The sequence below is a fragment of the uncultured Sphingomonas sp. genome (assembly GCF_936927845.1).
Classification (GTDB): domain Bacteria; phylum Pseudomonadota; class Alphaproteobacteria; order Sphingomonadales; family Sphingomonadaceae; genus Sphingomonas.
The window spans coordinates 1-56,597 of sequence record NZ_CAKZHV010000030.1 but is presented as its reverse complement, the minus strand read 5'-3'; the positions used below and the strand labels follow the sequence as shown (position 1 = coordinate 56,597).

Annotated in this window: 52 protein-coding genes; 25 read left to right on the top strand and 27 right to left on the bottom strand. The window is 67.6% G+C overall.

Features of this window, described 5'->3' with window-relative positions; genetic code table 11:
- Positions 1-189: 189 nt before the first annotated feature.
- From Q0579_RS04510 to Q0579_RS04495, 4 genes are read right to left on the bottom strand one after another with little or no spacing between them, the layout of a single operon-like run.
- On the bottom strand, positions 190-1,731 hold the full coding sequence (locus Q0579_RS04510; protein ID WP_298809561.1) for a terminase TerL endonuclease subunit: 1,542 nt from the start codon (positions 1,729-1,731) through the stop codon (positions 190-192).
- Positions 1,731-2,129, bottom strand: coding sequence for an HNH endonuclease signature motif containing protein (locus Q0579_RS04505; RefSeq protein ID WP_298809559.1), 399 nt, complete (start codon positions 2,127-2,129; stop codon positions 1,731-1,733). The genes Q0579_RS04510 and Q0579_RS04505 overlap by 1 nt, the downstream gene beginning before the upstream one ends.
- A gap of 1 nt (position 2,130) precedes the next feature.
- Positions 2,131-2,277: a hypothetical protein gene (locus Q0579_RS04500; protein WP_298809557.1), complete on the bottom strand. Its 147-nt coding sequence runs from the start codon at positions 2,275-2,277 to the stop codon at positions 2,131-2,133.
- Positions 2,274-4,226 carry an AAA family ATPase gene (locus Q0579_RS04495; protein ID WP_298809555.1) on the bottom strand — a complete coding sequence of 651 codons (1,953 nt, stop codon included), beginning with the start codon at positions 4,224-4,226 and terminating at the stop codon, positions 2,274-2,276. Before Q0579_RS04495 ends, Q0579_RS04500 begins: the two co-directional genes overlap by 4 nt.
- 398 nt (positions 4,227-4,624) lie before the next feature.
- On the opposite strand from Q0579_RS04495, the gene Q0579_RS04490 reads away from it, so the two are divergent.
- From Q0579_RS04490 to Q0579_RS04480, 3 genes are read left to right on the top strand one after another with little or no spacing between them, the layout of a single operon-like run.
- Positions 4,625-4,759 carry a hypothetical protein gene (locus Q0579_RS04490; RefSeq protein WP_298809552.1) on the top strand — a complete coding sequence of 45 codons (135 nt, stop codon included), beginning with the start codon at positions 4,625-4,627 and terminating at the stop codon, positions 4,757-4,759.
- Complete coding sequence (locus tag Q0579_RS04485) at positions 4,752-6,095, top strand: putative O-glycosylation ligase, exosortase A system-associated (protein ID WP_298809549.1); 1,344 nt, start codon at positions 4,752-4,754, stop codon at positions 6,093-6,095. The genes Q0579_RS04490 and Q0579_RS04485 overlap by 8 nt, the downstream gene beginning before the upstream one ends.
- A complete protein-coding gene (locus Q0579_RS04480) occupies positions 6,092-7,138 on the top strand; it encodes an acyltransferase (protein WP_298809546.1) in 1,047 nt (348 codons plus the stop codon). The genes Q0579_RS04485 and Q0579_RS04480 overlap by 4 nt, the downstream gene beginning before the upstream one ends.
- A 34-nt stretch (positions 7,139-7,172) precedes the next feature.
- Here Q0579_RS04480 and Q0579_RS04475 read toward each other — a convergent pair whose 3' ends face one another.
- Positions 7,173-7,733: a type 1 glutamine amidotransferase domain-containing protein gene (locus Q0579_RS04475; protein WP_298809544.1), complete on the bottom strand. Its 561-nt coding sequence runs from the start codon at positions 7,731-7,733 to the stop codon at positions 7,173-7,175.
- A gap of 113 nt (positions 7,734-7,846) precedes the next feature.
- Between Q0579_RS04475 and Q0579_RS04470 the strand changes: the two genes are divergently transcribed.
- The 3 genes from Q0579_RS04470 to Q0579_RS04460 are packed head-to-tail and all read left to right on the top strand — an operon-like array spanning position 7,847 to position 10,423.
- Entirely contained in the window at positions 7,847-8,857 is a 1,011-nt protein-coding gene (locus Q0579_RS04470) for a DNA topoisomerase IB (protein ID WP_298809541.1), read from the top strand.
- Between the two features lie 28 nt (positions 8,858-8,885).
- A complete protein-coding gene (locus Q0579_RS04465; protein ID WP_298809538.1) occupies positions 8,886-10,070 on the top strand; it encodes a mechanosensitive ion channel family protein in 1,185 nt (394 codons plus the stop codon).
- Between the two features lie 59 nt (positions 10,071-10,129).
- Positions 10,130-10,423 carry a hypothetical protein gene (locus Q0579_RS04460; protein ID WP_298809535.1) on the top strand — a complete coding sequence of 98 codons (294 nt, stop codon included), beginning with the start codon at positions 10,130-10,132 and terminating at the stop codon, positions 10,421-10,423.
- Here the strand turns inward: Q0579_RS04460 and Q0579_RS04455 are convergent.
- Complete coding sequence (locus Q0579_RS04455; protein ID WP_298809533.1) at positions 10,407-10,928, bottom strand: GAF domain-containing protein; 522 nt, start codon at positions 10,926-10,928, stop codon at positions 10,407-10,409. The two genes, Q0579_RS04460 and Q0579_RS04455, sit on opposite strands and share 17 nt — an antisense overlap.
- 121 nt (positions 10,929-11,049) lie before the next feature.
- Here Q0579_RS04455 and Q0579_RS04450 point away from each other — a divergent pair, with 121 nt between their 5' ends.
- Positions 11,050-11,430, top strand: a complete 381-nt coding sequence (locus Q0579_RS04450; protein ID WP_298809531.1) for a glycine zipper 2TM domain-containing protein — start codon at positions 11,050-11,052, stop codon at positions 11,428-11,430.
- A gap of 76 nt (positions 11,431-11,506) precedes the next feature.
- Here the strand turns inward: Q0579_RS04450 and Q0579_RS04445 are convergent, their stop codons facing one another.
- Positions 11,507-14,449 carry an L-glutamate gamma-semialdehyde dehydrogenase gene (locus Q0579_RS04445; protein WP_298809529.1) on the bottom strand — a complete coding sequence of 981 codons (2,943 nt, stop codon included), beginning with the start codon at positions 14,447-14,449 and terminating at the stop codon, positions 11,507-11,509.
- Between the two features lie 172 nt (positions 14,450-14,621).
- Between Q0579_RS04445 and Q0579_RS04440 the strand changes: the two genes are divergently transcribed.
- On the top strand, positions 14,622-15,056 hold the full coding sequence (locus tag Q0579_RS04440; RefSeq protein ID WP_298809681.1) for a MaoC family dehydratase: 435 nt from the start codon (positions 14,622-14,624) through the stop codon (positions 15,054-15,056).
- A gap of 52 nt (positions 15,057-15,108) precedes the next feature.
- Entirely contained in the window at positions 15,109-16,287 is a 1,179-nt protein-coding gene (locus tag Q0579_RS04435) for an acetyl-CoA C-acyltransferase (protein ID WP_298809528.1), read from the top strand.
- Positions 16,288-16,424: 137 nt separating this feature from the next.
- Here the strand turns inward: Q0579_RS04435 and Q0579_RS04430 are convergent, their stop codons facing one another.
- Positions 16,425-16,592 carry a hypothetical protein gene (locus Q0579_RS04430; RefSeq protein ID WP_298809526.1) on the bottom strand — a complete coding sequence of 56 codons (168 nt, stop codon included), beginning with the start codon at positions 16,590-16,592 and terminating at the stop codon, positions 16,425-16,427.
- Between the two features lie 55 nt (positions 16,593-16,647).
- Here Q0579_RS04430 and Q0579_RS04425 point away from each other — a divergent pair, with 55 nt between their 5' ends.
- Positions 16,648-17,151: a pyridoxamine 5'-phosphate oxidase family protein gene (locus Q0579_RS04425; protein ID WP_298809520.1), complete on the top strand. Its 504-nt coding sequence runs from the start codon at positions 16,648-16,650 to the stop codon at positions 17,149-17,151.
- Positions 17,152-17,209: 58 nt separating this feature from the next.
- On the opposite strand, the gene phaZ is transcribed toward Q0579_RS04425, so the two are convergent.
- The gene (phaZ, locus tag Q0579_RS04420) at positions 17,210-18,442 is read right to left on the bottom strand and encodes a polyhydroxyalkanoate depolymerase (RefSeq protein ID WP_298809518.1); all 1,233 of its coding nucleotides are present in this window, start codon (positions 18,440-18,442) and stop codon (positions 17,210-17,212) included.
- A 143-nt stretch (positions 18,443-18,585) separates the two neighbouring features.
- Here phaZ and Q0579_RS04415 point away from each other — a divergent pair, with 143 nt between their 5' ends.
- From Q0579_RS04415 to Q0579_RS04400, 4 genes are all read left to right on the top strand, one after another.
- On the top strand, positions 18,586-20,379 hold the full coding sequence (locus tag Q0579_RS04415; RefSeq protein ID WP_298809516.1) for an ABC transporter transmembrane domain-containing protein: 1,794 nt from the start codon (positions 18,586-18,588) through the stop codon (positions 20,377-20,379).
- Between the two features lie 128 nt (positions 20,380-20,507).
- Positions 20,508-20,684, top strand: coding sequence for a hypothetical protein (locus tag Q0579_RS04410; RefSeq protein WP_298809514.1), 177 nt, complete (start codon positions 20,508-20,510; stop codon positions 20,682-20,684).
- Positions 20,681-20,974 (top strand): hypothetical protein, encoded by a 294-nt coding sequence (locus Q0579_RS04405; RefSeq protein ID WP_298809511.1) that lies wholly within the window; start codon positions 20,681-20,683, stop codon positions 20,972-20,974. Before Q0579_RS04410 ends, Q0579_RS04405 begins: the two co-directional genes overlap by 4 nt.
- Before the next feature lie 87 nt (positions 20,975-21,061).
- Positions 21,062-22,231 (top strand): saccharopine dehydrogenase NADP-binding domain-containing protein, encoded by a 1,170-nt coding sequence (locus Q0579_RS04400; protein WP_298809509.1) that lies wholly within the window; start codon positions 21,062-21,064, stop codon positions 22,229-22,231.
- Positions 22,232-22,304: 73 nt separating this feature from the next.
- Here the strand turns inward: Q0579_RS04400 and Q0579_RS04395 are convergent, their stop codons facing one another.
- The 5 genes from Q0579_RS04395 to Q0579_RS04375 form a co-directional block, all read right to left on the bottom strand.
- Positions 22,305-22,607 (bottom strand): hypothetical protein, encoded by a 303-nt coding sequence (locus Q0579_RS04395; RefSeq protein WP_298809506.1) that lies wholly within the window; start codon positions 22,605-22,607, stop codon positions 22,305-22,307.
- Between the two features lie 9 nt (positions 22,608-22,616).
- A complete protein-coding gene (locus Q0579_RS04390; RefSeq protein WP_298809505.1) occupies positions 22,617-24,854 on the bottom strand; it encodes a VacB/RNase II family 3'-5' exoribonuclease in 2,238 nt (745 codons plus the stop codon).
- 45 nt (positions 24,855-24,899) lie between these two features.
- Positions 24,900-25,355 (bottom strand): DUF3833 family protein, encoded by a 456-nt coding sequence (locus Q0579_RS04385; protein ID WP_298809502.1) that lies wholly within the window; start codon positions 25,353-25,355, stop codon positions 24,900-24,902.
- Between the two features lie 92 nt (positions 25,356-25,447).
- A complete protein-coding gene (gene proS / locus Q0579_RS04380; protein WP_298809500.1) occupies positions 25,448-26,980 on the bottom strand; it encodes a proline--tRNA ligase in 1,533 nt (510 codons plus the stop codon).
- Between the two features lie 56 nt (positions 26,981-27,036).
- Positions 27,037-27,966: a right-handed parallel beta-helix repeat-containing protein gene (locus Q0579_RS04375; protein ID WP_298809498.1), complete on the bottom strand. Its 930-nt coding sequence runs from the start codon at positions 27,964-27,966 to the stop codon at positions 27,037-27,039.
- A gap of 229 nt (positions 27,967-28,195) precedes the next feature.
- Here Q0579_RS04375 and Q0579_RS04370 point away from each other — a divergent pair, with 229 nt between their 5' ends.
- Both Q0579_RS04370 and Q0579_RS04365 read left to right on the top strand, forming a co-directional pair.
- The gene (locus tag Q0579_RS04370) at positions 28,196-29,620 is read left to right on the top strand and encodes an aldehyde dehydrogenase family protein (protein WP_298809496.1); all 1,425 of its coding nucleotides are present in this window, start codon (positions 28,196-28,198) and stop codon (positions 29,618-29,620) included.
- A gap of 70 nt (positions 29,621-29,690) precedes the next feature.
- On the top strand, positions 29,691-30,905 hold the full coding sequence (locus Q0579_RS04365; protein ID WP_298809494.1) for a hypothetical protein: 1,215 nt from the start codon (positions 29,691-29,693) through the stop codon (positions 30,903-30,905).
- 4 nt (positions 30,906-30,909) lie between these two features.
- Here the strand turns inward: Q0579_RS04365 and Q0579_RS04360 are convergent, their stop codons facing one another.
- From Q0579_RS04360 to Q0579_RS04325, 8 genes are all read right to left on the bottom strand, one after another.
- On the bottom strand, positions 30,910-31,605 hold the full coding sequence (locus tag Q0579_RS04360; RefSeq protein ID WP_298809491.1) for a TetR family transcriptional regulator: 696 nt from the start codon (positions 31,603-31,605) through the stop codon (positions 30,910-30,912).
- 109 nt (positions 31,606-31,714) lie between these two features.
- Positions 31,715-32,590: a 3-hydroxyisobutyrate dehydrogenase gene (mmsB, locus tag Q0579_RS04355; RefSeq protein ID WP_298809488.1), complete on the bottom strand. Its 876-nt coding sequence runs from the start codon at positions 32,588-32,590 to the stop codon at positions 31,715-31,717.
- A 212-nt stretch (positions 32,591-32,802) separates the two neighbouring features.
- Positions 32,803-33,579: an enoyl-CoA hydratase gene (locus tag Q0579_RS04350; protein ID WP_298809485.1), complete on the bottom strand. Its 777-nt coding sequence runs from the start codon at positions 33,577-33,579 to the stop codon at positions 32,803-32,805.
- Between the two features lie 17 nt (positions 33,580-33,596).
- Positions 33,597-34,658, bottom strand: a complete 1,062-nt coding sequence (locus Q0579_RS04345; RefSeq protein WP_298809483.1) for an enoyl-CoA hydratase/isomerase family protein — start codon at positions 34,656-34,658, stop codon at positions 33,597-33,599.
- Between the two features lie 8 nt (positions 34,659-34,666).
- Complete coding sequence (locus Q0579_RS04340; protein ID WP_298809480.1) at positions 34,667-35,818, bottom strand: acyl-CoA dehydrogenase family protein; 1,152 nt, start codon at positions 35,816-35,818, stop codon at positions 34,667-34,669.
- Between the two features lie 10 nt (positions 35,819-35,828).
- The gene (locus tag Q0579_RS04335; protein ID WP_298809477.1) at positions 35,829-36,221 is read right to left on the bottom strand and encodes a hypothetical protein; all 393 of its coding nucleotides are present in this window, start codon (positions 36,219-36,221) and stop codon (positions 35,829-35,831) included.
- Between the two features lie 53 nt (positions 36,222-36,274).
- The gene (locus Q0579_RS04330; RefSeq protein WP_298809475.1) at positions 36,275-36,799 is read right to left on the bottom strand and encodes a hypothetical protein; all 525 of its coding nucleotides are present in this window, start codon (positions 36,797-36,799) and stop codon (positions 36,275-36,277) included.
- Between the two features lie 8 nt (positions 36,800-36,807).
- A complete protein-coding gene (locus Q0579_RS04325; protein ID WP_298809473.1) occupies positions 36,808-38,352 on the bottom strand; it encodes a CoA-acylating methylmalonate-semialdehyde dehydrogenase in 1,545 nt (514 codons plus the stop codon).
- A 99-nt stretch (positions 38,353-38,451) separates the two neighbouring features.
- On the opposite strand from Q0579_RS04325, the gene Q0579_RS04320 reads away from it, so the two are divergent.
- Positions 38,452-39,360 carry a LysR family transcriptional regulator gene (locus Q0579_RS04320; protein WP_298809471.1) on the top strand — a complete coding sequence of 303 codons (909 nt, stop codon included), beginning with the start codon at positions 38,452-38,454 and terminating at the stop codon, positions 39,358-39,360.
- On the opposite strand, the gene treF is transcribed toward Q0579_RS04320, so the two are convergent.
- The gene (gene treF, locus Q0579_RS04315) at positions 39,361-40,956 is read right to left on the bottom strand and encodes an alpha,alpha-trehalase TreF (protein ID WP_298809469.1); all 1,596 of its coding nucleotides are present in this window, start codon (positions 40,954-40,956) and stop codon (positions 39,361-39,363) included.
- Positions 40,957-41,057: 101 nt separating this feature from the next.
- On the opposite strand from treF, the gene Q0579_RS04310 reads away from it, so the two are divergent.
- Positions 41,058-42,863 carry a DUF885 family protein gene (locus Q0579_RS04310; protein ID WP_298809467.1) on the top strand — a complete coding sequence of 602 codons (1,806 nt, stop codon included), beginning with the start codon at positions 41,058-41,060 and terminating at the stop codon, positions 42,861-42,863.
- A 44-nt stretch (positions 42,864-42,907) separates the two neighbouring features.
- Here Q0579_RS04310 and Q0579_RS04305 read toward each other — a convergent pair whose 3' ends face one another.
- Complete coding sequence (locus Q0579_RS04305; RefSeq protein WP_298809466.1) at positions 42,908-43,909, bottom strand: fumarylacetoacetate hydrolase family protein; 1,002 nt, start codon at positions 43,907-43,909, stop codon at positions 42,908-42,910.
- A 152-nt stretch (positions 43,910-44,061) separates the two neighbouring features.
- Between Q0579_RS04305 and Q0579_RS04300 the strand changes: the two genes are divergently transcribed.
- Positions 44,062-45,216, top strand: a complete 1,155-nt coding sequence (locus Q0579_RS04300) for an acyl-CoA dehydrogenase family protein (protein ID WP_298809465.1) — start codon at positions 44,062-44,064, stop codon at positions 45,214-45,216.
- Between the two features lie 106 nt (positions 45,217-45,322).
- Here the strand turns inward: Q0579_RS04300 and Q0579_RS04295 are convergent, their stop codons facing one another.
- Both Q0579_RS04295 and Q0579_RS04290 read right to left on the bottom strand, forming a co-directional pair.
- On the bottom strand, positions 45,323-46,918 hold the full coding sequence (locus Q0579_RS04295) for a methyl-accepting chemotaxis protein (protein ID WP_298809464.1): 1,596 nt from the start codon (positions 46,916-46,918) through the stop codon (positions 45,323-45,325).
- Entirely contained in the window at positions 46,915-47,160 is a 246-nt protein-coding gene (locus Q0579_RS04290) for a hypothetical protein (RefSeq protein WP_298809463.1), read from the bottom strand. Before Q0579_RS04290 ends, Q0579_RS04295 begins: the two co-directional genes overlap by 4 nt.
- A 227-nt stretch (positions 47,161-47,387) precedes the next feature.
- Between Q0579_RS04290 and Q0579_RS04285 the strand changes: the two genes are divergently transcribed.
- Positions 47,388-47,822 carry a DUF3429 family protein gene (locus Q0579_RS04285; RefSeq protein WP_298809462.1) on the top strand — a complete coding sequence of 145 codons (435 nt, stop codon included), beginning with the start codon at positions 47,388-47,390 and terminating at the stop codon, positions 47,820-47,822.
- Positions 47,823-47,826: 4 nt separating this feature from the next.
- Here the strand turns inward: Q0579_RS04285 and Q0579_RS04280 are convergent, their stop codons facing one another.
- Entirely contained in the window at positions 47,827-49,929 is a 2,103-nt protein-coding gene (locus Q0579_RS04280; RefSeq protein WP_298809461.1) for an ATP-binding protein, read from the bottom strand.
- Positions 49,930-50,209: 280 nt separating this feature from the next.
- Here Q0579_RS04280 and Q0579_RS04275 point away from each other — a divergent pair, with 280 nt between their 5' ends.
- From Q0579_RS04275 to Q0579_RS04255, 5 genes are all read left to right on the top strand, one after another.
- Positions 50,210-51,712: a DEAD/DEAH box helicase gene (locus tag Q0579_RS04275; RefSeq protein WP_298809460.1), complete on the top strand. Its 1,503-nt coding sequence runs from the start codon at positions 50,210-50,212 to the stop codon at positions 51,710-51,712.
- A 111-nt stretch (positions 51,713-51,823) separates the two neighbouring features.
- On the top strand, positions 51,824-52,084 hold the full coding sequence (locus tag Q0579_RS04270; protein ID WP_298809458.1) for a hypothetical protein: 261 nt from the start codon (positions 51,824-51,826) through the stop codon (positions 52,082-52,084).
- A 176-nt stretch (positions 52,085-52,260) separates the two neighbouring features.
- Positions 52,261-53,433: a CaiB/BaiF CoA-transferase family protein gene (locus Q0579_RS04265; protein ID WP_298809456.1), complete on the top strand. Its 1,173-nt coding sequence runs from the start codon at positions 52,261-52,263 to the stop codon at positions 53,431-53,433.
- Between the two features lie 124 nt (positions 53,434-53,557).
- Positions 53,558-55,642 carry a TonB-dependent receptor gene (locus tag Q0579_RS04260; RefSeq protein WP_298809454.1) on the top strand — a complete coding sequence of 695 codons (2,085 nt, stop codon included), beginning with the start codon at positions 53,558-53,560 and terminating at the stop codon, positions 55,640-55,642.
- Positions 55,643-55,859: 217 nt separating this feature from the next.
- On the top strand, positions 55,860-56,411 hold the full coding sequence (locus Q0579_RS04255; protein ID WP_298809452.1) for a DUF4142 domain-containing protein: 552 nt from the start codon (positions 55,860-55,862) through the stop codon (positions 56,409-56,411).
- Positions 56,412-56,597 lie beyond the last annotated feature (186 nt).

Below are 56,597 nucleotides of genomic sequence, written 5' to 3'. Positions count from 1 at the left end.
TCGCCAGAAACAGAACAACGATCCCGTATCAATCGAGAACATCCGCGCGATAGAAGCTGCAAGATTGGCGGCAGTGGCGGAAAAGCGCTCGAAAATCAAAGAGGCTGAGGCAAGCGCCATAATTGTAACCGACGCTATACTGAACGAGATGAGCGAAGACGAACGGGAATACTGGTCCAATCGGTAAGACTAAAGCCATCCTACCCCCGCCCCCCGGTACACCTTCGGCCCTTCGTCCGTAGCGGCCAGCCCGCACGCCATGATCGCGGCCACCAGCCCGTCGATCTTGTCGATCGACTTGTTCTTCGCGGGCTTGCGGTTGCCGGTGGGGTCGGGCTCGACGATGATGTTGCCCGCCTGCCATTTGAGAACCGGCGAGCCGTTGTGCTGCATTCGCCGCTCGATCAGCGCGCGCTCGAAGGCGTCGACCGCCGGCGCGTAGGATTTGAACCCCGGCACGAACTCGACCATCGGCAGGTCGATACCCTCGTCGGACAGCAGCTTGCCCAGGTCTTCGAACCGCCAGCGATCGAAGGCGATACCGCGCACGTCGTACCGCTGCCGAATGTCCGCGATCTGCCGCGCCACCGCGACCCGATCGGTTGCGCGGCCGGGCGTCGTCTCGATCCACCCATCGGCTGCCCAGCGATCATAGGGCACCCGGTCGCGCTCGACGCGCTCCGCGATCGTGTCTTTCGGCACGAAGTGCCAGGCGAGCAGCTTGCCGGCATCGGGAAACCACAGCGACAACGCGGTCAGGTCGCGCGTGCTCGACAGGTCCAACCCGCCAAAGCATCGCTGCCCCTCCAGCTCGAGCACGTCGAACGGCTCGCCGTTCGCCTCCCACTCGGCCGGGTTGATGAACCGCCCCTCGGCCGCGACCCGCTGGTTGAGGTTCAGCAGCCGGAACGCGGGCTCGAACGACGGCGAGCGCATCGCCATCGCCGCGGCGTCGGCGAACTCGTCCAGGTTGAGGAACTCGCCCAGCGCCGGGTTCGCCGCCTGCCACGCCTCGCGATCGTCTAGCGCGCAATCAGCCGGCGCGGCGTGCAGCTGCACGTAGAACGACGGCACCGGCTCCGCGTCGAGGATCCCCGACCAGAAATGCATGTCGTCCGCCGCCTGCGTGCTGATCGTCACTCCCAGCGCGTTGCGGCGCTTCGCCATGCCGGTCTTGAGGTTGTCCCACAGCTCGCGCGAACGCCATTGCGCCACCTCGTCCGCGATCCAGAACGAGGGCGCGAGGCCGTGCGCCTTGCGTGCGTCGCTGGTGAGCGCGGTCCACGTCGAGCGATCCGCCTCGACCTCGATCGACTTGTGCCAGTCGCGGATGTTCACCGCTGCCGCCATCCACGGCGTCGCCTCGATGTAGGCGCGCACCATGCGGTAGAGCACGCCCGCCTGTTCCCGGTCGAGCGCAGCCGCGTAGCACTCGCCGTGCGGTTCCTTCATCGGGCCGAGCAGGTGCGCCAGCGACAGCCCGGCGAGGCGCACCACCCGCTCCCCTTCCGTCTCCGCGTACACGCCGCGCACGAACCGCTCCTGGAACTCTAGCAGCTCCATCTTCTCGCCCGCGCGCAGGCCCGACACGATCGGCAGCGTGCGCAAGAACGCGAGCACCCGTTCGTCCGCCGGCATCCCCTTCTTACCCCACGGATGGTTGACCTTGTTCGATCCGGGGCGACGTGCCGCGGCGCGCAACCGACTTGCGCCTGGTCCACGAGCGCCCATCAGTCGCGCTTCGAAACTAATTGAGCGCGAAGGGGGGCGTCGGTCTTAGGCTGGCCAGCTGTGAGCGATTTTCTGGCGTTCCACGGGTGCGCGGCGTCGAGCGGCCATCCATTCGCATCGCAGCCCTTGCGCGGCTGCAACGCCCTCGTGGTGCGCACGGCACCCGCCTCGCTGCCCCTCGCCGTCTTCTGGCTGTGGCACGACGCGCAGTAGCTGGCGAGGCCGTCGTGCGCAGGGAACGCTGGTCCGCCGTCGCTGATCGGGCGGCGGTGATCGACGGTGTTGGCACGCACGGCACCTCGCCCCGCCTTCTCGCACCCCTCGCATAGCGGGAAGCGCTTGAGGTGGGCGAGGCGCAGGCGTTGCCAGCGCGCGGTGTTGTAGGGCCACGCGGCCATGTCAGTGATCCTCCAGGTGCTTGGCGAGCCGGCGCATCTCGCGCTCGATCTCGCTCCGGTTCTCGAAGTAGCGTTCGGGATTGCGCCAATCGGGGGTCAGCCTGCCCAGCTTGCGGGCGAGGTCGGCGAGGCGTGGCGCGGGGCTCACGACAGCCATCCGCGGGTCGGCTGTTCGTTGGGCGCGAGTATCTCGCCGCGTGTCCCTACCCCCGTATTTTCGTTCTCACGGGAAGGCGCGGCGGACCCTGAGGGGGCCGCGCCGTTGTACGTAGTATAAGGGGGTGTGTTTCCGGTTGATAGGTGCGGGTTTCCGGAGCTTTCCGGATACACCTTCCGGGAGCCTTCCGGAGAGCTTTCCGGGTTTCCGGAAGCCTCCCGGAGCCCGTGAATATCCTTGCCCTCGGCAGTGTCGCGATAGAGGAAGCCGCGCTCGATAGCGCCGATCCGGAACAATCGATCCATCGCATCTTCGAGCTGCTTGCGAGGCAACCCCTTCGCCTCAGGCATCCCCTCGAACTGCTTGGGCGCATAGTTTGAGGCGGTCGGCTTCTCGCTTACGTGACGGCGCTGCTTGTTGCGTTCGGCGAGACAGGCGAGGAACGCGGAGTTGCTGGCGCTGGCGGCGATGGTAGCCGCCAGCTCAGCACGCCGATCGTCGGGCAAGTCGGTGTCGAGGATCAGCGCGAAGTCGTGCCAGCGGAACGCGAGCTGCTGATCGGGCCGCGCGTAGTTGGCCTTGCCCACCGTCATCACGCGGGCGTCGGGATCGAACCCTTCCGGGCGCTCCAGCACCAGTTGCGAGCGTACCGCGTTTAGCCAGGCGGTCGAGCCGCTGTAGCTGTCACCGGCCTTGTTCTTATGGGCGATCAGCACGATCGTCACGCCAAGCTCGCGACAGAGCACGTAGAGCAGGTTCACGAACGCCGTCACCTGCGCGCGGTCGTTCTCGTTGCCCGCGAACAGGTGCGCCACGTTGTCGAGCACGATCAGCCGAGCCCCGGTCGCCTCGATAGTCGAGCGCACCAGCTGGAACGCTTCCTGCGGCTTGAGCCGGCCATCCGCATCGAAGGTCGCCAGCTCGTTGTTCAGTCGGCCCCGGATGCTGGCGAGGTGCAGCTTGCCAGCAAGGCTCGCCATGTCGACGCCCAGCGCCCGACAGATATGCTCCTGCATCCAGTGCAAGCGATCAGGATCATCCTCGGCTGTGATGTAGAGAGTCGATCCCTGCATCACGTCGACGCCAAGCATCGCGAGCCCGGCAGCCGAACAGGTGGAAAGCTGCTGCCCGAACGTCGACTTGTTGCCGCCGCCCGCGCCGGTGAGCAGCGTCACCTCGCCAGCGGGGATATAGCCCGCCATGTAGAAGGGCGTCGGGCTCGCCTTGCTGCGTGCCCAGGCGGCGAGGTCGGCGATCGGGAGAATGGCTGCCGGCTGCTGCAACGCCGCGGCGGTTAGCCGGCGAAGATCGTCAGCGCCGCCGCTCCAGTCCATGATGTCGCCTTTTGCTGGCAGGTCCGGCAACGTCAGGATGATCGCCCGCCCTTCGGCTCGCTCCACGGCTTCCCGCGCGCTCTCCGCGATCCGCGCACCTTCCTCGTCATTGTCGGGCAGGATGACGACGGTGCGGTCCTTCACGTAGCCGCTGAACTCGAAGCTGCGCCAATCCTTGCTGGAGGTCGCGAGAAAGCCCCATGACGCCAGCTTGTCCGCCTGCTTCTCCCCTTCTGCCATGTAGAGGATTGCGGCATGTTCGGCCGCGACAATGTCGGGCAGACGATAGGGCACCTGCGCCGCGTTGCCGCGCTTCGCCTTCCACCCGCCGCGCCCGTCGGGATGCTCGAAACGGTAGCTCTTGCCGCCGTTCGGAAGCGCCATGCGCACCTTGCGGTACAGCACCACGCCCTCCGCGTCGGTGTATTCCCAAGCCGCTACGTCCCTTGCCCGCAACGTGCGGTCGCCACGATCGCAGTTGTCGTTCGCACGCGGCCGCTCCGGGATCAGCCCGAGCCGCCGGCACTCGTCCTTCACCGCGCGCCAGTCGCCGCCGTTGTGGCTGTAGAAAACCACGTCGCCGCCGTCCGCGTCCTTCACAGTCATGCCGCGATCGGCTTTGCTGTGCCCAGGCGTCGGGAACGCTCCCTGCGATCCCTGCCACTCGCCTTGGAAGTGGCGAGTGATGTTCTGTGCTGGAGTCATGCCGCGTCACCGAACCGCAGGCGCAACGTGCCCGCTATGCGCGAGGTCGCCGCGATGGTATGCCCACTGCACCCGCCCGCCTGGTTGGGGATTGCTGCGCTCGATCCGGTTGCCGCCGGGTCGGGCGTTTCGCTTTTCAGGGCCGCATAGGTTTTCCGTTGGTCGGCGTAAGTCGTTGACCTTGCAGCCGCCGGTTTTCCGTTCACGAGCGGTCGTTTCGCCCGGAAAAATGCGATTCCTAGTTTACGCCGCGTCAACCGCGCCGCGCGTATCGCCGCCGGCATGAGGACGCCGCGGCGATGATCGACAATTTCGCGCTTCTGCTCGCGCACGGGCTGATGATGCTCAGTGCGCTGCTGCTGCTGCGTCGGCCCGACCTCGATCGCGAGTCGAAGCCGCAGGACGCCGTGGAGCGCCGCCGCCGCCGTGCGTGATCTCGCCTTCATCGCCTTTCTGCTGGCCTTGTGGGGCACCGGGTTTCGCCGCCCGTTCCTGTTCGTGCTCGCCTACGTCTATATCGACATCATCTCGCCGCAGCGGTTGACCTATTACCTGCTCAACAGCGTGCCGATCTCCTTGATCGCGGCGGTGCTGATGCTGGGCGGCTGGGCGCTCACCGACGACAAGAAGGGCAGCCGCTTCGCGCCGCGTCAGGCGCTTATCCTGGTGCTGATGCTGTATTGCTTCGCGACCAAGCAGGCGGCCGATTTCCCGATCGAGGCGCAGGAGAAATGGGAGTGGGTGTCGCGCACCCTGTTCTTCGCCGCATTCCTGCCGCTCACCTTGCGCACTCGGCTCAGGATGGAGGCGCTGCTGCTGTTCATGATCCTGTCGGCAGCGTCGATCATCATCGTCGGCGGGATCAAGACGCTGGCGGGCGGTGGCGGCTACGGCCAGCTCAACCTGATGGTCGACAACAATTCGGGGCTGTACGAGGGCAGCACGATCTCGACCGTCGCGATCGCGATCATTCCGCTAATCGCCTGGTTCATGCGCTATGGTACGATCTTTCCGCCCGACAACCGCGTGCGATTGTTCTGCCTCGCGCTGATCTTTGCCTGCCTGCTGATTCCGGTCGGCACCTCGACGCGGACGGGGCTGATCTGCATCGTGCTGGTCGCGCTGCTGTCGCTGCGGAACGTCAAGCGCAAGGTTATGTACCTGTCGCTGATCGCCGCCGCCGGCGTTGTCGCGGTGCCGTTCCTGCCGGCCTCGTTCAGCAATCGCATGAGCACGATCCAGAACCACGACGCCGACGAATCGGCCTCAACGCGCGTCGCGGTGTGGAAGTGGACGATCGACTACGCGAAGACACACCCGTTCGGCGGCGGGTTCGAGGCGTATCGCGGCAACCGCATCCGCTACGACATCGTGAAGACCGCACCCGACGGATCGGTGCACACCAGCACGGTGACCGACAAGGCGCGCGGTTATCACAGCGCCTATTTCGAGATGCTGGGCGAACAGGGCTATGTCGGGCTGGGGCTGTGGCTGCTGATCAACCTAATCGGGCTGGTGCGGATGGAGGTGCTGCGCCGCCGCTACAAGGAGGGTGCGTTCGCCTGGGCGGGGTCGCTCGCCGCCGGGTTGCAGAGCGCGCACGTCGTCTATCTGTTCGGCGCCGCCTTCATTGCGGTCGCGTTCCAGTCGTTCGTGTACATGCTGATCGGCGCGCAGATCGGGCTCGACACCTATCTGGCGCGCCGCCGCGCCGAGGAGACCGCGCCCGGCATCGTGCGCCGCTCGCGTGCGCAGGCAGTGCCGGCATGAGCGAGTTGCGCGCGCTGACCGGGGTGCGCGGGCTCGCCGCCTGGCTGGTCGTCCTCTATCATCTGCGCGGCGCGATCGCGGGTCTGCCGCCCGCCGCCGAGCACGTGCTGGCAAAGGGTTATCTCGCAGTCGATTTCTTTTTTCTGCTCTCGGGTTTTGTCATCTGGCTGAGCTGGGGCGAGCGGCTGCGGGGCGGCGGAATGGCGACCGCGGTGCGCTTCTGGCAGAAACGGATCGCGCGCGTATGGCCGCTCCACCTCGCGATGCTGAGCGTCGCGATGATGCTCGCGCTCCTCTACGCGGCAACCGGGCGCAGCGACGCCGCGTTTCGCGCGCAGGACCTGCCCGCGCACCTGCTGCTGGTGCAGAATTGGGGCTTCGCCGACCCGCTGCGGTGGAATTACCCCGCCTGGTCGATCAGTTGCGAGCTTGCCGCCTATCTCCTCTTCCCGCTGCTCGCCGCTGGCATCGACTGGCGACAGCGGTCGAGTGTCACGCTGATCGCGCTGATCCTGGTGTCGCTCGGCCTCCTCTATGCCGCGATGGCCGACGTCGCGTCGCTCGGGCACGACATCCCGCGCTTCGGCATCGTGCGCTGCTTGTGCGAATTCGCCGCCGGCACGCTGATCGCCGCGCTTTACCTGCGCCGTCCACCGACGCTCATCCCCGCAATCCTCGCCGCCGCGCTGCTCGCCACCTGGGCGCTGGGCGCACCCGAGACGCTGGTCGTCCCCGCCGCCTTCGCCGCGCTGCTGCTCGTGATTGCGCTGACCGCTGGCAGGCGCGGCAACCCGCTCGAGTGGCGCGCGGTCCATTATCTGGGGGAGGTCAGCTACGCGACCTATCTGTCGCACTACATTCTGTGGAAGCTGTTCCAGTTGGTGTTCGTCCGTGTGCCCGGGCCGGTCGGTCCCGTCTTGGTGACGGGCTACCTGTTGCTGGTGCTCGGCGCGTCCGCGTTCCTCTACCGCTATGTCGAGCGACCCGCGCAGCGCTTGCTCAACCGCGCAGGCGCAGCGCGAGCGCTCGCCCCGGCCGGGTGACGGCAAGCACCGCCACCCGGCCGGACGCCGCGGTTCAGGCGTCCTCGCCCGCCGCGACCTGCGTCAGCGCCTCGATGATCGCCTTGTTGAACGCGGGGATGTCGTCAGGCTTGCGGCTGGTGATCAGATTCTCGTCGACCACGACCTGCTCGTCGACGACGTCCGCCCCGGCATTTTCCAGGTCGGTGCGTACCGACGGCCAGCTCGTCACCTGACGTCCGTCGACCACGTCGGCCTCGACCAGCAGCCACGGCGCGTGGCAGATCGCGGCCACGATCTTGTCGTCGTCCATGAACTCTTCGACGATCTCCAGCGCGCGCTCCTGCAGGCGCATCTTGTCGGGGTTGCCGACCCCACCCGGCAGCACCAACGCGTCGAACTCCTCGGTGTCGACCTCGTCCAGCGTCGCGTCGGGGGTGATCGTCTTCCCCTTCTCGCTGTCGTTGACCACGCCCTGGATCGGGTCGGTCTTGATCGAGGCGAGCGTCACCTTGACGCCGGCATCGAGCAACGCCTGACGCGGCTCGAACAGCTCGGCTTCCTCGAAACCGTCGGTCGCGAGCATCAGTACGCGCAAGGATGATAGGTCGGCCATGTCGGAAACTCCGTCGCAAAGGGTCTGCCTCAACCCCCGCCCCCACGTGCTCGTTCCGGGAACGAAGGCCCCACGCACGCATTTGCAAGGAGCACGAGGAGGTTACGGTCAGCGTGACGGCGACGATCAACTATTGCGACGACAGCGAGCCCGGCATCACCCGCAAGAAGACGCGCGGTGGCAAGTGGAGCTACTGGACGCCCGACGGCGAGCGCATCACCGACCGCGACGAGATCGACCGGCTGAACGCGATCGGCCTGCCCCCCGCCTATACCAACGCCTGGTTCTGCCTCGACCCGTTCGGCCACGTGCAGGCGGTCGGCTGGGACGAGAAGGGCCGCAAGCAATACCGCTACCACACCGAGTTCCGCGCCGCGCAGGAAGCCGCGAAATATTCCAAATGCGTCAGCTTCGGCCTCGCACTTCCCAAGCTGCGCCGACGGATGGAGGAAGATCTGGCGCACCGCCGCCACGACAAGGACCGCACGCTCGCCGCGGTGGTGAAGCTGCTCGACACGCACAATCTGCGCATCGGCAATGAGACCTACGCCAAGACCAACAAGAGTTTTGGACTGACCACGCTGCGCGATCGTCACGCCAAGATCGCGGGCAAGACGCTGAAGCTCAAGTATCGCGCGAAATCGGGCAAGGAGCGGATGCTGACGATCACCGATCGCAGCCTCGCGCAATTCGTCAAACGCTGCCAGGACCTGCCGGGACAAAAGCTGTTCCAATATGTCGACGCCGAGGGCGAACCGCGCCCGATCACTTCGTCCGACGTTAACGCTTACATCAAGGAAGCGATGGGCGAGGATTTCAGCGCAAAGCATTTCCGCACCTGGGGCGCGAGCGTCGTCGCGTTCGAGACGCTGGCGGAGGCGCCCGAGCCGATTACGCTCAAGACGATGCTGGAGCCGGTGGTTGAGCGCCTGGGCAACACGCCATCGATCGCGCGCAAATCCTACGTCCACCCCGATCTGATCGAGCTAGGCAAAAGCAAGGCCGCGCAGGCGGCTTTCCGCGCCCAACTGAAGCTGCCGCGCGCGACTCCCTATCTCAGCCGCGCCGAGCGCGGGCTGATCGCCTTCCTGAGCACCGAGCACGAGGCAGCCGAGGCGGCCTGAGCGCTGCCGCGCGAACAATGAAAGACGCATGACCACCAACAACACCGCCGCCGCCGCGCGCAAGCCGACGATCGACACCGCGCGTGTCCAAGACCAGGCGGAGAGCCTGTTCAATTCCAGCCTGACGTGGCTGCAGCCGCATTGGCTGCAGATCCTGATCGGCATCGGCGCCGGCGTTGCGGTCGCCGCCGCGCTGTTCTGGCTGCGCGGGCTCGGCCCCCGCATCGTCGCGCGCAGCCGTACCGGCAAGGGCTGGTCGGCGGTGTTCGGCCGCGCGGTGGAGCGGACGCACGGCTTCTTCATCGTCATGCTGTCGGCCAAGCTGGTCGTCGGTTATGCGGGGGCGCCCGCCGACGTGGCCTCGACCGTCACCTTCCTGTTCACGGTCGCCGCGGTGTTCCAGGTCGCGGTGTGGGCGCGCGAGATCATCCTGGGCGCGATCGAGCACCGGACGCGCGGCGAACATATCGGCGGCGAGGCGCTCGGCAGCGCAATGGGGTTGATCCGCCTGCTGGTCAGCTTCGCGGTGTTCGCGATCGCCTTCGTGGTCGTGCTCGACAATCTCGGCGTCAACGTGACCGGGCTGGTCGCGGGGCTGGGCGTCGGCGGCATCGCGATCGGTCTTGCCGCGCAAGGCATCTTCGCCGACCTGTTCGCCGCGCTCGCGATCATCTTCGATCGGCCCTTCCGCCGCGGCGACGCGGTCACCTACGACAGCACCTCGGGCAACGTCGAGGAGATCGGGCTCAAGTCGACGCGCATCCGCGGCATCGACGGCGAATTGCGCGTCATCAGCAACAAGAACCTGCTCGACAAGGAAATCCAGAACAACACCGTGCGCGAGCGCCGGCGCTCCAAATTCACGGTGGGACTCGCCTATGAAACGCCGCCCGACAAGCTCGACCGCTTTCCCGACATGATGAAGGAAGTGATCGAGGCATCGGGGATGACGTACGTCCGCTGCGGTTTCTTCCAATTCGGTGCGTCGAGCCTCGACTTCGACGTGCAGTTCGACAGCCCCTCGGCCGATTTCACCGAGGCTTATAACGGTCGCCATCGTACCGGCATCGCGATCCTGCGCCGCTGCAACGAAGAAGGACTGGTGATCGCCTACCCGATGCAGGTGAACTACCTTGCCGCACCCGACGGGCAGCTGGTCGACCCGGGTGCGCGCTTGCCCGGCGCGAGCCCGGCTGACGCTACGGAACGTTGACGCTCGGACGATAACGCCCCTTTCGCGCCGTGACATTTCCACTATGGGGATAGTGGATTATGACCCGCGCGCCGCTTCAGGAAACGCTGCGACAGGCAGCGATCACGGGGGCGGCGCTGCGGGTGCTGCACCTCAACTGGCCACAGGCGACCGATCTGTCGCCCCCCATGCTAGGGCTCGCGACCGGCGACGACGATCGCTTGTTCGTGCAGGCGATCCGCGCGCTCGTCGACGAAGGACTGGTCAGCATCGAGGCATTGCTGATCGGCGTAGGCGACCACCCGCTCGCGCGCGGTGCATTGCTGACGCACAAGGCGGTTGCGACGCTCGAGCAGGTCACGCGTCCGATGTGATGGGCGCGAGCAGGCGCTCCTCCAGCCGCTGCTCGATCAACTGCACGACGACCTCGGCGAGCTTCTTCAGGATCGAGAGTTCGCGCTCGCTGACCGTCCGCGGCGCGGCATCGATCGCGGCGAGCATGCCCAGATTGTGCCCGTCGGACCCTTTCAGCGGCACGCCGGCGTAGAAGCGCAGCCCGAAATCACCCGCCACCAGCGGATTGGCGAGCGTGCGGACGTCAACCGCGGCATTCTCGATCACCCAAGGATCGTCCTGCATCACCGCCGAGCCGCACAGTCCCTCGTCGCGCGCCAGCCGGTCGATGCCGACGATCCCCGGCGATGCCTTGAGCCAGATCTGGTCCTTGGCCACCAGGCTGATGATCGCGATCGGACAATCGAGCGCCAGCGCCGCGATCTCCGCCAGTTCGTTCAACAAGGCATTGGGTGGCTGATCGATCACGTTGAGCCGCAACAGGGCCGCGAGCCGCTCGCGCTCGCGATCGTCGAGTTGGTTCATGTGCCTCCCTCTTGCATAATGGTGCGCTCCTTTAGCCTCGCCGCGACATCCTTTAAGCCGCGTCGCCTTGATGAAACCTTGCTGGCCCGCGCGGCGTTCAGGCGGACGAAGGAGACGATTGATGTTGCGTAATGCCCTGTTCTCGCTCGCGGCGATGGCGACCCTGACCGCACCGATGGTGGCGACCACCGCACAGGCACAGCGCGGCGACCGCGATTACCGCTGGCGCGACGGCGACCGCAACTGGAACCCGCGCGACAGCTATCAGGCGCGGCGCGGCGACGATCGCCGACTGGGTCGCAATGACCGCATCTATCGTGGCCGCGACGGTCGCGCTTATTGCAAGCGCAACGATGGCACGACCGGCCTGGTCGTCGGCGGCGTCGGTGGCGCGCTGCTCGGCAATCTCGTCGGCGGCGGCACGCTCGGCACGCTGGCGGGCGGCGGCGCGGGTGCGCTGCTCGGCCGCTCGATCGACCGCGGCAACGTCAAGTGCCGCTGATCGCCTGACCTGGACGAACACGCTGACGGCTGACGGCCGGGTGTCCTCGCGACGCCCGGCCGTCGTCGTATCCGCGTCAGATGCCGCCTTCATCGAGGCTGAGCAGCGTCGCATTGCCGCCCGCGCTGGTCGTGTCGACCGACACCGCGCGCTCGGCGCAGAAGCGGTAGAGATAATGCGGCCCGCCCGCCTTGGGGCCGGTGCCCGACAGCCCCTCGCCGCCGAACGGCTGCGATCCGACCACCGCGCCGATCATCGAGCGATTGATGTAGAGGTTGCCGACCGTCGCCAACCCCTCGGTCACCTCGGCCGCGCGTGCGATGCGGCTGTGTAACCCCATGGTCAGGCCATAACCCTTGGCGTTCACCCGCGCGATCGTCTGCTCCAGCTCGCCCGCTTTCCACGTCGCGACATGGAGGATGGGGCCGAACCACTCGCGGTTGAGGTCTTCGATTTCACCGAGCCGGATCAGCGTCGGCGGCACGAACAGACTGTCGGCGGGCGCGTCGATCGTCTTGACCCAGCGCTCGCGCACGCTGTCGCGGTACTCCATCAGACGGTTGTAGGCGTCCTGGTCGATCACCGGACCGACGTCGGTCGCCGGGTCGGCCGGCTCGCCGAGCGTCAGCAGGTCCATCGCGCCCGACAGCATCTCGATCAGCCCGTCGGCGATATCCTCCTGCACCAACAGCAGGCGCAGCGCCGAGCAGCGCTGCCCCGCCGAGCGGAACGCGCTGGTGACGACGTCGGCAACGACCTGTTCGGGCAGCGCGGTCGAATCGACGATCATCGCGTTGATCCCGCCGGTTTCGGCGATCAGCGGCACGATTGGCCGCACATCATCGTCCAACAAGCTGCGCGCGATCTTCTTCGCAGTGGCGGTCGATCCGGTGAAGGCGACGCCCTGCACGCGCGTGTCCGCGGTCAGCGCGGCGCCGACCTCGGGTCCGCCCGGCACCAGGATCAGCGCGTCGGCGGGAATGCCCGCCTCGTGCGCCAGTTCGACCGCACGGCGGGCGATCGCGGGGGTCTGCGGCGCGGGCTTCGCGACCACGGTGTTCCCCGTCACCAGCGCGGCGACCGTTTGACCCAGGAAGATCGCGAGCGGGAAGTTCCACGGCGCAATCGTCGCCCAAACGCCGCGACCGTCCATATGGAGCATGTTGCGCTCGCCCGTCGGCCCGGGAAGCTCGATCGGCTGCATCTTGGCGCGCGCCTGCATCGCATAATAGCGGCAGAAATCGGCCGCTTCGCGCACCTCGCCGATCGAGTCGGCGATCGATTTCTTCGCTTCCTGGACGCAGATCGCCATCAACTCGTCGCGGTGGCGTTCGAGCAGGTCGGCGAGGCGATCGAGGCAATCAGCGCGCGCCTCGACCGGCGTCGCGCGCCATGCGGGGAATGCGGCGTGTGCGCGCGACACCGCGCCCTGCACCGCCTCGGTGCTGACCGGCGTGACCGACAGGTTCACCGATGCGCGCACCGCCCTGGTCGTCGCCACCAGCACGTCGCGCTCGGCGAGATCGATCCCCATCGAGTTGCGGTGCCCGTCGGCGGCGTGGAACAGGTCGACCGGCAGCGGGATCGATCCGTGGCGCGCGCCGCCCAGCGCGGCGATCTTGGTCACCGGATCGGCGAGGATCTCGTCCTCGGTCAGCCGCGCGTCGGCGAGCTGGTGGACGAAGCTCGAATTCGCGCCATTCTCCAGCAAGCGGCGGACGAGATAGGCGAGCAGGTCGCGGTGCCCGCCGACCGGCGCGTAGATGCGGCAGTGATAGCCGTTGTCGCGCACCAGCCGCTCGTACAATCCGTCGCCCATGCCGTGCAGCCGCTGGAACTCGAAATCGCGGCTGTTGCCCGCCCATTCAACGATCGTCGCGACGGTCAGCGCATTGTGGCTGGCGAAGGCCGGGCGGATGTTGGGCGCGTCGAGCATGTCGCGCGCGACCGCGAGGTAGCTGACGTCGGTCGATGCCTTGCGCGTGAACAGCGGGTAATCCTCGAGCCCTTCGACCTGGGTGCGCTTGATCTCGCTGTCCCAATAAGCGCCTTTGACCAGTCGCACGTTCATCACGCGACCGAGCTCGTTCGCCCAGGCGACCACCGGGCGCGCGCGCTTGCCGTAGGCCTGCACTGCCATGCCGAACCCGTCCCAGCCGTTGAGCGACGGCAGCGCTGCGACGTTGCCGATGATGTCGAGGCTCATGTCGAGCCGTTCGCTCTCCTCCGCGTCGACGGTCAGCGCGATGCCCTTGCCCGCCGCCTGCACCGCCAATGCCTCCAGCATCTCGGTCAATGCGGGCACGCACTCGTCCCACTTGGCGACCTCGTAGCGCGGGTGGAGCGCCGACAGCTTGACCGAGACCGAATGCCCGGCGGCCGGATCGCGCCCAACCGCGTCGATCGCGTCGACGTACGCCTTGAAGTAGCGCTCGCCGTCCGCAGTCGTACGCGCGGCCTCGCCCAGCATGTCGAAGCTGGCGGTGAAGCCGCGGTTGTCGGGCTTCTTCATTCGCCGCATCGCCTCGTCAATCGTGCGGCCCATGACGAAGATCTCGCCCATCATCTTCATCGCGGCGCCGACCGCCTGGCGCACGAACGGCTCGCCCGCGCGGCTCAGCAGGCGCTTGAGTGGCCCCGCCTCACCCTCGCCGACCAGCGCGCGGCCGACCACCAGCCCCCAGGTGGCGGTGTTGACGAGGCGGCTGTTCGACTGGCCCGCGTGGCTGCGCCAGTTCGCTTCGCCCAGCTTGTCGGAAATCAGCAGGTCGGCGGTTTCGGGATCGGGCACCCGCAGGAATGCTTCGGCCAGGCTTAACAGCGCGACGCCTTCGGACGAATTGAGGCGATATTCCTGCAGGAACTGGTTCACCCAGCCGCGCGACTGCGCCGCGCGCAGGTCGGCGAGCAGCCCCGAGGCAGTGTCCATCACCCGCTCGCGCGAATCAGGCGTCAGCGCCGCGCGCGCGAGCAGCGGTTTTAGAACATCCGGTTCGCTCGCGCGGTGCAGGCGACGCATGGATTCGCGGGTTGCTGACGCTACGGCAGAGGACATGTTCATGTTTCCGGTTCGTGGACTACTTGCGGGATGGTGCGCCCCGCGCTTATGCAGTGCCGCAGTGCAGCGCGGCGCTTCCGCCGTGCTTTAGCGTGTCGAAGCCCGAGGGGAAATCGTCGTGACCGCAGACGAGATGAAAGCCAGCATCGGCCAGGAAAGCGTTTCCGACTGGGTCGAGGTGACGCAGGACATGATCAACAAGTTCGCCGACGCGACCGGTGACCACCAGTTCATTCACGTGAACTCCGAAATGGCGAAGCTGACGCCGTTCGGCACCACGATCGCGCACGGTTTCCTGACCTTGTCGCTGCTGCCGCAACTCGCCGCCAAGACGCCGGAGGCGCCGCGGCTCGATGGGGTGAAGATGGGGGTCAATTACGGCGGCAACAAAGTCCGCTTCCTTGCCCCCGTTCCCTCGGGCTCACGCGTGCGCGGTCGCTCCAAGATCGTCCAGTTCGACGAGAAGCGCCCCGGTCAGTATCAATACACCACCGAAACCACGGTCGAGATCGAAGGCTCGGACAAGCCCGCGATGATCGCCGAATGGATCACGCAGGTCTTCAACTGACACCGCGTCCCAATCTCAACTTCCTCAACTTCGTCTCCTGAAAGGCTCGCCCATGCGTTCCGCCGTTATCGTCTCCACCGCCCGCACCCCGATCGGCCGCGCTTACCGCGGCGCGTTCAACAACCTGCCCTCCCCCACGCTCGCCAGCCACGCGATCAAGGCCGCGGTCGAGCGCGCGAAGATCGACGGCGGTGAAATCGACGACGTCGTGTTCGGCTCCGCGCTCCAGCAGGGTCACCAGGCCGGCAACATCGCGCGTACCTCGCTGCTGCGCGCCGGGCTGCCGACCACCGTCTCGGGCATGTCGGTCGATCGCCAGTGCGCAAGCGGGCTGATGGCGATCGCGACCGCGGCCAAGCAGGTGATCGTCGACGGTATGGACGTGACGATCGGCGGCGGCGTCGACTCGATCAGCCTCGTGCAAACGCCGCAGATGCGCGTCGCGCCCGATCCCGAGCTGCTGGCGATGCACAAGAACATCTACATGCCGATGCTCCAGACCGCGGAAGTGGTCGCCAAGCGTTACGGCATCAGCCGCGACGCGCAGGACGAATACGGCTACCAGTCGCAGATGCGCACCGCCGCCGCGCAGGCCGCGGGCAAGTTTGATGACGAGATCGTGCCGGTGACGGCGACGATGGCGGTGACGAACAAGGAGACCAAGGAAGTCTCCTACAAGGAAGTCACGCTGTCGAAGGACGAGGGCAACCGCGCCGACACGACGCTGGAGGGCCTGAAGTCGCTGAAGCCGGTGCTCGGCCCCGACCTCAACATCACCGCGGGCAATGCGTCGCAATTGTCTGACGGCGCGTCCGCCAGCGTGCTGATGGAGGAAAGCGTCGCGGCGAAGAAGGGCCTGACCCCGCTCGGCCGCTATGTCGGCATGGCAGTGGCGGGCACCGAGCCCGACGAGATGGGCATCGGCCCCGTTTTCGCGATCCCCAAACTGCTCAAGCGCAACGGCCTCAAGATGGACGACATCGGGCTGTGGGAGCTGAACGAGGCGTTCGCGGTGCAGGTGCTCTACTGCCGTGACAAGCTTGGCATCCCGGACGAACTGCTCAACGTCAACGGCGGCGCGATCTCGATCGGTCACCCCTATGGCATGTCGGGCGCGCGCATGACCGGCCACGCGCTGATCGAGGGCAAGCGCCGCGGCGCGAAGTACGTCGTCGTCACGATGTGCGTCGGCGGCGGCATGGGCGCGGCCGGATTGTTCGAGGTCCTGTAATTGAACAGTTAGGATCGATACGCTATTTATTGATCCGGCGACTTCATCGGCGCCTTTCATGAGGAGCCCCGGCCGTTGCAGCGGTCGGGGCTTTTCGCGTTTGGGGTCCGGGTTGCAGCCCGGACCCCGCCCGTGTGCTAGTCCTTACGGGCCACTTCGATCACCTTTACCACCAAGGTAGCGAAGGCGATCATCAGACCCAGGACCAGACACAGATCGGCAACCTTCATCGGTTGTTCCTCCATGAGGTCGACGGCGACAATGCCGCCGCCTGCCAACCAAGCAGGTCCGATACGCCCGCGCAACCAACCCTGCCGCGCCTCGTTCTCCCGCCGACGCCTTCAATCAGGAGAGACGACGATGGCCGACGCCAACACCGATCCCAAGCAGCTGAAGTCCGACATGTGGAAGAAGATTGCCGAGAGCCCGTACCTGATGGTCGGCCCGGCGAACGGCAGCACGCACAGCGAGCCGCTGGCGGTGCAGCTCGACCAGGATCAGGTCGACACCTTGTTCTTCTTCATCGGCAAGGACAATCGCGTCGCTGGCAAGGACAAATTGATGGTGCAGTTCGTGTCGAAGGGGCACGATTTCTTCGCCTGCCTGAGCGGCCGCGGTCGCATCAACAATGACCGCGCGCTGATCGACAAGCTGTGGAATAACCAGGTCGAGGCATGGTTTCCGGGCGGCAAGGAAGACCCCAACCTCGCACTGCTCCAGGTCGACGTCGACAGCGCCGAGCTGTGGGAAACCGACATGAGCATCACCGGCAAGGTGAAGCAGCTGTTCGGCGGCACGATCAAGGCCGGTGAGGAAGGCAGTCATGCCAAGGTCGAAACCACGGCCGAGAACTCGAACGCCTGAGCTTCATCCGGCGTAATGCAGGAGCCGGCCGCGCATGGCGCGGTCGGCTCTTGTCGTATCAGGCGTTAGCGGTGATGAACTGTTCCAGCACCGGCGCGATGCGGTCGCGCCACTTGGAGCCGTTGAAGATACCGTAGTGGCCGACTCCCTCGGCCATCAGATACTTCTTCTTCTCGTCGGGCAGGTTGGTCGCGAGCGTCAGCGCCGCCTTGGTCTGCCCCAGCCCCGAGATGTCGTCGCGTTCGCCCTCGATCGCGAGCAGCGCCACGTCGGTGATCGCGCCCAGATCGACCGGGCGCCCGCGATGCGTCATCATGCCCCTCGGCAGCTTGTGCTCCTGGAACACGACGTCGATAGTCTGGAGGTAGAACTCAGCGGTCATGTCGGCGACCGAGCGATATTCGTCGTAGAAGTCCTTGGTCGCCTGCGCGCTGGCACCGTCGCCCTGAACCAGATGCTTGAACATCTCCCAATGGCTCAGCATGTGATTGCCAAGGTTCATCGACATGAAGCCGGTGAGCTGCAAGAACCCCGGATAGACGCGGCGGCCGGCACCGGAATGGCACGCCGGCACGGTCGCGATCACGTTCTGCTCGAACCAGGCGAACGGCCGTTCGGTCGCGAGCGTGTTGACCGCGGTCGGCGCCTCGCGCGTGTCGATCGGGCCGCCCATCATCGTCAGCGATTTCGGCCGCGCTGGGTTGCCGTCCGCGCTCATCACCGCAACCGCGGCGAGGCTCGGCACCGACGGCTGGCAGACCGCAAGCATGTGCGTGCCGCCCTGCCCCTCGTTGCTGCCCATCGCCTCCAAAAACGCGACAAGGTAGTCGACGTAATCGTCGAGGTCGAAGCGGCCCTGATCGACCGGTACGTTCTTCGCATCGTGCCAGTCGGTGATGTGGACGTCGGCGAACGGCAGCATCTGCTCAACCGTGCCGCGCAGCAGCGTCGCGAAATGGCCAGACATCGGCGCGACGATCAGCAGCTTGGGCCCCCCCTCGACACCCTCGCGCCGGAACCGCTTCAGATCACCGAAAGGCCGCGCGACGACGACCTCCTCCGTAACCGCAACCTCGCGCCCGTTGATCGTCGTGCTGCCCAGCCCGAACGCCGGTTTCCCGCGCGGCGCACTCGCGTGCGCGAACACCTCCAGCGCGCTCGCCATCACCGGGCCACCGCCCAGATAGGCGAACGGGTTTGCCGGATCGTTGAGCCAACCGGCGGTCGCGGTTGCCAGCGCACTGGCGGAGGAGAGCCAGGAACGCTGCAATTCATAGGCGTCGTAGAACATCGGGTATGCCTTTCCGCCCCTTACCGGGGTAATCTGATGTAGCGGAAACGCTGCGCTGCACAATGATGTTGCATACGCCCGCCTGCGGCAGTGTCCCGCGGGTGGCGATTGAGCCACACCCACCGCGCTGCTAGGGCGCAGCAATGGCCAGCGCACCCTCCTCCGCCGTTTCGACCGAGGTTGCTCCCTCGCGCCGGATCGGCAACCTCTCGATGGTCTGGCGCGCCGCACGGGCGTACCCGGGGCAGATCGCCGCCGCCTGCCTCGCGCTCGCGGTCACCTCGGCGGCGACGATCGCGATCCCCTACAGCTTCAAGCGGGTGATCGATCGCGGCTTCGGCAGCGGTGGTGACAGTGCGGCGGTATCGGGCGCGTTCCATTACATGCTGATGATCGTGGTCGTACTGGCGATCGGCACCGCGTTTCGCTTCTACTTTGTCTCGTGGTTGGGCGAGCGCGTCGTCGCCGACATCCGCACGCAGGTGCAACGCCACCTCCTCACGCTCACCCCGCGTTTCTACGAGGAGAACCGCCCGTCGGAGATCGCCAGCCGGCTGACCGCGGACACCGGACAGATCGAGACGGTGGTCGGCAGCACGGTGTCGATTGCGCTGCGTAACGCCTTTACCAGTATCGGCGGGCTGGTCTACCTGTTCACCATCTCGCCCAAGCTGACCGGGTTGCTGGTGGTCGCGATCCCGCTGATCATCGCGCCGATCGCGTTGCTCGGCAAACGCGTGCGCGGCTATTCGCGCACCTCACAGGACCGGATCGCCGATGTCGGTGCGATCGTCACCGAGACATTGGGCGCGATGAAGATCGTCCAGGCGTTCGGGCAGGAGCGCCGCGAGGGCGAGCGCTTCGGCACTGCAGTCGAGGCGACGATGGCCGCGGCGCGGCAGCGTATCCTGCTGCGCGCGATCATGACCGCGATCGTCATCGGGCTCGTCTTCGGCGCGATCACGCTGGTGATGTGGGAAGGCGCGATCGACGTGGCGGCGGGACGGCTGTCGGGCGGTGCGATCGCGGCGTTCGTGCTGACCGGCGGGATCGTCGCGGGCGCGTTCGGCGCGCTGACCGAAGTGTACGGTGACCTGTTGCGCGGTGCCGGGGCCGCGGGGCGGCTGGCGGAACTGCTCGCCGAGCGGCCGGAGATCGCTCCGCCCACGCATCCCATCGCGCTGCCGCAGCCGTCGCAGGGCCGCGTCGACTTCTCGGGGGTCGAGTTCCGCTATCCCACGCGCCCCGATGTCGCCGCGCTGCACGATTTCACTTTGTCGGTCGCCCCTGGTGAAACGGTCGCGGTCGTCGGCCCGTCGGGCGCGGGTAAGTCGACGTTGTTTCAGCTGATCCAGCGGTTCTACGACCCCGCCGCCGGCGCGGTGAGCGTCGACGGCGTACGCTTGCGTGATGCCGATCCGGCCGAGGTGCGCGCGCGGATCGCGATGGTGCCGCAGGAGACGGTGATCTTCGGCACCTCGGCGCGCGACAATTTGCGCTACGGCCGCTGGGACGCGGACGACGCGGCGATCTGGCGCGCGGCGGAGGCCGCCAACGCCGCCGATTTCCTGCGCGCGCTGCCCGAAGGGCTCGACACGTTCCTGGGCGAGGGCGGCGCGCGTTTGTCAGGCGGGCAGCGACAGCGCGTCGCGATCGCGCGCGCGCTGCTGCGCGACGCGCCGATCCTGCTGCTCGACGAGGCGACCAGCGCGCTCGACGCGGAAAGCGAACGGCTGGTGCAGGACGCGCTCGAGCGGTTGATGGCCGACCGCACCACGATCGTCATCGCGCACCGTCTGGCGACCGTGCGCGCCGCCGACCGCATCGTCGTGATGGACGAAGGCCGCATTGTTGAGGAAGGCAATCATGCCTCGCTGTTCGCACGCGGCGGGCTCTACGCGCGGCTCGCCAGCCTGCAATTCAGCGAGGCGGCCTGAACGGCGGCAGCCAGCCTATCTATTGACGCCCAAATACCCTAGGTAGGGTCCATCGCGAGCAACCCGATCGTAGGCGCTCGCGGCTGAGAGACCATGCGCGCTCCCGCTTACAACAAGGGAGTTTCATCATGGACCTCAACTACCTGCTCCATCGCCACCAAGTGTCGCTGATGCGCGCACTCGCGGGCGACTCGAGCGAGGCACGCCACGCGCATCGCGAGCTCGCTGCTGGCTACGGAAAGCGGATCGCAGCACTTCGTGCGACAATGGGCGCGACACCGCTTACCTTGGACCGCGTCAGTTGAGCGACCCTTCCGCGCCCAAGCCGGCCGGACGCCACTTCCGTCCGGCGCGGGTGGCGATGGACCGCGACGCCGCGGCGCGCCAAGGTGAGATCGCGCAGCGCGCCTTTCTGACGCTGGGGAACCGCGATGCCGCGGTCGCCTTTCTCAACACCCACGACGAGACGCTCGGCCAACGTCCGATCGACGCGGCGGTGGCGAGTGCGGAAGGGCTGGCCGCAGCCGAACGCCTGCTCGCCGACCGCGGCGTCCAAGCGACACCGCGTGCGGAGATGCCACCGCCCCGCACCTGACCCCGTCTGCCCCGGGACGGTTCAGTCTCGCCCTTGTATCACGCTCCCCGGTCCGCTCTACTCGGTCGAAACGACAGGGAGACTGGCATGCCACGGGACCACGCTCGCGAGTTCGACGTCATCGTCTACGGCGCGACCGGCTATACCGGGCGGCTCGTCGCCGAATATCTCGCGCAAACCTATCCGACGGGCGTCCGCTGGGCGATGGCGGGGCGCTCGCTCTCGAAGCTCGAGGCGGTGCGTGCCGAGGTGGGCGTGCCCGCCGACGTACCGCTCGTCACCGCCGATGCCGAGGCGCCGGCGTCGCTGCGACAGATGTGCGCGCGTGCCACCGTCGTCATCACCACGGTTGGCCCGTACCAGCTCTACGGCAGCGATCTGGTCGCGGCGTGCGTCGAGACCGGCACCGCCTACGTCGACCTGTGCGGTGAACCCGCGTGGATGCGCGAGATGATCGACGCACACCACGCTGCCGCGCAGGCAAGCGGGGCGCGGATCGTCTTCTCGTGCGGGTTCGATTCGATCCCGTTCGATCTGGGCGTGCTGACGGCGCAGGAGGCGGCGCAGGCGCGCTTCGGCAAGCCGGTGCCGCGCATCAAGGCACGCGTGCGCGAGATGAAGGGGGGCTTTTCCGGCGGCACCGCGGCGAGCCTGAAGGCGACAATGGCGGCAGCGGCGAAGAAGCCGTCGCTGATCTCGCTGCTCGCCGACCCGTTCGCGCTGACGCCGGGGCACAAGGGGCCGAACCAGCCGTCGGGGTTGATCCCCGAATATGACCCGACGCTCCATTCCTGGGTCGCGCCGTTCGTGATGGCGCCGATCAACACCAAGAACGTCCACCGCACCAACTTCCTGCTCGGGCAGCCATGGGGCGAGATCGTTTACGACGAGATGGTCGTTACCGGCCTGGGCGACATGGGCCGCGCGGCGGCCGAGGCGCTGGGCAAGCTCAACCCGTTCGCGGGCGACAAGGGACCCAAACCCGGCGAGGGCCCGACCAAGGAGGAGCGCGAGGCAGGCCATTTCGATATCCTGTTCGCCGGGCTCTACAACGGCGGACAGCGGATCGACGCGGTCGTGACCGGCAACCGCGATCCGGGTTACGGCTGCACCAGCCGGATGCTGGCGGAAAGCGCGCTGTGTCTGGTGCAGGATGTTGCGGGTCGTGGCGGCATCTGGACGCCGGGCGCGCTGATGGGCACGAAATTGCGCGACCGGCTGATCGCGCGCGCAGGCATGACCTTCACCGCCCAGTGATCGCCACCTGATGGCGGCAGGCGGCGCGGCAGACTGCCCGCCCGTCTGGCGTGCGGCTGATGACCGGCGTCGCTTAACCGCCCAGCGCCATCGCACCCGCTGCGGCGAAGCCCGCGAGCGCGATCCCGCCCAGCACGCGCGCGAGCGACTCCTTGCGGAAGTCGGACAAGCGATCCTGGTCGAGCCAGAAGCGCCCCTGCTTGACCTCCACCAGCAATCCGAAATCGGTCATCCGCTTGAACAGCCGCGCCTCAATCCGCCCCTTGGGCGCGTAGGGCAGCGCGGCGTCGGGCTTGGTCGCGCCGGCATCGACGAAATAATCGACGACGCGCCCGCGGCTACGCGCGAGCAGGGCGGACTTCGGGTCGCGGGCCATGTGGTGATCCTATCGCTTCTTGCCGTCGTGGCGGATGTTCGCGGGTCGTCCGCGCCGCTTGAGCACGCGTCCGCCCTTGTTGGCTGTGCGCTCCTTACCGGCACCGCCGCGGTGACGCGAGGCGGAAGGTGGCGCGAAGCGTCCCTCGGGCAATTCGAAGCGCAGCGCGCCCGACACCGGGTTCGCCTCCGCTAACCGCAGTTCGAGCCGCTGGCCAAGCGTATATTGCTCACCGCTCTGCTCGCCGGTCAGCGTGCGCGCGCCCTCGTCGAAGCGGAAATATTCGCCGCCGAGATCACGCACCGGCATCAGCCCGTCGCCACCGATCCCGTCGACGGTCGCGAAGAAGCCGAAATTGGTCACACCGGTGATCCGCACCTCGACCACCTCGCCCTCGCGCTCGGCAAGGAAGGCGGCGACGTAGCGGTCGATCGTGTCGCGCTCCGCCTCCATGGCGCGGCGCTCCAGCTTGCTGATCTGCTCGCCCAGATGCTCGAAATTCTCGTCGCCGTTCAATCCACCGGGCCCGAGCGCATAGGCCGAGACGAGTGCGCGGTGGACGAGCAGGTCGGCGTAGCGCCGGATTGGCGAGGTGAAGTGGCCGTAGCTCCCCAACGAAAGCCCGAAATGCCCGTGATTTAGCGGCGCATAATAGGCCTGGGTCTGGGTGCGCAGCACCTGCTCCATCACCTGCGGCCGGAAGTCGGCGTCGCCGATGCGTTCGAGAATACGGTTGAACGTTGCAGGCTTGATCACCTGCCCCATCGCGAACGGCACGCCGAACGTGTCGAGGTAATCCTTGAGCGCCACCAGCTTCTCGCGCGCGGGCGGTTCGTGGACACGGTACATGACGGGCGCCTTCTTCGCCTCCAGCGCCTTCGCCGCCGCGACGTTCGCCGCGATCATGTAATCCTCGATCAGGCGGTGCGCGTCCAATCGCTCGCGCGCGGCGACCGACATGATGCGACCCTTCTCGTCGAGCACGACACGCCGCTCGGGCAGGTCGAGGTCGAGCGGTTCGCGCTTGTCGCGCGCGGCCGCCAGCGCGTGCCAGCAGTCCCACAGCGGGCGTAGCGCGTCGATCTGCGCGCCCTCGCCGGCGTCGATCATCGCCTGCGCGTCCTCGTAGGCGATGTTGGCGGCGAGCCGGACGGTCGCGCGGGTGAAGCGCCAAGATTTCAGCGCACCCGCCTTGGTCACCTGCATATGGCAGGCGAGCGCGGCGCGGTCCTCGCCTTCCTTCAACGAACACACGTCCGCCGACAGGATCTCGGGCAACATTGGCACGACGCGGTCGGGGAAATAGACCGAGTTGCCGCGGGCGCGCGCCTCGCGGTCGATCGCCGAGCCGGGGCGAACGTAGAAGCTGACGTCGGCGATCGCGACGATCGCGCGCCACCCGCCCGCGTTCTCGGGATCGTCGTCGGGCGTCGCCCAGACCGCGTCGTCATGGTCGCGCGCGTCGGCGGGATCGATCGCCACGATCGGCAGGTGCGTCAGGTCCTCGCGACCCGCTCCCAGCGGCTGCCGCGCGACGCGCTCCGCCTCGTCGAGCGCCTCGCGCGCGAACACGTCGGGGATGCCGTGCTTGGCGATCGCGATCAGCGAGAAGCTGCGCGGCGCGAACGGGTCGCCCAGCCGCTGCGTGACCCGCGCGGTGATCCGCGGCGGTCGCCCGGCGAGCTCTGCGGTGACCAGCTCACCTGCCTCGGCTCCGCCCGCATCCAACACCGCGTATTCGCGGCGTTCCTTTTTGTCGGTGCCCTGTAGCCACAGGCGATCACCCTCGCCGCGCAGCACGCCGATCACCTGTTCGGAGGTGGGTTTGAGCACCTTCATCGGATGCGCGGTGATCCCGCTGCCCGTCTCCTCGGTCCGCGCGAGGATGCGCTCGCCAATGCCCAGCGCACCACGCTTCTGCTCGCGCACACGGATGCGCGGCAAAGGCGCGTCACTGTCCCACTTCTCGGGCGCGGCCCAGACGTTCCCGCCATCGTCGACGTCGGTGACGCGCAGCACCGTCACCTTGGGCACCCCGCCCATCTTGTGGAACGCGCGGCCCGGGGCGGAGTCGATCAGCCCCTCGTCCGCCATGTCCTTGAGCAGCGCCTTCAGCCCGATCTTCTCCTGCGCGGAGAGCGCAAAGGCGCGCGCGATCTCGCGCTTACCCGCGGGCTGGGCCGATGTCGCGATGAAATCGAGGATCTGTTCGCGGGTGGGAAGACCCGGCTTCTGTTTTCTTGGCACCGACGCAACATAGGAAGCTGAGCGACGTGCGTCACCCGCCCTTCGTCATCGCATCCGCTCGTCCAATGCGGCGACCGTGACACCGAATTTCGCCACCGTCATGCGATTGCGCGCGGTCTGCCCGTCTGATGCCAGGAACAAATCCTGCCGCACCGATAAGCCGCCCTTCATGCGGAACGACAAGTGCAGCAGATTGCCGCGTGTGACCCCGGTCACCGCCCCTTCCGCATCGGTCAACGAACCGGAGTACCGGCCCGCACCATCGGAGCGGATGCGCCAGCGCCGCTCCCGCACTGGCTTGTCCCCTTGTTGAACGCGTTGCGTCAGCACCAACGTGCCATCGCGCTCGATCCGTCCGTCGCCGTCGACGACCGTGCGCACCGGCGCACGCAGCACAACCCGCAGCACACCCTCGCCGTGCGTCCGCCCGACAAAGAAGCGTTCCGGCGCGAACACCGGTGCGGGTGCGGCGAGCCGATCGATGTTCGGGCCGACACGCACCCGCCGGCGCGAATAACATGAGGGCGAGGTAACGGCGCATCGCCCGCAAACGCCCAGTCGCCGCCATCGGGCCCGCTAGCCGGCGTACGCGATCAATAGGCGCGGCCGACCAGCACGCGCTCGACGCACGGCTCACCGGTGAAGATGCATTGCCCCTCGGGATGCGTCTGTCCCATCGGCGCGTTGCGCAGCGTGAGCTTGAGTGCTTTCAAACGTTCCACCACCTTGTCGAGTGCGTCGCCGGTCGGGCGCGACCAGCGGACGTCGAGCCAGCCGGGTGCCTTGTTGCCTTCCGCGAAATGCGCCTCGACCTGCGACCAGTCGTCAACGGGCGTGATGTTCGCCTTGAGCCGTGCGTCGGCCTCGTCGAACAGCGACTGCTGGATATCGGCGAGCATTGCACCGACGCCCGCGACGAAATCGTCCTTCCCGGTGCCGACGCTGTCGAGCTTGCCGTCGGCGCGGTACAGCCGGTCGCGGCGGATCACCGAGACGTTGCCTGCGGCCATGTCGCGCCCGCCGACCTCGATCACGATCGGCGCGCCCTTCTTGACCCAGGACCAGCGCTTGTTGGTCGACTTGACCGCTTTCAGGTCGAGCAACGCGCGCGCCGGTTCGCCGAGCGCGGTCTGAGCGGCCAACGCCTGTTGCAGCGCCTTGCAATAGTCGACCAGCGCGGCGTCTTCGGGCGTGTCGCGCAGCATCGGCACGATCACCACCTGCCACGGCGCGACGCGCGGCGGCACGCGCAGGCCGTCGTCGTCGCCGTGCACCATGATGAGCCCGCCGATCATCCGCGTCGACACGCCCCAGCTCGTCGTGTTGGCGAGTTCGAGCTGCCCTTCGGCGTTCTGGAACCGGATGTTCTGTGCGGAGGCGAAATTGGTACCGAGGAAGTGCGACGTGCCGGCCTGCAGCGCCTTGCCGTCCTGCATCATCGCCTCGATCGAGTAGGTCGCGACTGCGCCCGGGAAGCGCTCATTCTCCGGCTTCTCGCCTGCGATCACCGGCAGCGCGACTGCGTTCTCGGCGAAGTCGCGGTAGACCTCGAGCATCTTGAGCGTCTCGTCGCGCGCCTCCTCAGCAGAGGCATGCGCGGTATGCCCCTCCTGCCACAGGAACTCGGCGGTGCGCAGGAACATGCGCGTGCGCATTTCCCAGCGCACCACATTGGCCCATTGGTTGATCAGCACCGGCAGGTCGCGCCACGACTGTACCCAGCGCGAGAAGGCCGCGCCGATCACCGTCTCGCTGGTCGGACGCACCACCAGCGGCTCCTCGAGCTTGGCGGCGGGATCGGGGACGAGCCCGCCCTTCCCGTCCGCGACCAGCCGGTGGTGCGTGACGACCGCCATCTCTTTCGCGAAGCCCTCGACGTGCTCGGCTTCCTTTTCGAAGTAGGACAGCGGGATGAACAGCGGGAAATAGCAATTCTCGTGCCCCGTCGCCTTGATCGCATCGTCGAGCAGGCGCTGCATCCGCTCCCAGATGCCGTACCCCCAGGGGCGGATCACCATGCAGCCGCGCACGCCCGATTCCTCGGCGAGGTCGGCCTCGCTAATCACGGTCTGGTACCATTGGGCGAAATCACCCTCGCGGGTGACGGAAAGCGCGTGCTTGATCATGATGCGGTTTGCACTAGCCGCGACCGCAGGCGCGATGGAAGCGAAACGTTTGCGCGTCAGCGCGTCTCGTACGGCTTGATCCCCGCACCCAGCCGGTTCTGCCCGATCGCCATCCGGTCGCCGCTCGCGTTGGCGACGAAGGCCGGGTTCTTGTCCTGTCCGGGCGCGAGCGAGGCGGTGTTGCCCTCGACCTGCAGGCCCGCCGCCGAGAATTTGTGCGCTTCCGCCGCGACGACGATGAAGCCGGTCCAATTCTCCTTGTGCGTGCCCTGCACGAACACGTTGTCCGCGATTCGCCCGGTCCCGCCCTCGGGCAGGTCAATCGCGTAATTGGTCTTGCGGCCCTGCGTGTCGTCGAAGCTGTTGTTGGTGATCGCGACGCGCGGCGCGCGGATCTTGACGTAATGCCCGCCGCGCCCGCGTTCGAACCGCGAATTGGTGATCGTCACGCTGCCGTGCGTCGCGAGATAGACCGAGTGCGCGCAGTCGGGCGTCTCGTCGCACTGGCCGAGCCCGGCGAAGGTCGAGTGATCGATGCGAATGCGCGTCGGCTGGTCGGTCGCGCCCAGGATGCCTTCCTGGCTGTCGAGGAACATGGAGTTGGTGACGGTTAGGTCACCCAGCTCGATGCGGATGCCCGCACCATTACCGTCCTCGACGCGCATTCCGCGGAACACGATACCGTCGACGGTCGACCCCTCACCGCGCAGCACCAGCGCCGCCTTGCCCTCGCACGTCGTGCCGTTGAAGATGACCGAGCCGGGCTGCTGCGCCTTGAAGGTGACGTGGCCTGCCTGCTGCACCGCGCAATCGTGATACGTGCCCGGCGCGATCAGCACCGTCACGTCGCGCCCGCGCACCGCCATCAACGCGTCGTCGAGCTTGGCAAACGACTGGCCCGTCTCCACGATCGTGTACGGACCGGTCCCTTGCGCGGCGGCGGGAAGCGACAGCGCGAGTGCGACGAGGGGCAGGAACTGACGCATGCATAACTCCTTGACGTCCGCTCGCCTTGCGCACGCGCGGATGAAGGATACCACCCGCAAAGAGGGTTAATGCGGCGGGCGGCGCCACGGCGCCGTTAAGCCGCGGCCGAAGCGTGCCAGAGCGGCACGTCCGACCGACGCCCCAGTCGATCACGTTTCGCCTTGCAACCCGCCTGCCCGCGCGCCATCACTTTTGTTATCTCGGCAAACAAGGGCGGTGGAGAGCGCGATGCAGAGCTACCTCAAACATTACATCAACGGCGCGTGGGTCGAAAGCGACGGCGGCACGGTCTATCAGGTAATCGACCCTGCGACCGAGCAGCCGTGCACCGAGATCACGCTCGGCACCCCCGCCGACGTCGACCGCGCGGTCGAGGCTGCGCGCACCGCGTTTGAGACCTGGTCGCAGACGAGCGTCGACGAGCGCAAGGCGGTGCTGACGCGTATTCTGGGTGAGTACAAGAAGCGGATCCCCGACCTCGCGCGTTCGATGGCGCAGGAGATGGGCGCGCCGATGGGGCTGGCGATGGCGGCGCAGGCGCCGACCGGCCTCGCGCATTTCGCCGCGACCTTGAAGGCACTCGACGAATTCGCGTTCGAGGAGGTGATCGGCAAAGCGAAGGTCGTCCACGAACCGCTGGGCGTCGTGGCGATGATCACGCCGTGGAACTGGCCGCTCAACCAGATCTGCGCCAAGGTTGCGCCCGCGCTTGCGGCGGGCGACACGATGATCCTGAAACCCAGCGAAGAGGCGCCGAGCTGCGCGGTGATCCTGGCCGAGATCATGGACGCGGCGGGGGTCCCCGCGGGCGTGTTCAACCTCGTCAACGGCGATGGTCCGGGCGTCGGCGCGGCGCTCAGCGCGCACAAGGGTGTCGACATGGTCAGCTTCACCGGCTCGACCCGCGCCGGCATCGCGGTCGCGCAGGCGGCGGCGGCGACGGTCAAGCGCGTGCATCAGGAATTGGGCGGAAAGGCCGCCAATCTGGTGCTGGAGGGCGCGGACCTGGGCAAGGTGTTGCCGCCGACCGTCGCTGGCGTGCTCGCCAACTCGGGCCAGAGCTGCATCGCGCCGACGCGCCTGCTCGTCCACCAAAGCCAGGTCGCCGAGGCGACCGCGATCGTCAAATCGATGATGGAACAGACCAAGGTCGGCAACCCGCTGGAGGAAGGCCAACACATCGGGCCGGTCGTCAACAAGGCACAGTATGAGAAGATACAGGGGCTGATCCAGTCGGCGATCGACGAGGGCGCGACGCTCGTCACCGGCGGGCCCGGCCGGCCCGACGGGCGCAATTCGGGCTTCTACGTTCAGCCCACGCTGTTCACCGACGTGACGCCCGACATGCGTATAGCGCGCGAGGAAACGTTCGGACCGGTGGCTACGATCACGACCTATAACGGGATCGACGAAGGCGTCAGGATCGCCAACGACACCGAATACGGCCTGTCGGCGACGATCTCGGGCGATCCGGCGGACGCGGCGAAGGTCGCCGCGAAGCTGCGCGCCGGGCTGGTCACGATCAACAGCTGGTCGCCCGACATCGCGGCACCGTTCGGCGGGTACAAGCAATCGGGCAACGGGCGCGAGAACGGCAAATACGGCCTGACCGACTTCATGGAAGTGAAAACGGTGGTCGGCGCGCCCGCCTGACCACGCGCGCGGCGCGGGGTTGCACGCGAGCCCGCGCCTGTCGCATGAGCCCTCCCGTAAAGGGGTGGACATGCAGCATTATCTCCTGCCCGCGCTCGCCGCATCGCTGGCGGCCGCGGGCAGCGCCGCCGCACAGACGGTGACGCTCGAACCGCTCGCCGAAGCGCGGCTACGCTACGAAGGGGTCGAGCAGGACGGCCTGCCGCGCCGCTCCGACGCGGTGACGCTGCGCGCGCGCGCCGGGGTTCAGGCGACGGCCGATCGCCTGTCCGCGCTGATCGAGAGCGAGGGGACGCTCGCGATTGGCACCAGCTATTTCGACGGGCTGGAGGGCGATACCGGCCGCCCCACGGTCGCTGACCCGCAGAACATCGAGTTCAACCGCGCGCAGCTCGCCTACGCGATCCCCGACCGCGCCACGGTGACGCTCGGGCGGCAATATCTGATCCTCGCCGACCAGCGCTTCGTCGGCGCGGCCAAGTTCCGGCAGAATGCGCAGACCTTCGACGCGGTGCGCACGCAGGCGACGCTCGCGCCCAAACTGACGATCGACGTGAGCTACGCGTGGAGCGTGCGCACCATCAACGGCGTCGATGGGCGCGGCGCGCGTCCGCGCTCGATCGGCGGCGACAATGTTTTCGCTTTGCTCGGTTATGGCTCGCCGATCGGGACACTGACCGGGTTCGCCTTTCTCGTCGACGCCGATGAGGCGGCCTATCAGGGCTATCGTCTGTCGAGCCAAACCTACGGCGTACGGCTGGCGGGAAAACGCGCGCTCGGTGATGGTTACGCGGTCGAGTACACGCTCAGCTACGCGCGCCAGAGCGACTATGCGCGCAACCCCAACGATTACGCCGCCGATTACTGGCTCGGCGAGGCGAAACTGTCCCGCAAGGGGATTGCCGCCACGATCGGCTATGAAGTGCTCGGCGCCGACGACGGCCGCGCGCTCACCAGCGTGCAGACCCCCTACGGCGCGGTGTTCGGGTTTCAGGGCTGGGCCGACAAGTTCACCACCACGCCGCCCGATGGCGTACGCGACGTCTACGCCGGGGTGGGCGCGCGCTGGCCGGAGGTGGGCCGCGCCCGCAGCGTCGAGCTATCGGCCTTCGTCCACCATTACGACAGCGACCGGCGCGTGCGAAGCTACGGCGACGAATTCAACCTGCTCGCCAGTGCGACGCTCGGCGGGGTGACGTGGTCGGCGCGCTATGCAGACTATATGGCCAATCGGTTCGGCGCGGATACGCGCAAGGTCTGGCTGACGGCCGATTGGGCGCTGTGACGCGTCACGCCCTGCCGCACGCGCGCACGACGATGCCGTCGAGCAGCGTCGTCGCGACATGGTCGGCGTAGCGGCGGCTCAGCGCTTCGTCGATTTCGCCGACGCCGAACGCCCAGCACAATGAATGCCGCGCGCTGAACAGATGCTCGCACGCGCCGAACAGCGTGAAATAGAACAGCATCGGATCGACGCGGCGGAAATGCCCCTCCGCCTCGCCTTGCGCCAGGATCGCGGCGTGCGCGTCGGCGATCGGGCGCGTGAAGCGTTCGGCGATGAAGCGCGCGCTGTCGGTGCCGCTCTCCGCGGTCATCGCCGCCACCAGCCGGCTGATATACGGGTGTTGCCAGTAGACGCGGATGATCTCGCGCACGTGCAGCCGCAATTTTTCCGCCGCGCTGCGATCCGATCGGACCAGTTCGTCCAGTTGCGGGAACACACCGCCCGCGTCGCGTTCCAGCAGCGCGCGGAACAGCCCCGGCTTACCGCCGAAGCGATAATGGATCAGCGCGGAATTGAGTCCGGATCGCTCGGCAATGTCGGCGAAGGTGATGTGAACCGAATTGCGCTCGGTCATCAGCGCGCTGGCGGCGTCGAGCAGCAGATCGGCCGAATTGCGCCGCCGTGCTGCGCGCGCGCCCGCTGCCGGCACACGTGACGACCCGCGCGACGGTTCACCCGCCGCCCCCCGATGGATGGGCATCCCCTGTTCTCGCCCTCACTGTCGGTGCCGTTGTGGCATCCTCTCCGAGCGTGAGGATAGCGCGATTCGGCGGCAGCGCAACGAGGATTATGCCCGATCCGGGCGGGCCTCAGCCGAAGGTCTTGATGATCCCCGAGAAATCGGTCGCACCCTCGCCCGCGCCCGCGAACGCTTCGTATAGTTCCTTCGCCCGCATCCCCATCGGCACCTCCGCCCCCGCATCCGCCGCGGCGGCCATGGCGAGCCGCAGGTCCTTCAGCATCAGCGCGGTCGCGAACCCGCCCTGATAGCCGCGATCGGCCGGGCTCTCGGGCCCGACGCCCGGCACCGGGCAGTATGAGGTCATCGACCAACTCTGCGCGGTCGACACGCTGCCGACGTCGTAGAACGCCTGCGGGTCGAGCCCGAGCTTCTCGGCGAGCGCGAACGCCTCGCACGTTGCGATCATCGTCGAGGCGAGGACGAGGTTGTTGCACATCTTGACCGCCTGCCCCGCCCCGCTCGCGCCGACGTGGAACACCGATTTCGCCATCGCGTCGAGGAACGGCTTCGCTTCCGCCATCGCCTTGTCGCTGCCGCCGACCATGAAGGTGAGCGTCCCCGCGTTCGCCGCCGCGATCCCGCCCGACACCGGCGCATCGACCGCGAGCAGCCCGCGTGCGGTCGCCGCCTCCGCCACGCGTCTGGCGGTCGCGACGTCGATCGTCGAGGAGTCGATCAGCACCGCCGACGGGGGTGCGGCGTCGAACACGCTCTCGCGATAGACCTGCTCGACATGGGTGCCCGCGGGCAGCATGGTGATGATCGCCTCCGCCCCTTCCGCGGCCTCGCGTGCGGACGCGACGGGCAGGCAGCCGGCCGCCTTCGCCTTGTCGAGCGCGTCTGACGACAGGTCGAAGGCATGAACATCATGTCCCGCCTTGGCGAGGTTCGCGGCCATCCCGCCGCCCATGTTGCCCAAACCGATGAAACCGACGCGTGCCATTATCTCGTCCTCTCCTGGACCCCTCGTGAGAGGGGAAAACCGCGAAGCGCCGGCGTGCCAGCCGGTCGCGGGTCGTGCCGGGTTAAAGGGGGGACCGAGCCGCAGGCCCGCGTGATCGCTATGCGATCACCTACCCCTCACCCAGCTTCGACTAGGCAGCGAGCTGCCAAGTCTGCGCAACCCTCTCCCCTTGCAGGGGCGAGGGCGAAGCATCACTTGCCCGACCAGTTGCCTGCGCGCTTCTCGACGAAGGCGCTCATGCCTTCCTTCTGGTCGGCGGTACCGAACAGGCCGTGGAACAGCCGCCGCTCGAACTGCACGCCCTGCGCGAGCCCAGTTTCGAACGCGGCGTTGACCATTTCCTTGTTGGCGATGACGGCGAGCGGCGCCATGCCTGCGATCGTTGCCGCGGTCTTGACCGCGTCCTCCACAAGATCGGCGGCCGGTACGATGCGGCTGACGAGGCCGGCGCGCTCGGCTTCGGCTGCGTCCATCATGCGCCCGGTTAGGCACATCTCCATCGCCTTCGCCTTGCCGACCGCGCGGGTCAGGCGCTGCGACCCGCCCATCCCGGGCGACACCGCCAACTTGATTTCGGGCTGACCGAACTTCGCGCTATCCGCTGCCAGGATGAAATCGCACATCATCGCGAGCTCGCACCCGCCGCCCAGCGCGTAGCCCGCAACCGCGGCGATGATGGGTTTACGCGTTTGCGTCAGCCGCTCGTACCCACCGAAGAAATTGCCGCCGTACATGTCGGCGAACCCTCGTGCCTGCATCTCCTTGATGTCGGCGCCGGCGGCGAACGCCTTCTCGCTGCCGGTCAGCACCGCGCAGCCCTGCGACGCGTCGGCGTCGAATGCGGCAAAGGCGGCGAGCAGGTCGGCGAGCACCTGGCTGTTGAGTGCGTTCAGCGCCTGCGGGCGGTTGAGCGTGACGAGCGTCACGCGCCCGCGCTGCTCAACCAGGATGGTTTCGTACTCGGCCATGTCGGAACTCCTCAGAATTAGTCGTGCGGCGTCCACGCCTCGTCTTGCGGAAGCGGTGCAAAGATCTGGTCGATCACGTGGTCGCTGACGCCTTCGGGCGTCGCCGGGTCCCACTTGGGCGCATTGTCCTTGTCGACGATCACCGCGCGCACGCCTTCCAGGAAGTCGTGCCGCTGAACGACGCGGCTGCCGACCGCATATTCCTGCCGCATCTCGTCGGCGAAGGTCGCCATGGTCGCGCCGTCCTTGAGCAGGCGCAGCGACACCTTCATCGTCTGCGGCGACTTGGTCCTGAGCGTCGCGAGCGTCGCTTGGGCGAAGTCGGACTGGTCGGCCTCCAGCGCGGCGAACACCTCCTCCAGCCGATCGGCGGCGAACAGGCGGTCGATCGCGTCGCGCTGCGCGAGGATGCGCGCCTCGGGTGCTGGAACCGCGAGCTCATCAAGCACCACCTGCGGCCCATCGACGATGCGCGCCTTCGCCTCATCGAGCGCACCCGCGTGCAGGTAGTGCGTCGCGAGGCCGAGCGCGTGGCACTCCGCACCGTCTAGCCGGTGCCCGGTCAACGCGAGATACTGGCCGATCCGCCCCGGCAAGCGCGACAGATACCAGCCGCCACCGACGTCGGGAAACAGTCCGATCCCCGTCTCGGGCATCGCCAGGCGCGTGTTCTCGGTCGCGACCCGGTAGCGGCACGGCTGCGAGATGCCGACGCCGCCGCCCATCGTGATCCCGTCCATGAACGCAACCACGTCCTTGGCGTAGGTGAACAGCCGGTGGTTCATGCGATATTCGGTAAAGAAGAACTGCCGCGCCTCCGCGCCGTCCTTCGCCCCGCTCTCGGCGAGCATGCGGATGTCGCCACCCGCACAGAAGCCGCGCCCTTCCGCATGGTCGATCGTCACGACGCGCACGTCCGCGTCGACGCGCCATTGTTCGAGCGCGGCGAGCACGCCCTCGCACATCGCGGTGTTGAGCGCGTGGATCGCCTTCGGCCGGTTCAGCCGGATGCGCCCGACCGCGCCGGCGGTGTCGACGATCAGGTCGTCGGTCACGCCCCCGCTTGTGTCCTTGCTCATGCCCTCGCTCACTGGCGCACCAGATCGCGCCCGACGATCATCCGCATCACCTGATTGGTGCCCTCCAGGATCGAGTGAACGCGGAGATCGCGCCAGAAGCGCTCGATCGGATAATCGCGCAGATAGCCGTAGCCACCGTGCAATTGCAGCGCGCGGTCGACGATCGAGGAGCCGTTATCGGTCGCGAGCCGCTTCGCCATCGCGGAAAAGCGCGACTTGTCGGGTGCGTTCGCGGTCACCTTGGCGGCGGCGAGATACAGCAAAGCGCGCGACGCCTCCAGGTCGGTCGCCATGTCGGCGAGGGTAAATTGGGTGTTCTGAAAATCCGCGACCGGCTGCCCGAACTGCTGGCGCTCCTTGGTATAGCGGATCGATTCATCGAGGCAGCGCTGCGCACCGCCCAAGGAACACGCGCCGATGTTGAGCCGCCCGCCGTCGAGACCCGCCATCGCGATCTTGAAGCCCTCGCCCTCGCCACCGACCAGATTGGCGGCAGGCACGCGGCAATCCTCGAAGATCACCTGCGCGGTAGGTGACGCGTTCCACCCCAGCTTCTTCTCGGGTGCGCCGAACGACAGGCCGGGCGTACCCTTCTCGACCACGATCGCGCTAATGCCGCGGCTCTTCTCCTCGCCGGTGCGCACCATGCAGACGTAGATGTCGTTATATCCGGCGCCCGAGATGAACTGCTTGGTGCCGTTCAGCACGTAATGATCGCCGTCGCGCCGCGCGGTCGTTTTCAGCGCCGCCGCGTCCGAACCCGAACCCGGCTCGGTTAGGCAGTAGCTGGCGATCTTCTCCATCGTAACGAGCTGCGGCAGATAGCGCGCCTTGACGTCGTCCGAGCCGAAGCGGTCGATCATCCACGCCGCCATGTTGTGGATTGAGATGAACGCCGAGGTCGCAGGGCAGCCGTACGCCATCGCTTCCATCACCAGCGCCGCCTCCAGCCGGCCGAGCGCGATGCCACCCGAGGCCTCGCTGACGTAGATTGCGCCGAAGCCGAGCTCGCCCGCGGCCTTCCACACATCGACGGGGTAATGCGATTTCTCGTCCCATTCGGCGGCGAACGGCGTGATCCGGTCGGCGGTGAAGCGCTGTGCGAGTTCCTGGATCTCGCGCTGATCGGGGGTGAGGTCGAACTGGTTGGTATCGGTCATCGCTGGTCTATCATGCTTGAGGGTCGCGGGCGGCGAGCAGCCACGTGCGCGCCGCGGCAGGATCGAGGAAAACGCGCAGGCGCGGCGCGGCCATCGGGCGCTCCGCCTGCATCTTGCTGAGCTGGGTGGCGACGACCACCGCGGTGCTCCCGCGGTGCATCTGCGCGCCGCGTCGTGCGATCCGCTCGAACCCGGCGGCGACTTCCTTTGACTGGATGTCGAACGCGCGTGCGTCGTTCAACAGATCGAACTGCTCACCGCGCACGCGCAACCGCGTCACCTCCGCGAGCAGCCGGGCGGTGTAGGTCGCGAGCGTCGTCAACGACCAGAACCCCGACAGGCGCATGTGCAGGACGCGCGCGTCCGCCTCGAAGCGAAAGCTGTATGGAGCGTCCGTGCTCATCGCGACACGTGACGCAGCGGCGAGGATCGGGCTGGCCGAGGCATGAAGCACCCTTAGCACCGTTGGTACCGCATCGTCTGCCCCGGGTGCGCCGCATCACCCTGCTCGACCAGCAGCAGGTGCGTGCCGCCCTGTTCGAGCCTGAGCTGCATTGCGTGCGTCCAGCGTGCGTCATCGGCCTTGAACGAAAGCGTCGCCTCGACCTCGTTCGCGGACAGCTCGCGCAACGCATCAACACGCGCGCGCTGGCGAAAGAAGCGGAGCTGATCGGCGTCGATCGCGAGCCGGCCGCCCGCGTCGACATTGGCGAGCGCACAATCGCCCGGCGTCGCCCCCCAGTAACCCTGAAACGCCACCGGCAGCTTGCGTGCGCCCGCCGACGAAGGTGTCGCAGTCGCCACCGGCAGACCGTTGCGCGCGGCCGCCTGCGGCCCCTGTGCCGCGGCGGCGCGATCGATCTGCGCCTGCGCGCGCGCCTGGGCCGGATCGACGTGAACGGTGTTATAGTCCATGTCCGACCCGCGCGAGCAGGCCGTGAGCATCGCCGCCAGCATCGTCACGCTCAAGCCAACGCGCATCGCCCGTCTCACCCCATCATCGGAATGACGAACGCGTCCTGGATGCGGCTGGGTCCACCGTCCTCGCTGCCGCGCGGCAGCTCGCCCGACACGCCGAACCCGTCGGGCCAGCGCTGCGTCACGGTCTTTACCTTGGTCCAGAACTTGACGCCCTCCATGCCGTGCTGGTTGGTGTCGCCAAACGCCGAACGCTTCCACCCGCCGAAGGTGTGATAGGCGACGGGTACCGGAATCGGCACGTTGATGCCGACCATGCCGACGTTGACGCGCGCGGCGAACTCGCGCGCGGCGTGGCCGTTGCGGGTGAAGATCGCGACGCCGTTGCCGTACTGATGCTCGCTCGGCAACCGCACCGCTTCCTCGAACGTCGCCGCGCGAACGATCTGGAGCACGGGGCCGAAGATCTCCTCCTTGTACGCGCTCATGTCCGTGGTCACGCGGTCGAACAGCGTCGGACCGACGAAGAAGCCTTCCTCATGCCCCTGGAGCGTGAAGCCGCGGCCATCGACGACCAGCTCCGCGCCCTCGTCGACGCCGGTCTGGATCCAGTTCTCGACGCGCTGCTTGTGCGCGGCGTTGACGACCGGGCCGTAATGCGCCTCCGCGTCGGTCGACACGCCGACGCGGAGCGCCTCAATCGCGGGGATCAGCTTCTCGCGCAGGCGGTCAGCGGTCTGATCGCCGACCGGCACCACGACGGGCAGCGCCATGCAGCGCTCACCCGCCGAACCGAAGGCGGCGCCCGACAGATCGGCGACGACCTGATCGAGATCGGCGTCGGGCATGACGATGCCGTGGTTCTTCGCGCCACCCATCGCCTGGACGCGCTTCCCCGCCTCGACGCCGCGGCGATAGACGTAATGTGCGATGTCGGACGATCCGACGAAGCTGACCGCCGAAATCGCCGGATGATCGAGGATCGCGTCGACCATCTCCTTGTCGCCGTGGACGACCTGCAGGATGCCCTCGGGCAGCCCAGCCTCGCGGAACAGCTCGGCGAGCCGCACTGGCACCGAGGGATCGCGCTCGCTGGGTTTTAGGATAAAGGCGTTGCCGGTCGCGATCGCGACGCCCGACATCCACAGCGGAATCATCGCGGGGAAGTTGAACGGCGTGATGCCCGCGCCGATGCCGAGCGGCTGGCGCATCGAGTAGACGTCGATGCCCGGCCCAGCGCCCTGCGTATACTCGCCCTTCAGCACGTGCGGGATGCCGCAACAGAATTCGATCACCTCCAGCCCGCGCTGAATGTCGCCCTTGGCGTCGGCAATGACCTTGCCGTGCTCGGATGAGAGCGTGTGCGCCAGCTCGTCCATGTTCGCCTCGACCAGTTCCTTGAAGCGGAACATGACGCGCGCGCGGCGCTGCGGGTTGGTCGCGGCCCAGGCGGGCTGCGCGGCCTGCGCGGCGGCGATCGCGCGGTCGAGATCGGCCTGGGTGCCGAGCGTAACGCTGGCCTGCACACGGCCGGTGTTGGGGTCGTACACGTCCCCCGTGCGTCCCGCACCCGTGCCGCCCGAATGGCCGACGATATGGTGGTCGATGAACCGCATTGGCGCTCTCCTAATCTCTTGGTGCTGATCTGTTTACCGGCGTCTGCGCCTCATGCGCGTTGCAGGCAACCGGCAAATCTGCAACGTCCGCCTGCAATGATGCAGCCGGTACCCTGGGGCGATCTGCAAGACTTCCTCGCCATCGCGCGCGCCGGGCAGATCGCGCGTGCCGCGGCGCAGGTCGGGGTCGACGCGACCACGATCGGGCGGCGGCTGCGCCGGTTGGAGGCACGGCTGGGCGCTACCCTCTTCGAGCAGACGCGCGAGGGACAGGTGCTGACTGAGGCGGGCGAGCGGCTGCTCACACAGGTCGAGACGATGCAGCGCGCCGCGGAACGGATCGACGACCGGATCGGCGGGGCGGGCGACGGCGACCGCGAGACATTGTCGGGACTGCTGCGCGTCAGCGTCTCCGAAGGGTTCGGCACCTGGTTGGTCGCCGAACACCTCCGCGATTTTGCCGCACGGCATCCGGCGCTGACGATCGATCTGGTGGCGAGTTCGGGTTTCCTGTCGCCATCGAAGCGCGAGGCCGATGTCGCAGTGCTGCTCGACCGCCCGAACGCGGGGCCGGTGGTCGCAAGCAAGCTCGCCGATTATACGCTGCGCCTCTACGCCAGCCGCGGCTATCTCGACCGCCACGGCACGCCAACGCGCGACACGATCGCCGCCGACCACCGGCTTATCGGTTACATCCCCGACCTGCTCTACTCGCCCGAATTACGCTACCTGCGCGAGATCGACGCCGGGCTGTCCCCGGCGTTGCGCTCTTCGAGCATCAATGCGCAGGCGCGGCTGATCGCGAGTGGGGCGGGTCTGGGCGTGCTGCCGCACTTCATTGCCGGCCACGACCCCGCGCTCGTGCGCGTCATGCCCGAAGTCGAGATCACGCGCGCTTTCTGGCTCGTCACCCACCGCGACACGCGGCAGTTGCGGCGGGTGCGGGCGTTCCGGGCGTGGCTGGTCGAGCTGGTCACGCGTCACCGCACGCAATTGGTCGGCGACTGATCACCTGCGCGGATAGCGTTCCTGCAGCGCGCGCACGACGCCGTTGGTCCAGCCGAACCCGTCCTGCGTCGGATATTCGCCGCCGCCGCCCGCGCGGCTCTGCTCGACGTCGTATTTTTCCAGCAGCTTGCCCGAGGCGCGATATTCGCGCTCGACCGTCGCCACGAAGCGTCGCGCGATCGCCTGCGCCACGTCGTCGCGATCGTAGCGCGACAGTCCCTCGACCGCGATCCATTGCAGCGGCGCCCAGCCGTTGGGCTTGTCCCACTGCTGCCCCGTCGCGACCGTTGTTGTGCGCAGCCCGTTGGGCGCGAGCAGCAGTTCCTCGGTGGTCTCGCCGACGCGCGCGCCATGTTCCTTCGACGCCAGGCCGGTGAACAGCGGATAGAGTGTCGCTGCGGTCACGCCGCCGCGGACCACCTTGCGCGCGGTATCGTAATCGCCGTAGCGCCCGCCCGCCTCGTCCCACAGCCAGCGCTCGACCGCGTGGCGGCGGGTGACGGCGCGATCGGTGAAGGCCCGCGCGCAAGCGGTGTCGCCCGCATCGCCGCAGCCAGTCGCGATCGCCTGCTCCAGCCCGTAGAGCAGGCTGTTAAGGTCGACCGGCACGAGTCCTGTCGTGTCGATCGTCGCGAGCGTCTGACCGTCGGCGAGCCAGCGCGAGGAGAAATCCCAGCCGCTCTCCGCCCCCGCGCGCAAGCTCCGGTATACCTCCGCCACCGGCCGGCCGCTCGCGCGCGCGGTTTCCACATCCTCGCGGTACGATTCGTCGCGCGGGGTACTGCGCGCATCCCAGTAATGCTGGAGCGCCGCGCCGTCCGGCATCGTCGCCGTGCGCTCAGGCACGGTCCAATACGCCCATTCGCGCTTGAGCGCGGCGAGCCGGCGCGCCTTCACGGCCGTGTCGGTCGCGGGCGACAGCGCCATCATCGCGTAGAGGAACGGCGGCTGCGAGCGGCTGAGATAATAGCTGCGCGTCCCATTGGGCACATGGCCGTAGCGTTCGACCAGCGAGACGAAGTCATCGATCATGCTGTCGACGAGCGCGCCCTGCCCGTCAGCCTTCAGGCCCAGCATCGTGAAATAGCTGTCCCAGTAATACATCTCGCGAAAGCGCCCGCCCGGCACGACGTACGGCCGCGGCAGCGCGAGCGCGGACGAGCCCGCGACTGGGGCGAGCGGTGGACGGGTCAGCACCGGCCACAGCCGGCGGATATGCTCTTCCATTGTCACGCTCTTGCCGTCGGTTGCGAGCACCGGCGCTGCCCCCTCCCCTGGCACGTCGAAGTTCGCGAGCACGAACGCGCGTAAGGCGGCATCGTCCATCGGCCCACGTGCGCGCCAGTCCTGCATGATCGCCGCGGCCGCGCGCTTGGGCACCGCGTCGACGAAGGTTTTGCCGTCGGGGAAGATGCGCCGCATCTGCACCGCCGCGAACAGCTCGCCATACAGATCGGCAGGGGTCTGCACGCTGGCGGGATCGACCGCAGCTACTGGTGGATGCGCGGGTGCCGTCGCGCACGCGCCGAGCGCCGCCAGCAGCGCCACCGCCGCACCGTTGGAGAGAAGATGCGAGAGCGTGCGGAAACTGGTCATGCGGCTTCTCACCACAGATTGCGCCTTCGCGACAACCGCTTGTCGCGGTCGCGAGCGAGCCATAGACAGCGCGACAATCGTCTCAGGGGTCACCTCACACCATGCGCTTCGCCACCACCGCCGCCCTGCTACTCGCCTGTTCGAGTGCCGCCTTCAGCCAGGCGCTGCCGCCGCCGCAGCCGGTTGCGGGCGACAGCGCGGAGGACACAAGGCTCAAGCGGCTGTTCTACGACAGCGACGAGGCGAGCCTGAAGCGCAATCCGATCAACGCGATCTTCCGCGGCGACCTGCGCTATGCCGACCGGCTGGGCGATCCGCTGTCCGACGCGTCGATCGCCGCCGAGCGCGCCGCGAACGAGCAGGACCTGGCCGCGCTCAAGCGGATCGACCGCGCCAAGCTTACCCACGTCGACCAGATCGCGTACGACGTGTTCAAGTACCAGACCGAGGTCGCATTGCGCGGGCTCCAGCCCGACATCGTCGCGCTGACGATCGTTCGCCCGCTCGACCATTTCTACGGTTTCCAAGCGTTCTACCCCGACTTCGCCTCGGGCCAAGGCGCGGCACCGTTCAAGACGCTGGCGGATTACGAGAACAACCTGAAGCGCAACGCGCATTATGCGCGGATCATGGACGAGGCGATCGTCCGCTTTCGCCAGGGAATGAAGGCAGGGATCGTTCAGCCCAAGCTGGTCGTGCGCAACATGGTCGAGCAGTTCGACAATTTGCTCAGACAAGGCATCGAGGGGTCGACCTTCTACGGTCCGGTCAAGACTCTTCCCGCGGGCATCTCCCCCGCCGACCAAGCCCGCCTGCGCGCCGCCTATGCCGCGCAGATCCGCGACGTGATCGACCCCGCGCACCGGCGGATGCGCAACTTTCTCGAAACCGAATATCTGCCGGTCGCGCGCGACAGCGTCGGGCTGTCGGCGATGCCGGGCGGTGCGAAGTTGTACGATTATCTGATCGAGTCGAACACCACGCTGCCGCTCAAGGCAGAGGCGGTCCACCAGCTCGGCTTGCGCGAAGTCGCACGCATCCTGCGCGAGATGGAGACGCAGAAAGCAAAGGTCGGCTTCAAGGGTACGCTGCCTGAGTTCTTCACCTACCTGCGCACCGACAAGCGTTTCCAGCCGACTTCGGCGGAGCAGCTACGCCTCGGCTACGAGGCGATCGGCCGCCGCGTAGACGCCCGCGTGCGCGAGCAATTCTCGCTGATCCCCAAGACGAAGCTCGAAATCCGCCCCGTCCCCGCTTTTCGCGAGAAGACCGATGCCGGCGGCTCGTACAATGGCGGCACGCCCGATGGATCGCGGCCGGGCGTGTTCTACTACAACACGTACGACCTTCCCTCGCGTTACATGTGGGAGATGGAAACATTGTACCTGCACGAAGCGGTGCCGGGGCATCACTTCCAGATCAGCTTGGCGCAGGAGAATACCGCGCTCCCCGCGTTCATGCGCTTCGGCGGCAACACCGCTTATGCCGAGGGCTGGGGGCTCTACGCCGAGACGCTGTGGCCGGAACTCGGCATGGAGACCGACCCGTATCAGCGCATGGGCGGCTTGAACGACGAGATGCTGCGCGCGATGCGATTGGTGGTCGACACCGGCATCCACGCCAAGGGTTGGACGCGCGATCAGTCGATCGAGTACATGCTCGCCAACTCGCCGATGGCACGCACCGATGCGACCGCCGAGGTCGAGCGCTACATCGCGATCCCCGGCCAGGCGCTCGCCTACAAGCTCGGGCAACTCACGATCTCGCGACTGAAGGCGTCGAGCAAGGCGACGCTGGGCGCGCGCTTCGACCCGCGCGCCTTTCACGCGCAGGTGCTGGATACGGGCGCGCTGCCGATGCCGGTGCTCGAGCGCAAGATCGAGAACTGGGCTAAGGGCGCGAAGTAAGCAAATAGCCCTCTCCCATTGGGGAGAGGGCTTTTGCGCTCACCTCACTCCACGGTCTGCTCGATCACGCCGAAGATCGGATGGTGGCGATCGTCCTCGGCCCAGATCCGCACGGTATCGCCGCGCTTGAGGAAGGGCGTCGTCGCCTTGCCCGACGCGATCGTCTCGACCGTCCGCACCTCGGCGAGGCAGGAATAGCCCACCCCGCCTTGTGCGATCGGCTTGCCCGGCCCGCCGTCGGCATCGCGGTTCGAGACGGTACCGGAACCGACGATCGTCCCCGCGCCCAGCCGCCGCGTCTTTGCCGCGTGTGCGACCAGCGTACCAAAGTCGAACGTCATGTCCTCGCCTGCCTCGGCGCGGCCGAACGGCTCGCCGTTCAGGTCGACGCACAACCGCCGGTGGAGCTTGCCGTCTTTCCACCACTCCCCGAGCGTTTCCGGCGTCACGAACACCGGCGAGAAGGCGCTGGCGGGTTTCGACTGGAAGAAGCCGAACCCCTTGGCGAGCTCGCCCGGGATCAGGTTGCGTAAAGACACGTCGTTGGTCAGCCCGACGAGCCGGATCGCCGCGAGCGCTTCCTCGCGGCTGGCGCCCAGCGGCACGTCGCCCGTCACCACCACCACCTCGGCCTCGAGATCGCAGCCCCAGCTCTCGTCGGCGAGTGGGATCGCGTCACGCGGCCCCAGGAACCCATCCGATCCGCCCTGATACATCAGCGGATCGTGCCAGAACGTCTGGGGCATCTCCGCGCCGCGCGCCTGGCGCACCAGCGCCACGTGATTGACGTAGGCCGAGCCGTCCGCCCACTGATACGCGCGCGGCAGGGGCGAGGCGGCGTCATGCTCGTGGAACCGCTCGCGCGGGATCGTCTGATGCTCCAGGTCAGTTGCGAGCAGTTCGAGTTGCGGCGCGACCTGCTCCCAATGGTCGAGCGCAGCCTGCAGCGTCGGGCAGAGATGCTGCGCGTCGGCGTACCAGGCAAGGTCGTTCGACACGACGACGAGCTTGCCGTCCCGGCCGTGCTTGAGGCTGGCGAGTTTCATGTGATGGCTCTCCTTCGCCCTCGATCATAGGGACGGACCCCGGGCAAAGTCGAGCCGCGCCGTCACCACGCAAGTCTCCATAACAAAAGTTACTTGACCCACGCGGCAGGGGTGACGACAGTCGCGCATCAACCTTCGCGAGAGTACCGACCATGACACTCGACACCGTCGCCGGGCGCCAGGCCTATACCGAGGATCACGAGGCGTTCCGCCAGACGGTGCGCAGCTTCCTTGCCAAGGAAGGTCAGCCCTTCGCCGACCAGTGGAACAAGGACCGGCTGGTGCCCAAGTCCTTCTGGCGGCAGGCGGGCGAAGTCGGGATGCTGTGCCCGACCGTGCCCGAAGCGTACGGCGGACTGGGGCTCGATTTCGGCTACAATGCGATTGTCGACGAGGAGATGGCCTATGCGGGGGTCCCCGCGGGCTTCTCGCTGCAATCCGATATCGTCGCGGGCTATATCGAGCATTACGGCAGCGAGGAGCAGAAGGCGCAGTGGCTCCCCAAGATGGTGTCGGGCGAGGTCGTGACCGCAATCGCGATGACCGAGCCGGGCACGGGCAGCGACCTGCAATCGATCCGCACCTCGGCGAAGAAGGACGGCAACCATTACGTCATCAACGGATCGAAGACGTACATCACCAATGGGCAGAACACCGACCTGACTTTGGTCGTTGCCAAAACCGACCCCGATGCGAGCCCCGCGTACAAGGGGATGTCGATCATCCTGGTCGAGAGCGATCGCGAGGGGTTCCGCAAGGGCCGCAAGCTCGACAAGATCGGGCAGGACGCCGCCGATACGTCCGAACTCTTCTTCGACGACGTGCGCGTGCCGATCACCAATTGCCTGGGTGAAGAGGGCAAAGGCTTCATCTACCTGATGAGCCAGTTGCCGCAGGAACGCCTGTCGATCGCCGTCTCTGTTCAGGCGGCCGCGCAGAAGGCGTTCGACGAGACGGTCGCCTTCACCAAGGATCGCAAAGCGTTCAAGGGCACGGTGTTCGATTTCCAGAACACCAAATTCGTGCTCGCGGACCTGAAGACCAAGTTGCAGGTCGGCTGGGCGCACCTCGACTGGTGCATCAAGCGGCATCTGGCGGGCGAGCTGACCAACGAGGAAGGTGCCGCGGCCAAGCTGTTCCACACCGAGCTCGAATGGGAAGTGATGGACAAGTGCCTCCAGCTCCACGGCGGCGCGGGTTACATGAACGAATATCCGATCGCGCGCGCGTGGCGCGCGGCGCGCGTCAGCCGCATCTACGGCGGCACCAACGAGATCATGAAGGAAGTGATCGCGCGCAAGTTGTAGGGCGCGATCCACGTTCAACCGCTCAGCTGTCCTGCCTGAGGCGCTCCCCTCCCCGGTCAGGCAGGGGAGCAGGTTTCGTGCACGTTCAACCGCTCGCTCGCCGTCGCTACGCCGCCGCGTCGGCGCGCAGTTCGTCGACGAAGCGGTCGGTCGACTGGCGCAACTGCCGCGCATGCGCCGACAGGCTCGCCGCCGCCGCACGCACGTCGGCGGAGAGCGTCCCGGCGGCGTTGGCCGCGCTCGCCACCACCGCGATCTGCTGTTCGACGTAATCGGCGCCGCGCGCCGCATCATAAGCGGTCCGCTCGATCTCGGCCGCGACCGCGCGCTGCGTGCCGACCGCCTCGCGAATGTCGTTCGCCGCCAGCGACACGCGCGTCACCATCGCACTCGCGGCGTCGAGATCGCCCGCCGCCGCGGTGACGCCGTTCTGGATGCCCGAGATCAGCGCCGCGATCTTCTGCGTGGCGTGCGCGGTACCCGCGGCGAGCTGCTTCACCTCGCCCGCGACCACCGCGAAGCCGCGCCCCGCCTCGCCCGCGCGCACCGCCTCGATCGTGGCGTTGAGCGCGAGCAGATTGGTCTGCGCCGCGATGCCGTGGATCTGCTCCACGAAGCCGCCGATGTCGCCGGTGCGTGTGGCGAGTTCGCGCACGGTCTGGTCGCTCGACGCCGCGCTGTCGCGCGCGGCGCGTGTCAGCTCGCGCTGCGCCTCGGCGTGCTGCGCCACCGTCTCCATCGATCCCGACAGGTCGCGCATCGCCGTTGCGACGTCCTGCGCCGCCGAGGACGCCTGAACCGCGCCCGCCACCACCTCGGTCGCCTGATGCCCCGCGTCGGCGGCGAGTTCGTTGAGCGACACGGCCGAATTGACGAGTTGCGCCGATGCTTCCTCCAGCGCGACGGCCACGCCCGCGACTGTATGCTCGAACGCGCCGGCGAGCGTCAGCAGCGCCGCGCGGCGCTCGCTCGCCAACCGCTGCTCCGCTGCCTCGCGGCGGGTCCGCTCGCGCGCCGAGCGCTCCTCGGCCGCCTGCGCGTCGGCAAGGGCCTCGACCGCCTGTTCGGCAGCGGCGGCAGCGGCCGTCGACAGCTCCTCGCTACGCCGCCGCGCGCGCTCCTGCTCGTGCCGCGCACGGTCCTGCGCGACAATGAGGCTGCGCAGCTGCTGCGTCACGTACGCGAGCGCGCCGAATTGCAGCCCCACCGCCACGGCGTGGAACAAGACCCGGCCAAGATTGCCCGAGCCTGCGAACACCCAATCGGGCACCAACGCCTCGAATAGCAGGTGGTGGACCGCGATCAGCGCGGATGCGAGCGCGATCGGCCGCCAGTCGCATAACAGCGTCAGCGCCGCGAGCGCGACGAAGAAATACATGTGCGCGTCCATCTGCCACGCCTGTCCGCGCAGCAGATAAACGAACAGCGCGGGCATGATCGCCGCTTCGACCGCGACCGTCAGCCGCGCGGCACGATCGAACCGGCCTTTGACCGCCATGATCGTCGGCAACACCAGCGTCAGCGCCGCGACCCAAAGTTCAAACCCCAGAACCGTGCGCCCAAGCAGCAGATTGCCGCCTGCCAGCAACGGCACGCAGCACCAGCCGGCGAGCACCAACACCTGCAAGCCGCGCCGTCGCAGCTCGTCCAAAGCGATCGAGCGCGGTTCCTGCTCGTCCTGGATCAGGTCGGTCGTCGTCATGCTGCGATCTCCGCCCCGCACAACGCGCTCGGCGCCGCGGTCACCAGGATACCCTCGCGCAGCAGCGCCGCGGTGTCGCGATCATGCGTGGCGCGCACCACCACCGAGCCGAGCGGCCCGCGCGCGAGCAGCGCGAAACCGTCGCCGAGCGCCGCCTGCGCCGGCCGCGCGTCGGGCGTCAGCGGCAGGTACAGCAGATTGCCGCGCTCGGGCGGCGCGAAGGCGAGCGCGGTCAGCGCCACGATCCCGCTTACGACCTGAGCGACGGGCATTATGTAAGAAACGGCGGGGGACATGCCGGTGACCTACCCAGCCGACCGTTACCGAGCCGTTTAACATCACCGGTCGGTAAACGCCCGATGGATCGATCATCCGTATTTTGCGTAACGGTTGGAGGTAGCCTGAGCGAGGCCGGCGGGATGACGGGGAGCGAGTGATGAACCGGGCGAGTGAGCGCTCAGATATTGAAATGGCTCCCTTTCCGGTCGGGCGCACCGCATTCGCGCTCGGCTTTGCAGGGCTGCTGCCGCAAGGGGCGGCAGCCCTGCTGGCCGCGCTCGGATATTTTTCCGGCGGCGTCGTCGCGCTCGCCTACGCCGCGCTCATTCTCAGCTTTCTGGGCGGGATGTGGTGGGGATTGGCGATGTTCACCCGAGTCGCGCAGCCGGTGCTGGTCGCGCTGGCCGTCGTACCGAGCCTGCTCGCGGGGGCGATCCTGGCGCTCGCCGCCGTCGACCTGCGGCTGGGGCTTGTCGCGATGGGCTGCGCGATCCTGCTGACGCTGCCGGTCGACCGTGCGCTGGTCACGCGCGGCATCGCGCCGGCAAACTGGATGCGCCTGCGCGTGCCGCTGTCGCTCGGATTGGGTGGGCTGACGATCCTCGTCGGAGCGCTCGCCGCCTGAACGGTCAGCCGGCGAGCAACAGGCTCACCTTGGCCGCAAGCGTGTCCATCGCGAACGGCTTGGTCACCAGCGCCATGTGCGGGGCGAGCTGTCCGTTGCCGATCACCGCATTTTCGGCATAGCCGGTGATGAACAGCACCTTCAGGTCGGGCAATCGCGCGATCGCGGCGTCGGCGAGCTGCCGCCCGTTCATCTGCCCGGGCAGGCCAACGTCGGTAACAAGCAGGTCGGGCGCGATGCCCGAGCCAAGCAGGCGAAGCGCACTAGCACCGTCGCCTGCCTCCAGCACGGTATAACCCTGCTCCGCCAGCACTTCGATCACCAGCATGCGGATCGTCGGCTCGTCGTCGACCACCAGGACGGTGCGCTGGCCGTCCGGCGGCGCGGCGGAAAGGTCGCTCAGCGCGGTTAGCCCCTCGGGCGCTTCGGCACCGTAGAAGCGCGGCAGATAGATGCACAAGGTCGTGCCATCGCCGACCTCGCTATAGATGCGCACCTGCCCGCCCGATTGCCGCGCGAAGCCGTAGATCATCGACAGGCCGAGCCCGGTCCCCTCGCCCAGCGGCTTGGTGGTGAAAAAGGGATCGAACGCGCGCGCCTGCACCTCGGGCGTCATGCCCGAGCCGGTGTCGGTCACGCACAAGGACAAATATTGTCCCGGCGTCAGATCGCGCTCGCGCCCGGTACGCTCGTCGATCCACTTGTTTGCGGTCTCGATCGTGATCCGTCCGCCATCGGGCATCGCGTCGCGCGCGTTGATGCACAGGTTGAGCAGCGCGTTCTCGAGCTGGTTGGGGTCGACCAGTGCCGGCCATAGCCCCGCGGCGCCGACCACCTCCAGCGTGATCGCGGGCCCCACGGTGCGGCGGATCAGCTCCTCCATCCCGGCGATCAATCGGTTGACGTCGGTTGGCTTGGGATCGAGCGTCTGGCGGCGCGAGAAAGCGAGCAGACGGTGCGTCAGCGCCGCCGCGCGCCTCGTCGCGCCTTGCGCCGCGGCGACGTAGCGGTCGAGTTCGTTCACCCGCCCCTGTCCGACGCGCAATTGCATCATCTCGAGCGCGCCCGAGATGCCGGTCAGCAGGTTGTTGAAATCGTGTGCGAGGCCGCCGGTCAGCTGCCCGACCGCCTCCATCTTGTGCGCCTGGCGAAGCTGTTCCTCCGCGCGCATCAGCTCGGCGGTGCGCGCGTCGACTTCCTCCTCCAACCGCGCGTTCAAGGCGGCGAGCTCGTGTTCGGCGCGGCGGCGCTCCACCGCGTCGCGCACCCGCTCCGCCACATCGCGGACGAACGCGATCTCTTCCTCGCTCCACGCGCGCGGTACGGCATTGTTGAGGTACAACAAGGCGACGAACCCGCCCTGCTCGGTCACCGGCATGTTGATGAACGACATAGCTGACAGTTCGCGCAGGCCGTCCGCGGTGTCGCGGGTGCGCGGATCGTGGCGCACGTCGGCGATCGCGACCGTGACGCCTGCCTTCAGATCCTCGATATAGCTGCCGTAATCGCGAAAGTGCAGCAGCCCGGGCAGCGGCGCGATGCCGTCGGCGCAATAGTCGCGCTCGGTCGTGATCGTCTCCGCGCGCGGATCAACGGTGCCGTAGCCGGCGCGGCTGACGTCGAGGACGCGCCCGAGCACCTGCGCGGCGGCGAGCGCCAACTCGCCCGCATCGCCGCCCGCACGCAGCCGGTCGTTGATCTCGACCGTCGCGGCCAAGCGCAGTTCGTGCCGTTTGCGCGCGTCAATGTCGTAGCTGACGCCGGGAAAGGCGACGGCGACACCCGCCTCGTCGCGCTCGACCCGGCCTTGCGCGACGAGCCAGCGCACCTGCCCGTCTGCGTCGACGACGCGATATTCTTCCTCGAACGGTTCGGTGCCGCCCAGCGCGCGCGTGATCGATGCCTGTACGCGGGGCAGGTCGTCGCGGTGGATGCCACCAAAGAAGGTCGCGATCGGCGCGCCGGTGATAGCGACCTCGGGCGCGACGCCGTACATGGCGGCGAAGGACGCATCCGCCGTGATCCGATCGGCGCGAACATCCCAATGCCACCGTCCGATGCTGAGTGCCTCGCCGCGGGCGGTGGATGCGATTAACGGATCGGTCATGGTCGAAATCGACTGCTCAAGCTGGTGAAAAGGTGTGGGTGGAGGTGGCTGAACACGTGCTGACCGGTGTTGTTCAATCCCCGACATTGACTTTTTGCGCTGCGGCGAGCAGATAATGCACCATCGAGGCGTTTGCAGCGTGATCGATCCCGCAAGGGGTCCGGCTCCGCCTCGGTCGATCATCGACCGACCTCCCATGTCACGCGGGGTGTCTATTCCTACCCCCACCCTCTTCGTGCCTCGGCGCGACGGGGGTTCGATTATTTGGGACCATATTTCCATGTCATTCGCACATCTCGGCCTGGCCGAGCCGCTCGTCCGCGCGATCGAGGCCAAGGGCTATTCCGAGCCGACGCCGATCCAGCGCGACAGCATCCCCACCCTCCTTGAGGGCCGCGACCTGCTCGGCATCGCGCAGACCGGCACCGGCAAAACCGCGGCGTTCGTCCTGCCCTCGATCCAGCGCCTCGTCGCTGCCGACAAGCGCGTGCTGCCGACGCACGTCCGCATGCTGGTGCTCGCCCCCACGCGCGAACTCGCCAGCCAGATCGCGGAGTCGGCGCGCGGTTACGGCGCCTTCTCCAAGATGTCGGTCGCGACCGTGTTCGGCGGCACCAGCATCAACAAGAACCGGCAGGACGTCAGCCGCGGCGTCGACATCCTGGTCGCGACGCCCGGCCGCCTGATCGACTGCGTGGAGCAGGGTTACATCAACCTGTCGATGATCGAGATCCTGGTGCTCGACGAGGCCGACCAGATGCTCGATCTCGGCTTCATCCACGCGCTCAAGAAGATCGTCCGCATGGTTCCGCGCAAGCGCCAGACGTTGTTCTTTTCCGCCACCATGCCGATCGCGATCCGCGATCTGGCGGCGCAGTTCCTGACCGATCCGGCCACCGTCTCGATCAAGCCCGCGTCGACCACCGCCGAGCGCGTCGATCAGAGCGTGATCTTCTGCAACCAGACCGAGAAGCAGGCGCTGCTGACCATCCTGCTGCGCGAGACGAAGATCGACCGCGCGCTCGTCTTCACCCGCACCAAGCACGGCGCCGACCGCGTCGTGAAGCTGCTCGCCGGCAACGGCATCGCATCGAGCGCGATCCACGGCAACAAGAGCCAGCCGCAGCGCGAGCGCGCGCTGGCGCTGTTCAAGTCGGGCGAGGTGCCGATCCTGGTCGCGACCGACATCGCCGCGCGCGGCATCGACGTGTCGGGCGTCAGCCACGTGTTCAACTTCGAGCTGCCCAACGTGCCCGAGCAGTACGTCCACCGCATCGGCCGCACCGCGCGTGCGGGTGCCAGCGGTGAGGCGATCGCCTTCTGCGCCGACGACGAGAAGCCGTACCTGAAGGCCATCGAAAAGGTCACGCGGCAGAAAATCCCCGTTGTGGCACTCCCCGAAGATTTCACCCGCCGCGCCGATCAGCTGAAGGCCGAGCGCGTCAAGGCGATCGGCGCCGATCCCGCGCCGCGCGTCGACCGCCAGCGCGGTCCGGCGCGCCCCAAGGCGTCGCACAACCCGCGCCCCGCGCACGGCTCGCGTCAGCACGAGCCGCAGCCGCTAGGTAGCCGCGGCGGCTCGCCCGCGCGCGGCGGCGGTCAGGGCCAGGCCGGTCAGCGTTCGGGCGGTCAGCGTCAGGGCGGTCAAGGTGCGAGCGGCGGCAACGGCGGCGCGGGTGCCGCGACCGGCGGGCGCAACTACGCCAACGCCAGTCGTCGCGGCGGCGGCGGTGGCGGCCGTCGCGGTGGTGGCGGGGGCGGCGGAGGGCGCAACTTCGCCTGATCCTTTCGCCCGAACCGGTGCCTCACGGGCCCGCGCCGGCCCCGCATCGCTTCGGCGCTGCGGGAGCCGCGCGGGCCTCGCTGCGTTTGGAGCAGTGAAGGAGTGTCGCTCATGGACGTATCCGTCACCCCGCTGGTCGAACGTATCGCGCGCGTGCTCGCCGGGCAGCGCATCAGCGCCAACGGCGTCGGGCAGGAAGAATCCGCGGCCAAGCTGATCGACCTGAAGTGGCCCGACTACCGTGATGACGCGCTCGCGGTGCTGCGCACCTTGCGCGAGCCGTCCGAGGCGATGGCCGCAGCCGGCGACGTGGCGATGTGGGAGCGGATGGTGCTGGTGGCGCTAGACGAGGCGAAGCTCGACGTGGGGTGACGGCGTACGCCGCGCACGCTGATCCGTTGGCGGCCACGCTTCCTCTCTCGTCATCCCGGACTTGATCCGGGATCCCGCTACCTGTTCGCCCAGCCGCGAAAAGTGGGACCCCGGATCAGATCCGGGGTGACGGAAAGAGGTGGTCGTGGCGTAACGGGCCGACGTAGAAAGACGTCATGACCTCCGCCACCGACGCCCCCACCCCTACCCCGCCGCCCCGCCCGCTCGCTGACCTCCGCGTGCTCGAACTCGCGCGCATCCTTGCCGGGCCGTGGTGCGGGCAGTTGCTCGCCGATCTCGGCGCGGACGTGATCAAGGTCGAGCGGCCCGGTGAGGGCGACGACACCCGCCATTGGGGTCCGCCCTTTGTCACCGGTGCGGACGGTGCCAATCTTTCGGCGGCCTATTATCACGCCTGCAACCGCGGCAAGCGCTCGGTCGCGGTCGACCTCACCACGCCGGAGGGTCAGGCACGCGTGCGTGCGCTGGCGGCGGACGCCGACGTGGTGATCGAGAATTACAAGGTCGGCGGCCTCGCCAAATACGGGCTCGACGCCGCCGCGCTGCGGGCGGCCAACCCTCGATTGATCGTCTGCTCGGTAACCGGCTTCGGGCAAACCGGTCCCTACGCGCACCGTGCCGGTTACGACTTCATCATTCAGGGCATGGGGGGGATCATGTCGTTGACCGGCGAGCCCGACGGCGCGCCGCAGAAGAGCGGCGTCGCAATCGCCGACCTGTTCACCGGCGTCTATTCCGCCGTCGCGATCCTGGCGGCGTTGCACGCACGCGAACGAACGGCGGAAGGCGCGCACATCGACATGGCGTTGCTCGACACGCAGGTCGGCGTGCTCGGCAACCAGGCACTCAACTGGATGACGAGCGGCGCCGTGCCCGGGCGGATGGGCAACGGCCACGTCAATCTTGCCCCCTATCAGAGCTTCCCCACCAGCGACGGTGACCTGATCATCGCGGTCGGCAACGACCGGCAATTCGGCAAATTGTGCGCGGTGCTGGGCGCGCCTGCGCTCGCGACGGACGAGCGGTTCGCGACCAACCCCGCACGTGTCCGCAACCGCGCCGCCTTGCTGCCACTGATCGTCGCGGAAACGGTGAAATGGACCAGCGCGCAACTGCTCGCCGCGCTGGAGCAGGCGGGCGTCCCGGTCGGCCCGGTCAACCGGATCGATCAGGTATTCGCCGACCCGCAGGTGATCGCGCGCGGAATGCAGATCAGCGTCGACGGCCTCGCCGGCCTTGCGGCCCCGATCACGATCGATGGTCGCCGCGTCGTTGCCGATCGCGCGAGCCCCCGTCTCGGCGAGCACGCCGACGCCGACTGGGCCTGAAATCTTTCCGACGCGGCTCGATGCAGCCGACCGCGGAGCGAGCAGCCGTACGCGATGGTGGTCGCGCATTGCCCCATGCCCGGCTAGGAGGCGCGCGCGCTCTCCGCGCCCGAAGGTTACCCGCATGATCCGCCACGCCATGCTCGTCCTGCTGCTCGCCAGCGCCGCGCCAGCGCTGGCGCAGACCGCCTCGTCTGATGCCATGCCCGCGCCCGGCGAGGACATCGTCGTCACCGGGCGCGGGCTTGACGAGCGGCCGGGCGATGCCGCGTTCGACGTGATAACGATCGACCGCGCGTGGATCGAGACCAACGCCGCCGACCGGCTGGAAAGCGTGCTGGCCGACGTCGCGGGATTGCAGCAGTTTCGCCGCTCCGACTCGCGCTCGGCAAATCCGACCAGCCAGGGCATCTCCCTGCGCGGGATCGGCGGCAATGCGTCCAGCCGCGCACTGCTGATCCTCGATGGCGTGCCGCAGGCCGATCCGTTCGGCGGCTGGGTGCCCTTCCCAGCTTACGCGACCGACCGCATCGGCAACATCCGCGTTACGCGCGGCGGCGGTAGCGGTTATTATGGTCCGGGTGCGCTCGCCGGAACCGTGGAGCTGGAAAGCGCGACGCCGGCGCAGGTACCGCGCTATCTCGGCAGCATCGCCTATGGCAGCCGCGGATCGTTGGACACGCAAGCCTCGGCGACGCTCAGCAACGATGGCGGCTTCGCGACGCTGTCGGGAGCTTATGCGCGCGGCGACGGCTTCACGCCGATCGTGGCGGAAGACCGCGGACCCGTTGATCGCCGCGCACCGTACGAGCAGGCGTCGGGCGCGGTACGCGGCGTGATCCGCACCGGTGCCAACAGCGAGCTGCAGGCGAACGTCAGCGCCTTCACCGACCGGCGCACGCGCGGCACCGCCTTCGCCGCCAACAAGAGCGAAGGCGCGGACGCCAGCCTGCGGCTGGTCGGACGCGGACGCTGGGGGTATTCCGCGCTCGCCTACCTCCAGACGCGTGCCTTTGCGTCGCAATTCGCCAGCATCGACGCCGCGCGCACGACCGCGACGCAGACGCTTGATCAGTACAACACCCCCGCGACCGGGGTCGGCGCGCGGCTGGAGCTGGTGCCGCCGATCGGCGCGGGCACGGACCTGCGCCTCGGCATCGACTGGCGCGACGTGAGCGGACGAACGCAGGAATTGTACAGCTACACGAACGCGCTGCCGACGCGGCGCCGCGTCGCCGGTGGCAGCAGCACGACGCTCGGCGCCTTCGCCGACGCCAGCCGGACGCGCGGCGCGCTCACGCTGACGCTCGGCGGACGCGTTGATCGCTGGTGGATCGGGAACGGCATGCTCGCCGAACGCGCGATCAACGCCGCCACCGTGTTCACCGACAGCCGCTTCGCGGATCGCGACGGGACTGAGACGACCGGGCGCGCGGGCGCGGCATACCGACTGGGTGATGCAGTGACGCTGCGCGCCTCGGCTTATCGTGGCTGGCGGCTGCCGACACTCAACGAGCTGTATCGCCCATTCCGCGTCGGCGCGGACGCGACCGCGGCCAACGCCGGCTTGTCGCCCGAGCGGTTGAGCGGCGTCGACGCCGGCGTCACGATCACGCCGGCGCGATGCGTGACGATCGCGGGCACGTTGTTCTGGAACCGCTTGGAGGACGCGATCGCCAATGTCACGGTCGCGCGCGGACCGGGCACATTTCCCGGCGTCGGCGTCGTCTCCGCCGCGGGCGTGTACCGCATGCGACAGAATCTGGACGCGATCCGCTCGACCGGGTTCGAGGTCGACGCCGACTTGGACGTGTCGGGCCCGGTGTTCGCGCGTGCGTCATGGAGCCACGTGTCACCGCGCGTCGAAGCATCGGGCAGCGCGGCCGCGCTCGATGGATTACGCCCGGCGCAGACGCCGCGCGACCTGGTGTCGGCGACGCTCGGCTGGCGACAAGACTCGCTCACCGCCTCGGCCACGCTGCGCCATGCCGCGCACCAATTCGAGGACGACGGCAACACGCGTTCGCTTGCCCCGGCGACCACGCTCGACGGCTATCTCTCCGTTCCGCTCACCCGCGCGCTTGCCCTGGAGGCGCGCGCAGAGAATGCGCTCGACGCGCGGGTTGAGGCAGGGGTGAGCGGTGCCGATCTGATCGAACGCGCGACCCCGCGTACCTTGTGGATCGGTTTGCGTCTTCGCGGATCGTGAAATCACAAGATACGCGATCAGCGTGCCGCGAATTCCAGCTTGGCACCTCCACGCCGAAAGCAGCACCACGCATCAACCACATAGAACCACCTACTTGATCGACATCAATGTTCTTTTCCCGTTCGCGATGAAACTCGCGGCTTTTCTTTCGGGTTGAGCGATCGTGGTTGCAGCCCGTGCTGCGACGCCCGGATCTTGTTCGCAAGGGAGAGAAGACATGAAGACGTTCACCGACATCGCGCTCGCGCTGGCCTCTGCCACCGCGGCACTTCCTGTCGTCGCTCAGACCCCGCCGCCCCCACCGCCCGCCGAGGCGAAGTCGCAGGCGATGCCCTATGTCATGGCGTCGGGGCAGAGCGACCTGTACGAGATCAACTCAAGCCAGATCGCGTTGCAGAAGTCGCAGAACCCCGCGGTCAAGCGCTTCGCCACCATGATGATCCGCGATCACCAGAAGACCACCGCCAACACGATGGCCGCGGCGAAAAAGGCCGGGCTGACACCGACGCCGCCGATGCTCGACGCGGGCGCGACCGCCTCAATCAACGAGTTGCAGACCGCGGCACCGGGCGATTTCGACCGCATCTATCTCGCGCAGCAGATGCCCGCGCATCAGGCGGCGCTCGACCTGCAACAGAGCTATGCCTCGGGCGGCGATCAGGCCGCGCTGCGTGCCAATGCCAAGGCCGCGGCCCCGATCGTCAAGCGTCACTTGGACATGGTGACCAAGATGCAGTCGGGTAACATGGCGGCCGGGCACAAGATGTAAGCGGGTCTGCACGGCACGCTTGGACATGGCAGCCGTGTAACCTATCGCTACGCTCACTATTACAACGATGTGGTGAGCGAGGCGCAGCAACGGTTGGAGCAATGGCGGCGCTCGCTGGCTGACAGCGGGCGCTGAGCAGCCCCCACCGGGTGGTCCGGGTAGATAGTTAGTGCATTGTCGTCTCCG

Bases quoted from the DNA above. Each gene is read 5' to 3' on its own strand.
- Q0579_RS04330 (WP_298809475.1), bottom strand. From the start codon at position 36,799: ATGCGCGTTGGCTTGAGCGTGACGATGCTGGCGGCGATGCTCACGGCC.
- Q0579_RS04335 (WP_298809477.1), bottom strand. From the start codon at position 36,221: ATGAGCACGGACGCTCCATACAGCTTTCGCTTCGAGGCGGACGCGCGC.
- Q0579_RS04365 (WP_298809494.1), top strand. From the start codon at position 29,691: ATGCAGCATTATCTCCTGCCCGCGCTCGCCGCATCGCTGGCGGCCGCG.
- Q0579_RS04270 (WP_298809458.1), top strand. From the start codon at position 51,824: ATGGACGTATCCGTCACCCCGCTGGTCGAACGTATCGCGCGCGTGCTC.
- Q0579_RS04415 (WP_298809516.1), top strand. From the start codon at position 18,586: ATGGCCAGCGCACCCTCCTCCGCCGTTTCGACCGAGGTTGCTCCCTCG.
- Q0579_RS04410 (WP_298809514.1), top strand. From the start codon at position 20,508: ATGGACCTCAACTACCTGCTCCATCGCCACCAAGTGTCGCTGATGCGC.
- Q0579_RS04340 (WP_298809480.1), bottom strand. From the start codon at position 35,818: ATGACCGATACCAACCAGTTCGACCTCACCCCCGATCAGCGCGAGATC.
- Q0579_RS04450 (WP_298809531.1), top strand. From the start codon at position 11,050: ATGTTGCGTAATGCCCTGTTCTCGCTCGCGGCGATGGCGACCCTGACC.
- Q0579_RS04425 (WP_298809520.1), top strand. From the start codon at position 16,648: ATGGCCGACGCCAACACCGATCCCAAGCAGCTGAAGTCCGACATGTGG.
- Q0579_RS04360 (WP_298809491.1), bottom strand. From the start codon at position 31,605: ATGCCCATCCATCGGGGGGCGGCGGGTGAACCGTCGCGCGGGTCGTCA.
- Q0579_RS04305 (WP_298809466.1), bottom strand. From the start codon at position 43,909: ATGAAACTCGCCAGCCTCAAGCACGGCCGGGACGGCAAGCTCGTCGTC.
- treF (WP_298809469.1), bottom strand. From the start codon at position 40,956: ATGACCAGTTTCCGCACGCTCTCGCATCTTCTCTCCAACGGTGCGGCG.
- Q0579_RS04435 (WP_298809528.1), top strand. From the start codon at position 15,109: ATGCGTTCCGCCGTTATCGTCTCCACCGCCCGCACCCCGATCGGCCGC.
- Q0579_RS04320 (WP_298809471.1), top strand. From the start codon at position 38,452: ATGCAGCCGGTACCCTGGGGCGATCTGCAAGACTTCCTCGCCATCGCG.
- Q0579_RS04460 (WP_298809535.1), top strand. From the start codon at position 10,130: ATGACCCGCGCGCCGCTTCAGGAAACGCTGCGACAGGCAGCGATCACG.
- Q0579_RS04495 (WP_298809555.1), bottom strand. From the start codon at position 4,226: ATGACTGTGAAGGACGCGGACGGCGGCGACGTGGTTTTCTACAGCCAC.
- Q0579_RS04260 (WP_298809454.1), top strand. From the start codon at position 53,558: ATGATCCGCCACGCCATGCTCGTCCTGCTGCTCGCCAGCGCCGCGCCA.
- Q0579_RS04475 (WP_298809544.1), bottom strand. From the start codon at position 7,733: ATGGCCGACCTATCATCCTTGCGCGTACTGATGCTCGCGACCGACGGT.
- Q0579_RS04465 (WP_298809538.1), top strand. From the start codon at position 8,886: ATGACCACCAACAACACCGCCGCCGCCGCGCGCAAGCCGACGATCGAC.
- Q0579_RS04375 (WP_298809498.1), bottom strand. From the start codon at position 27,966: ATGCGTCAGTTCCTGCCCCTCGTCGCACTCGCGCTGTCGCTTCCCGCC.
- Q0579_RS04325 (WP_298809473.1), bottom strand. From the start codon at position 38,352: ATGCGGTTCATCGACCACCATATCGTCGGCCATTCGGGCGGCACGGGT.
- Q0579_RS04300 (WP_298809465.1), top strand. From the start codon at position 44,062: ATGACACTCGACACCGTCGCCGGGCGCCAGGCCTATACCGAGGATCAC.
- Q0579_RS04350 (WP_298809485.1), bottom strand. From the start codon at position 33,579: ATGGCCGAGTACGAAACCATCCTGGTTGAGCAGCGCGGGCGCGTGACG.
- proS (WP_298809500.1), bottom strand. From the start codon at position 26,980: ATGATCAAGCACGCGCTTTCCGTCACCCGCGAGGGTGATTTCGCCCAA.
- Q0579_RS04265 (WP_298809456.1), top strand. From the start codon at position 52,261: ATGACCTCCGCCACCGACGCCCCCACCCCTACCCCGCCGCCCCGCCCG.
- Q0579_RS04440 (WP_298809681.1), top strand. From the start codon at position 14,622: ATGAAAGCCAGCATCGGCCAGGAAAGCGTTTCCGACTGGGTCGAGGTG.
- Q0579_RS04455 (WP_298809533.1), bottom strand. From the start codon at position 10,928: ATGAACCAACTCGACGATCGCGAGCGCGAGCGGCTCGCGGCCCTGTTG.
- Q0579_RS04280 (WP_298809461.1), bottom strand. From the start codon at position 49,929: ATGACCGATCCGTTAATCGCATCCACCGCCCGCGGCGAGGCACTCAGC.
- Q0579_RS04510 (WP_298809561.1), bottom strand. From the start codon at position 1,731: ATGGGCGCTCGTGGACCAGGCGCAAGTCGGTTGCGCGCCGCGGCACGT.
- mmsB (WP_298809488.1), bottom strand. From the start codon at position 32,590: ATGGCACGCGTCGGTTTCATCGGTTTGGGCAACATGGGCGGCGGGATG.
- Q0579_RS04395 (WP_298809506.1), bottom strand. From the start codon at position 22,607: ATGGCCCGCGACCCGAAGTCCGCCCTGCTCGCGCGTAGCCGCGGGCGC.
- Q0579_RS04480 (WP_298809546.1), top strand. From the start codon at position 6,092: ATGAGCGAGTTGCGCGCGCTGACCGGGGTGCGCGGGCTCGCCGCCTGG.
- Q0579_RS04345 (WP_298809483.1), bottom strand. From the start codon at position 34,658: ATGAGCAAGGACACAAGCGGGGGCGTGACCGACGACCTGATCGTCGAC.
- Q0579_RS04255 (WP_298809452.1), top strand. From the start codon at position 55,860: ATGAAGACGTTCACCGACATCGCGCTCGCGCTGGCCTCTGCCACCGCG.
- Q0579_RS04490 (WP_298809552.1), top strand. From the start codon at position 4,625: ATGATCGACAATTTCGCGCTTCTGCTCGCGCACGGGCTGATGATGCTC.
- Q0579_RS04295 (WP_298809464.1), bottom strand. From the start codon at position 46,918: ATGACGACGACCGACCTGATCCAGGACGAGCAGGAACCGCGCTCGATC.
- Q0579_RS04275 (WP_298809460.1), top strand. From the start codon at position 50,210: ATGTCATTCGCACATCTCGGCCTGGCCGAGCCGCTCGTCCGCGCGATC.
- Q0579_RS04310 (WP_298809467.1), top strand. From the start codon at position 41,058: ATGCGCTTCGCCACCACCGCCGCCCTGCTACTCGCCTGTTCGAGTGCC.
- Q0579_RS04370 (WP_298809496.1), top strand. From the start codon at position 28,196: ATGCAGAGCTACCTCAAACATTACATCAACGGCGCGTGGGTCGAAAGC.
- Q0579_RS04400 (WP_298809509.1), top strand. From the start codon at position 21,062: ATGCCACGGGACCACGCTCGCGAGTTCGACGTCATCGTCTACGGCGCG.
- Q0579_RS04505 (WP_298809559.1), bottom strand. From the start codon at position 2,129: ATGGCCGCGTGGCCCTACAACACCGCGCGCTGGCAACGCCTGCGCCTC.
- phaZ (WP_298809518.1), bottom strand. From the start codon at position 18,442: ATGTTCTACGACGCCTATGAATTGCAGCGTTCCTGGCTCTCCTCCGCC.
- Q0579_RS04285 (WP_298809462.1), top strand. From the start codon at position 47,388: ATGGCTCCCTTTCCGGTCGGGCGCACCGCATTCGCGCTCGGCTTTGCA.
- Q0579_RS04445 (WP_298809529.1), bottom strand. From the start codon at position 14,449: ATGCGTCGCCTGCACCGCGCGAGCGAACCGGATGTTCTAAAACCGCTG.